Source organism: Pseudomonas sp. PDM25, assembly GCF_019219045.1.
In the GTDB taxonomy this organism is placed as follows: Bacteria; Pseudomonadota; Gammaproteobacteria; order Pseudomonadales; family Pseudomonadaceae; genus Aquipseudomonas.
The window spans coordinates 170890-228560 of sequence record NZ_JAHUWL010000004.1 but is presented as its reverse complement, the minus strand read 5'-3'; the positions used below and the strand labels follow the sequence as shown (position 1 = coordinate 228560).

Here is a 57671-nt window from a genome sequence, read left to right as displayed (position 1 = left end):
AATACCGCACCGTTTTTGGAGGTCTCACAGGAAGGAGGTTCAGGCCTGAACCGGGTCCTCTTCCTTGTGAGCGGTGTGCAGCACTTCGATCAGGCAGTCTTCCAGTTCGAAGCGCTCGTGCAACAGGCCACCGAGCTCTTTGAATTTCTCTGCCACGCATTGACCTGCATCACACAGGTCATTGAACGCGAGGAGCTTCTCGGTGATGACGTCGATACGAGGGTAGATGGTCTCGGCCAGCTCGAGCCCGCGAGTATCACCAAACGCTTTGGCTTCGCCGGTCAGCTGTTCGTAGATCTCGAAGTGCCCGGCAGACACGTAATCGACCAGCACGCCGCAGAATTCCTGCAACGGCTTACGGTTCTCACCCAGTGCCTCAGGCTTGGCGCCGAGAGCATCATAGGCCCGAACCAGCTCGTGACGCTCCTGCAACCAGCGATCGATCAGCAGATGCACTCCACCCCAACGTTCCTGAGCATTCTGACAACTTTCGAGCATGGTGATCTCTCTTCCCTTGTGGGTCATGCTGCCCTACACCCGTCGCCACACTTGAAGGTCAAGTATCGGCCAGGCAGAGCGTCATTCGAGCAACACAATTCCAATGACACGTGCGGGCCAGATTATGCCCGCGCGACAATGGCTTCAAGGTACGCAGGAGATAAAGTTCATACAAGTGTTTAATCACCCGCCACCACCCGGTGCGACGAACCGCCGCTGAGCGGTCGCAGACAGGCTTTCCAGACAAGTCGCAGCAACTGGTAAATACCTAAAATCGTCATCGCCATGAAGAGCAGCAGGCTCCACTCAGGAATGCTCAGGTCGAACAGTGTCCAGGAAATCTCCGCGCACTCTGCCTCCCCTTTAAACATCTGTGTCACTTGGCAAAACCAGGGCATGTCCTCGTACTGAACAGCCAGATCAGGCGGGCACGTCATCAGCCGATGCGTTGGATCGCTCTGCAGCACTACCTGCCGCCACGCCGTGACCGTACCCGCCAGACTGCAAAACAGCCCGAGCATCCAATACAGGAAAGAGCCAAAGCGGCCCGGCCCATGCACCGAAGCCACCAGGCAGATACCCGTGAGCAATGCGAGGCAAAAGCGCTGCAACAGGCACAACCCGCAAGGCTTGAGGCCGACCGCATATTCCAGGTAATAAGACACGCCCAGGACCAGGGCACCTGCAATGAAAGCCATGAAAAACAAGGAGCGTGAGCAGGCCAAAGACATGGCATTTCCGTAACAGTAGAGACAGGCAGTTACGGTAGAGGAAAGCGCTGCAGCCTTTCAAGGCAGGCCAGCGGGGACACTTCAACAGAAGTGTAGGGAATTCCCGACAGGAACGAGAGGATTAGGTGTAGTCCTCTGTAGGACTATGCCGTTGATGGACTATAAAGGTAAAATTCCGACAGTTTGCAGGCGACTGGATCGCTCCTTCGAGCGACCCGTCATCCACTCTTCAAGCGTGAACAGGAACCGGCAACGGTGCCGCCAGCAAGCGCTCGTCCAGCAAGACCAAGCCCTCCTGGAACAACTGATTGCTGCGTTCTGTGTCACCCAGCTGCGCCAGCAGCCGCGCCAGTTCCGCACAGGCTTCCGGGTTGCGCTGCACTCGCAGGCTGCTTTCCAGATAGTCCCGGGCCTTGCCCCAAAGGCTGCTTTGCAGACACAAGCGCCCCAAAGTCAGCAGCAGGCTCGGATCGGCCGGATGATCCTTGAGCCAACCCTCGGCCGTGTGCAGTTGACGTGCCGGATCGCTGCCGCGAACGAGTCCATAGAGGCGCGCCAGATGACTGTCATAGTTGCGCTTGAGCGCCGTCCGCAGGATCTCTTCGGCCTCGACCTGAGCACCCAGTTGCCGAAGTTGCTCGGCATAAGCGAGCACCAGTTGCGGTTCCTGACGCTGAGCTGAGGTCAACTGCTGCCAGGCGCGATTGAGCGATTGCAAGCCGACCGTCCCGTCTTCTTCCCGATGCGCCGCCAGGGACAGGTTCTCACCCCAGGCCCGGCGTTCCAGTTCGGCCAGTTCGGCCGGTGGCAGGACCTTATCCTTGCGCAGCTCCGGCAGCAGACGAATCACGGCCGACCAGTCGCCCCGCTGTTGGTGCAAGCGCTGCAACTGGCGCAAGGTCTGGACGTTATGAGGATGACGCTCGCGCATGGCTTGCAGGGTCACCAGGGCGCCGTCGGTATCGCCGCGGTCGGTCTGTAATTGCGCGTGGCTCAGGGCAATCGCCAACTCTGCCTGGGGCTGTCGCTCAAGTGCGCGCTCCAGCAGGTTGTCGCTTTCCTCGTATTGACCTTGTTCGTTCGCGGCCCTGGCGGCACCGAGGTAGTAAAGCAGAGGCTGGCGCTCGGCTTCCGCAGCCCGATGCAGATGGCGCTGCGCACTGGCCCAGCGACCTTCGGCCAGATCCAGCTGACCGTGTTCAATCGCCACCTGCACCCGGCGACTGCGATTGCGCCGCGACCAGGGATTGACCACGCCGCTGGAGGTCGTCACCAATTCGATCAACGCCTTGATGCCCCAGAACACCAGCCAGAGCACGGCGACCAACGCCAGGGTTGCCCACAGACTAGACTCGTAACGGAAGCTTTTATAGGCGACCAGCACGTAACCGGAATGCTCGGCAATCGCCAGCCCGAGCGCGGCAGCAGCGGCGATCACCAGGAACACGATCACATAGAGGCGTTTCATGGCGTCGCCTCCTGAATGGTGTCCGCGGCAGGTTTGGCCATCGGTTTGATCGAGTCCTCGGCGTTGACGTTACGCCGCTCCAGATACCCTTGAACTGCACTCAGCGTGCCGGTCAGGTCTGGCGTGACAACGGTGACCGGTTGCTTGCTCAACTCGCCAACCTGCTCAAGCATCACTTTGCTCTGAGGGTTGTCCGGGTTGAAGTTGCCCTTGAGCACGTCCCGCGCTTCGGCCAGCGCCTGGGTATAAACCGCGGCCTGGCCATTGAGCGCGGCCCATTGCGCCTGCTCCAGTGCCAGGCTCAGGGCCAGGCGCACCTGGCTCAGGCTCTGCCCGGCCAGCAACGGACGCACATTCTTGTCGGCGTTGAAGTCGATGCGGATGTAGCGCGAGACCTGATCCCACCATTGCGCCCAACGACTGGCGCCGTCGCCATCAGCGGTGAGACCCAACAGGGATTCGCCACGGTCCTTGTACTCGGGTGCCAGCTCGGTGAGGCTGATCACCTGATCGCGCAGCGCCCCCAGTCGCAGGAACAGACCGGTGCGATCCGGCTGTTGGGTGCTACGCAATGCCACCAGCGTTTTGGCCACTTGCTCGCGAGCGGCAAAGGAACCCGGGTCGTTCTGTTCGCGCAGAATCTCATCGGCGCCCTGCACCAAAGCCTGGGCACTGCTGATGTCCTGCAACGCGGAAAGACGCAGGCTGGCCAGACGCAGCAGGTGCTCGGCCTCGGCCAGACGCCAATCCTTGCGGCTGGCGCCGAGAACCGTTTCCAGACGTTGATTCAGGCGTTGCTGATCGCCTTGAAGTTGAATGACCAAACGACTGCGCGCGTCTAGCTCGGCGGCGGCAGGCATTTGTTCCAGGCGAGCAGTCAGGCGTTGTTCATTGAGCTTCAGGTCCTGTGCCTGATCGTTCAATGCCTGGACCTGACTCAACTGCAGTTGAGTATTGGCTTGCAGGTGACGCACCTGCCAGACTCCCCAACCGCCCACGGCGACACCGGCAGCGCCCAGCAACAGCGCGACGATTGCCAGCCCATTGCCTCGGCGCTGCACTGCAGCAGGTGGCCCGGTTTCAACCGGTGCTTCAACCGGTGCATCGAGCACTGGCTTGACGTCATCTTTAGGCAAGGCTGTTTCGCTCACGTATCCATCCTTTGCATTAGAGAACGGGTCCGGGATGCTCCCGCAACGCCGTCAGCAAAGCCGCGGCACTGGCGCCACGACAATCCACAACTGTTTGGGCCCCGGCGGCACGTGCCAGCTCGGCAACCCTGGGGCTTGGAACAAACAACGGCAACCGCGCCAATTGCGGCCAGGCATCGCCGGCCAATTGATACAGGTGCTCAAAACCCTGTCCACTGCTGACCACCAGCCCGTTCAAGCGTTCCGCTTCGATCCGGTCAGGCAGCGCTGCCGGCGGGTACGGCGGCAGGTCGCGGCGGTACAACTCCAGATACTCGACACTAGCACCAAGCTCGCGCAAACGCTCAGCCAGCAACTCACGCCCGCCCTCCCCACGCATGATCAGCACGCGCGGACCGGGCCGCGCGATTGCCTCGCGCAACTGAGGAAGTTCAAGCAAGGCTTCGCTGTCATCGCCCTCCACCGGAAAGCTGATGTCCAACCCGCGATCCTCGAGGATCTGCGCGGTGGCGGCGCCCACGCTGAACCACTTCAAACGAGGGGGTTGCGGCCGATACCTGTCGAGCAGATCCACGGCAATTCTGGCGGCCGGCTTACTGACCACGATCACCGCGCAATAGCGATCCAGCCCCTGAATCATCTCGCGCATTGTGTCAGAGGCAGGAATCGGCTCGATCTCCAAAAGCGGCAAACTGCTGCTGAAAATCCCCTTTTCGGCCAAAAGACTGCTCAGCGCCGCCGACTCATCCGCGGGACGCGTCAGCAGCAGGCGCCAACCCGTCACTCGTGACCTGCCTCGCCGTAGACTGCTTTCAGAATGTCGTTGGCGCCTTGACTCAGCAGGTCTTCAGCCACTTGCACGCCCAAGGCTTCGGCGTCGCTTCGTGGCGCACGAGCCTCGGCGCTGAGCAGCAGACCGCCGTTCGGATCACCGACAAGACCCCGCAACCAGATCTGCTCGCCTTCAAGCACGGCATAGCAGGCGATCGGCACTTGGCAGCCGCCATTCAAATGTTTGTTGAGAGCACGTTCGGCGGTCACGCGGATGGCGGTGTCCTGATGGTGCAGCGGTGCCAACAGCGCGTGAATTTCGCTGTCGACGCTGCGGCATTCGATACCCACCGCGCCTTGGCCACCGGCCGGCAGACTGTCGTCGACGCTGATGGCCGAGGTGATGCGATCTTCAAAGCCCAGACGAATCAGGCCGGCGGCAGCGAGGATAATCGCGTCGTATTCGCCTGCATCGAGCTTGGCCAGGCGCGTGTTGACGTTGCCGCGCAGGAAGCGAATTTCCAGGTCCGGACGACGGGTCAGCAACTGGGCCTGACGGCGCAGGCTGGAGGTGCCGACGATGCTGCCTTGCGGCAATTCGTCCAGGCTGGTGTAGGTGTTGGAGACGAATGCATCGCGCGGGTCTTCGCGCTCGCAGATGCAAAACAGACCGAGGCCTTCAGGGAAGTCCATCGGCACGTCTTTCATCGAGTGCACCGCGATGTCGGCTTCGTTTTCCAGCAGCGCGGTTTCCAGTTCTTTGACGAACAGGCCCTTGCCGCCGATTTTCGACAGTGGCGAGTCGAGCAACTTGTCACCGCGACTGACCATGGGCACCAACGTCACGAGCAGACCCGGATGGGCCTCTTCCAGACGGGCTTTGACGTATTCGGCCTGCCACAGGGCGAGTGCACTTTTACGGGTGGCGATGCGGATTTCGCGAGAGGACATGGATCAATCCGTACTGAATAGATACGGCGGATAATAACAGCTCAGCCAAATCCACTTTGACTTGTATCAGAAACCGCGTGGCCTCCCTGGCCTCAGACATCCAGCAATCGGGATGAAACCCGCCCGTAAATGGCGGATTAAAGCTGTTGCATCATCTTGCGCACGCCGGCCACATGCCGTCGGCTGACGATCAGGGCGTCGCCGTTCAAGCCTTTGAGGAACAGCTGAAAATGCCCCAGAGGCGTGCGTTGCAGACGTTCGATGCGCTCGCGGGCGACCAGCGCATTGCGGTGGATTCGCACGAAGCGATCGCCAAATTCATCTTCAAGGGCCTTGAGCGGCTCATCCAGCAGCACTTCGCCGCCTTCGTGGCGCAAGGTCACGTATTTGTGATCCGCAATGAAGTACACCACCTGACCCAACGGGATCAGCTCGATGCCTTTACGGGTACGGGCGCTGATGTGGCTGCGCGGGCCGCTGCCACTTTCGGCGGCGGGACGGGTCAGGGCCGCGAGCTGGACGCGATTGGGCCGCTCGGCTTTTTTCAACGCTTCATGTAATTGTTCTGTACGCACAGGTTTCACCAGATAGCCTACGGCGCTGGCCTGTAAGGCTTCCACGGCAAATTCATCGGGGCCTGTGCAAAACACCACGGCGGGCGGGGTTTCGCGTTCGCACAATCGTGCAGCCACTTGCAGGCCATCGAGGCCCGGCATGCCGATATCGAGCAGCACGATATCGGGTTTGTGGCTGTCGATCAGAGCCAACGCTTCATCGCCGTTCGTGGCGCTAGGCTCCAGGACACTGTATCCCTCGAGTTCGCCAACCATTCGGCTCAGGCGCTCGCGGGCAAGGGGTTCGTCATCAACGATCAGGACATTCATATTGCGCTGGATTCCTGCGTGAGTCTCGCACAAGGATAGCGTAGACAGGTGAAGTGACGTCCGTCACCGCGATCCACGCTAAGACTAGCGCGAGGGCCAAAAAGTGCCGCCCGACCGACGGCTAAATTTTCATCTGTCGTGCGTTTGGCGGTCCTGGCCCGCATTGGCGAGGCATCACCGTAGGGTTTGTTGATACACAATATGAACACCCCCTCTTCTTATAGTCAGCTGCAGCGTCTGGAAGTGCGCTGATCCTACTGTCCAACTGTAGACGGTTGCCGGCACGATATTGCTCAATTGAAAAATATCGTTGCGCAAATCCCCTCGGCGCTGATTCGAGTATGGGCCGCCACCTGAGAAAAAAACGTATCGACCAGTGTCAGCGACAGGATTGGCAACCCTGTTATTATCCGCGACAGCTTTCTACGCCATCTTTCTTCAGCCGACACGAGCGAATTCATGAGCACTGACAAGACCAATCAGTCCTGGGGCGGCCGCTTCAGTGAACCCGTCGACGCCTTCGTCGCCCGCTTCACCGCCTCCGTCACTTTCGACCAGCGCCTGTATCGCCACGACATCATGGGCTCGATCGCTCACGCCACGATGCTGGCCAAGGTCGGCGTGCTGACCGATGCCGAGCGCGACAGCATCACTGATGGCCTGAAGACCATCCAGGGTGAAATCGAGGCTGGCCAGTTCGACTGGCGCATCGACCTCGAAGACGTGCACATGAACATCGAGGCGCGTCTGACCGACCGCATCGGCGTCACCGGTAAAAAGCTGCACACCGGTCGCAGCCGTAACGACCAGGTCGCCACCGACATCCGCCTGTGGCTGCGTGACGAGATCGACCTGATCCTGAGCGAAATCACCCGCCTGCAAAAAGGCTTGCTGGAACAGGCCGAGCGCGAAGCCGGCAGCATCATGCCGGGCTTCACTCACCTGCAAACCGCGCAGCCAGTGACCTTCGGGCATCACATGCTGGCCTGGTTCGAAATGCTCAGCCGCGACTACGAACGCCTGGTCGACTGCCGCAAGCGTACCAACCGCATGCCGCTGGGCAGTGCCGCACTGGCCGGTACCACCTACCCGATCGACCGCGAATACACCGCTCAACTGCTGGGCTTCGACGCTGTGGGCGGTAACTCGCTGGACAACGTGTCCGATCGTGACTTCGCCATCGAGTTCTGCTCGGCCGCAAGCATCGCGATGATGCACTTGTCGCGCTTCTCCGAAGAGCTGGTGCTGTGGACCAGCGCGCAGTTCCAGTTCATCGATCTGCCGGACCGTTTCTGCACCGGCAGCTCGATCATGCCGCAAAAGAAAAACCCGGACGTCCCGGAGCTGGTGCGTGGCAAGACCGGTCGCGTATTCGGCGCACTGATGGGCCTGCTGACCCTGATGAAAGGCCAGCCCCTGGCCTACAACAAGGACAACCAGGAAGATAAAGAGCCACTGTTCGACGCCGCCGACACGTTGCGCGACTCGCTGCGGGCCTTTGCCGACATGATCCCGGCGATCAAACCCAAGCACGCGATGATGCGTGAAGCCGCCCTGCGTGGCTTCTCCACCGCCACCGACCTGGCCGACTACCTGGTACGTCGTGGTCTGCCGTTCCGTGACTGCCACGAAATCGTTGGCCATGCCGTGAAGTACGGCGTGGAAAGCGGTAAAGACCTGGCGGAAATGAGCCTGGAAGAGTTGCGCAAGTTCAGCGACCAGATCGATCAGGACGTGTTCGCCGTGCTGACCCTGGAAGGCTCGGTGAATGCCCGTGACCACATCGGCGGAACTGCGCCGGCACAGGTCAAGAAAGCGGTGGTTCGCGGCCAGGCGTTACTCGCCAGCCGCTAAAAGCATCGCGGGCAAGCCTTGCTCCTACGGATTAGCGTGATCCGCAGGAGCAAGGCTTGCCCGCGATGACATTCGCAAGAACGCTGCAAAAACCTACTTCTTGGACGCGACCATCGCCAAAAACGCTGGCATCGCCGCTTCCTTGTCCTTCGCAATCCGCTGCACATTCGGATTTTGCCCCAGACGTTCCAGCAGCGCCTTGGCTGCCGGCATCTCCGCCAGCAAATCCAGGTCAAACAGCTTCTGCGCCACCGCACAGGCCAACGGCACGCTGTAGAGGAAATACAAATCCGCAATGCTCAGGCTGTCACCTGCCACATAAGGGGCGAACTTGCCGTGCCTGCCCAGTGAGGCAAACCCCAGCAGCAACTCGGCTTTGGTCTTGTCCTTGATCGCATCCGGCACCGTCATGCCGAAAAATGCTTCGGCATAGCAGGCACGCCCCGGCAATTCGATGTACAGCTCGATTTCCTTGGCCAATGCCAGGACCTGCGACCGCTCATAGGGATCGCTCGGCAACAGCGGCGTGCCTTTCTGGCTTTGTTCGAGGTATTCGAGAATCACGCTGGTTTCGTTGATGAAGCCCTGCTCGACACCCAGCACCGGCACCTTCCCGCGCGGGCTGATGGCTAATGCCTCGGGGCTCGGCCCCGGGTGAAACAGCACCTCTTCAAACGGCAGTCCCTTCTCGAGCAGCGCCAGCTTGACCATGTTGTAGTAGTTGCTGACGGAAAATCCATAAAGCTTGAGCATCACATAGCCTCCAGGCCGTGCGGGGTTGGCAGGTGCCTTTTATAGAATGCCGCGACGTTTCTTGCCAGCAGCATCACAGCGCTGAATGCAGGTAAACTGGCCGCCTTAACTTGAGGAGCCTGCCATGAGCGAGCCAACCCCCGGCATCAACAACGACGAGATCGACGAAGAAGAATTCGCCGAAAACACCTTGGTCGAAGCCATCGAAAACCAGATCGAAAGCGACAACCCGCCAGCCGCCAAGGCCACCTTCAACAAGCTGACCCTGGTGGGTTACGAACGTGAAGAAATCCTCAATCTGATGGCCCACGTTCTGGCAGTGGAAATCGACGCGATCCTCGAAGAAGACCGCGCGTTCAATACCGAATGGTACGAAGCCGCGTTGCGTGCATTGCCAGAGTTGCCGCCGGAAAAGAAGTAATTCCGCAGGCCCCCTGTGGCGAGGGGATTTAGCGAAACGTCGCACCGCCCCGTTGGGCGGCGAAGCCGCCCCAAAACCATAGCACTCGGTGTATCAGGTATACCGTGTGCAATGGTTTATGACTGCTTCGCAGCCGAACGGGGCGGTGCGACGTTTCGATAAATCCCCTCACCACAGGCTACCTCCACAACCACAAAAACCCGCGCCAACACAAATTGTCACCAATCGCTCCCGCCTTCCTCCAGCCCCTGACTACACTGAACCCACCCCGCTGCCGCACCACCCACCGGGGAATGCTGCCCAAGGCGAAAAAACCCTGTCGCGAGCACTGGACATGCCGCCCGAGTGGGATCACCTTAGGGACGCTGTCGTCCAATTCCTAGAAAGTCTGGAGTCCTTATGTCGCTTACCCCTGAGTTGGTTGCCGAACTGGAAATCCTCGCACTCTTCAACCTGGACAGTTCCCAGGAAGGTTTGAAAATTCATCAGACCGCTGCCCCGAAAGCCATTGCCGCCGCCCAAAGACTGTTCGACAAAGAATTGATCACCCAGCCAGATGGTGGTTATCTGACCAGCCTCGGTCGTGATGCCGCGCAAAATGTGCAAACCGTTCTGACCATTCTCAACGTCCGGGAAACTGCCTGAGCATTACCGTAGCGCCCACGGAAACCCCTGCTACGGGATTTCCGCGGGCACATTTCGTTACCTGCCCTGTTGCCAGCCGTCGCCCCGCGATAAAAATCTGACGCCGGAAAAACAAAATCAGCTTAAAAGTCCTGGAGCCGAGGCGCTAAACTGCCCCTCATCCGCAGACAATCACGTCTGAGCCCCGCGAGCCGGTTTGAGCTGACATGACCCGCACCCATGAAATCCGCCCCGATCTGGACGAGGGAATCGACCGCAAGGTTCTCAGCCAGCTGCGCGCACGTTTTCTGAAGCTCAATGAAGGCCGTATGGCCCGCGCCATGGAAGGGTTGTCGACCCGCCAGCAAGCGGTGCTGAGCTTGTTGCCGCTGTTTTTTCACGTCAATCACCCGCTGTTGCCAGGGTACGTTTCGGGCAGCACGCCGGCCGGGCTGTCGAATTACGAACCCGACGCCAACACCCTCGCCGAAGCCCAGCGCCTGACCCGCTCGTTTTCCTATAAGCCTCGCCATGGCAGCAATCCGCCGCGACCGATTCACGGCCTGTTCCTGATGGGCAGCCTCGGCACCCTCGCCCAGGCCGACCAAAGCGACATGGACGTGTGGGTCTGCCACGGGCCGGACTTGAGCGAAAGCGAGCTCACTGAACTGCGCAAAAAATGCCAGCTTCTCGAAACCTGGGCTGCCAGCCAGGGCGCCGAGGCGCATTACTTCCTGATCGACCCGACCCGTTTCGTACGCGGCGAACGTGATACCCAACTGAGCTCGGAAGACTGCGGCACCACCCAGCACTATCTGCTGCTGGATGAGTTTTATCGCACCGCGATCTGGCTGGCCGGACGCACGCCCATCTGGTGGCTGGTGCCCGTCTACGAAGAAGCGAGCTACGACCGTTACACCCACACGCTGATGTCCAAGCGCTTCATCCGTGCCGATGAAACCCTCGACCTGGGGCATCTGGCCCATATCCCGCCTGGCGAATTTATCGGTGCCGGGCTCTGGCAGTTGTTCAAGGGCATCGAGTCGCCTTACAAATCGGTCCTCAAACTACTGCTGATCGAGGTCTACGCCAGCGAACACCCCAAGGTCCATTGCCTGAGCCTGCGCTTCAAGCAAGCGGTGTTTGCCAATCGGCTTGACCTTGACGAGCTGGATCCATACGTCGTGGTTTACCGGCGTATCGAGGAATACCTGACCGCCCGTGGCGAGCCGGAACGCCTGGAGCTGGTACGCCGGGCGTTATACCTGAAGGTCAATCGCAAACTCACCGGCAGCAGCAGTCGCACGCAGAGCTGGCAGCGTTCGTTGCTCAAACGCCTGGCCCACGAATGGCAGTGGGATCATCGTCAACTGGCCCTGCTCGACAGCCGCAGCCAGTGGAAAGTCCGCCAGGTCGGTTCTGAACGCAGGGCCTTGGTCAAGGAGCTCAATTACAGCTATCGCTTCCTGACCCAGTTCGCCCGCACCGAACAAACCGTCAGCCTGATCAACAAGCGCGACCTCAACGTGCTGGGTCGACGGCTGTACGCAGCTTTCGAGCGCAAAGCCGACAAAGTCGAGTTCATCAACCCTGGCATCGCCCCGGATCTGGCCGAAGACACCCTCACGCTGGTGCACGCGCCGAACAAAAAAGAATTGGGTCAAACTCAGTGGGGTTTGTACAACGGCAGCCTGACGGCCCTCGAATGGGAGCATTTCGCACCGATCAAGCGCAGCCGCCACTTGCTGGAACTGCTGACCTGGTGTCACCGCAACGGCGTGATCGACAGCAGCACTCGCCTGGCCTTGCATCCCGGCACCAGCGACCTGAGCGAGTTCGAACTGTTCAACCTGCTCGGCAGCCTGCAACAGAGCATCGTCCTGCCGCTGACGACCGTCGCCGAAGAACCGTTACTGCGCGCCAGCGTGCCGAGCGAAGTGCTGATTCTGGTGAACGTAGGCGTCGATCCACTCAAGCACCACCGCGACCTGAACATCCTGATGACCACCGAGCGCACCGATTCCCTGAGTTACGCCGGCGTCCGGGAAAACCTGGTACTGACCCTGGATCAGGTCACACTCAACAGTTGGAACGAAGTGCTGGTCAGCCGCTTCGACGGCCCTCACGCGCTGCTCGACTGCGTGCGCGATTACCTCAACAACCTGCCCGGCGGGCTACAACAACCCACGTTGCGGGTTCGGTGCTTCTGCCACAACCGCGCGCAGTTCATCGCCCAGCGGGTTGAAGAGATCCTCGACACCGCGCAGAACCTGCTGTTGAGCAAACTCAATCATCGCTACCTGATTCAGGTCCAGCAGCACTACCACGTGCTGGAACTGGTGCCCGGCCAGGTCAATCATGTCGCCCTCGCCACGCTGCCGGCGCTGGTCGATTACCTGGGCGAAGAGCGTGCAAGCTACAGCCCGCTGCACCTGGACCCGATGGCACTGGAAGACCACGACCTGGCGCTGGTCCTGCCGATGGGTCAGCCCGATTGCATTCAGGTGTTCTACCGGATCAACGAATACCACGCCGACCTGTACGTGCTGGATGAATTCAATGCCCTGTGGCAACAGCGCTTGCCCTACCACGACGAGCAAAGCCTGCTGGTGCCGCTGCAACGTTTCCTGCAATCGATCCAGTACCGGCGCGACGCCTTGCTGGCGATGGACGTCGCCCAGCCGTTGAGCCTGGACACCTTGTATTACCAACTGCTGCCCTCCGGCCCTGTACGGGCGCGTCGGGTCGAAGCTCGGCCAGCGCCGCAAACCCCGGTCAACAAACCGTTCTACGACGTGCAGGCGATTGTCGGCAAAGCCGCGCCGGGACAGGCGCAGGTCACGTTGTATTGCAATCAGCGGGAATTTTCAGAGCTGGAACATGGCGACCGACTGTTCAACGTGGTCGCCCGGGAAATCGTCGAGCAGCGCCGTGAAACCGAACGCTATCGCTGCTACATCACCGACCTGGACCTGTCGGGTCTGCTCGGTGATGGTCAGAGTTCAAGTATTTTGTATTTGCGCTACAAGGCTGACCTGGAGCGCGCATTGAACGAGGCGCTCGAGCAGGTCTGACGAGCTTATTCCGGAAAGTGACCGCCCTCGGCCGGCTGCCATTCAACTTCCAGCAGGGTGAGTTTGAGCGTCTTGCCGCCCGGTGCTGGCCAGTCGATGTGCTGACCCACCTTCAGGCCGAGCAGCGCGCTGCCCACTGGCGCCAGAATGGAAATCTTGCCTTCGTCGGCATTGGCATCCTTCGGATAAACCAGCGTCAGGTGATAGTCCTTGCCGCTGCCTTCTTCGCGGCAATGCACACGGGAATTCATGGTCACGACATCGGCGGGTACTTCATCGTGACCGACCAGGGTATCGGCGCGATCCAGTTCGGTTTGCAGCGCGATAACGCCCGGCAGCGTGTCATCCAGGCTGTCGATCAGGCGCTCCAGACGTTGCACGTCCAGACGGGTAAGGGTGATTGAAGGTGCGGTCATGATTTGGGCAGACTCCTTTCTTCTGCACAGAAAAAGCAAAACCCCGCCAGAAAAAGGCGGGGTTTTCACGAGCCTCGATGGGTTGAGGCGTTTCTCGACACTATCACAGCTCAATAAATATACAAGTGAGGGGCGACCTTGGTACTGACCGGAGGAAATTGCCTTTGTGGGAGCGGGCTTGCTCGCGAATGCGGTATGTCAGTCAACGTTGATATCGACTGATGCACTGCATTCGCGAGCAAGCCCGCTCCCACAAGGGTTTTGGGTCAGGCGCAGGATTTACGCTGAAGGGCCTGGGCGCAAATGACACGACGCCGATCGTCATCGGCCGAGCGCCATTCGCGGATGTCTTCGACATGGCGAAAACACCCAAGGCAGACCTTCTGTTCATCCAGCCGACACACGCCGCTGCACGGTGAAGCCACCGCCGGGCTGACATTGCTGTAGAGCGGTTTGGGCGCACGAGCGGGCGCAGGCTCGGTCACGATCTCACAGACCTTCGAAATCGAGCTCGGCGTCAGCTTGCTGCTTGACGATGCGCTCGAGCATCTCGCCGAGTTGTTCGTCGCTCTTGTCACACATCCAACGCTTGCTTTCTTCGTCGTAATCGAAGTGGAACCCGCCGGACACGGCTGCCAGCCATAGCTGCCGCAGCGGTTCCTGGCGGCTGAAAATCAACTGGCTGCCGTTTTCGAACTTGACGGTGAGCACACCGGCCGAGCTCTCCAGATCGATATCCAGGTCACACTCGTCAAAAATATCCTCCAGCGTCTGCTGGGTGGCATCGACCAGATCGTGGAAACGGGCTTCAGTCAAACTCATTGCGGGAACCTCAAAAAGTGTCTACTCACGCTCAAGCGCCGCAAGATACGGGCGAGCCCCGGTGATTGCAAAGGATAACGACCAAGGGCCGATATAGGTACACCTGTGGGAGCGAGCCTTTGTGGTGAGGGGATTTATCCCCGTTGGGTTGCGCAGCAGCCCCAGCAGTTCAAGGTTAAGCGTGAATGCTTGCGACTGCTGCGCAGCCGAACGGGGATAAATCCCCTCACCACATAGCCCCGCCGGACGGGAGCCCCGTCGCATAGGCAAGCTGCCGGGTGGCCGGTATACTCCGGCGCAATTAACGCATTTTCAAGGATTTCGCCATGAAGCGCCTGATCTCTTCCCTCGCTGCGCTCGTCGCGGTTGCCTGCCTTGTGTCGGCCTGTGGTCAAAAAGGCCCGCTGTACCTGCCTGACGATTCTCAGGACCCTGCCGAGCAGGCCCAGTCATCGCAGAAGTCTCCGTCGAAAGCACACAAGCACGACGTCTACCAATAAGGGAACGCCATGGACGCTTTTAACTACCGTGACGGCGAGCTGTTTGCGGAAGGTGTTGCCCTGTCCGCCATCGCCGAACGCTTTGGCACACCGACCTACGTCTACTCCCGTGCGCACATCGAAGCCCAGTACCTGGCTTACGCCGATGCGCTGGCCGGCATGCCGCACCTGGTCTGCTTTGCGGTCAAGGCCAACTCCAACCTGGGTGTACTGAATGTCCTGGCGCGTCTGGGCGCCGGTTTCGACATCGTCTCCCGTGGTGAGCTGGAACGTGTACTGGCCGCTGGCGGCAGCGCCGACAAGATCGTGTTCTCCGGTGTCGGCAAGACCCGTGACGACATGCGTCGTGCCCTGGAAGTCGGCGTGCATTGCTTCAACGTCGAATCCACCGATGAGCTGGAACGTCTGCAAGTGGTCGCCGCCGAGCTGGGCGTTCGCGCGCCGATCTCGCTGCGCGTGAACCCGGACGTCGACGCCGGCACCCATCCGTACATTTCTACCGGTCTTAAAGAGAACAAGTTCGGCATCGCCATCGCCGACGCCGAAGACGTGTACATCCGCGCCGCACAACTGCCAAACCTGGAAGTGGTCGGTGTCGATTGCCACATCGGCTCGCAACTGACCACCCTGCCGCCATTCATCGACGCCCTCGACCGCCTGCTGGGCCTGGTCGACCGCCTCGGCGATTGCGGCATTTACCTGCGCCACATCGATCTCGGTGGTGGTTTGGGCGTGCGTTATCGCGATGAAGAGCCGCCATTGGCTGCCGACTACATCAAAGCTGTGCGCGAGCGTCTCGACGGTCGTGACCTGGCGCTGGTGTTCGAGCCGGGCCGCTTCATCGTCGCCAACGCCGGCGTGCTGCTGACTCAGGTCGAATACCTCAAGCACACCGAGCACAAAGACTTCGCCATCGTCGACGCGGCCATGAACGATCTGATCCGCCCGGCGCTGTACCAGGCCTGGATGGACGTCACCGCTGTGCGCCCGCGCACTACCGCGGCTCGCGCCTACGACATCGTCGGCCCGATCTGCGAGACCGGCGACTTCCTGGCCAAGGATCGTCAGCTCGCCCTGGAAGAAGGCGACTTGCTGGCCGTGCATTCGGCCGGTGCCTACGGGTTTGTCATGAGTTCCAACTACAACACCCGCGGCCGTGCCGCTGAAGTGTTGGTGGACGGTGATCAGGCATTTGAAGTGCGTCGCCGTGAGACGGTAGCCGAGTTGTTTGCTGGCGAAAGCCTGCTGCCGGAGTAAAACCATGCTGCTGCGTTTTACCAAGATGCACGGCCTGGGCAATGACTTCATGGTCCTCGACCTGGTCAGCCAGCATGCGCACATCCTGCCCAAACACGCCAAGCAATGGGGCGATCGGCATACGGGTATCGGTTTCGACCAGTTGCTGATCGTCGAAGCGCCCAGCAACCCGGACGTGGATTTCCGCTACCGGATCTTCAACGCCGACGGCTCCGAAGTGGAACAGTGCGGCAACGGTGCGCGCTGCTTCGCTCGCTTCGTGCTCGATAAGCGCCTGACCGCGAAGCGGCAGATCCGCGTCGAGACCAAAAGCGGCATCATCGAACTGGATATCCGCAGCGACGGGCAGATCGGTGTCAACATGGGCGCACCGCGCCTGGTGCCGGCCGAGATTCCATTTGAAGCGCCGGAGCAGGCCACGAGCTATCAGGTTGACGTCGACGGCACCCTGGTCGACCTAGCCGCCGTGTCCATGGGCAACCCCCATGCCGTGCTGCGGGTCAGCGACATCAACAATGCACCGGTGCATGAACTGGGGCCGAAAATCGAAAACCATCCGCGCTTCCCGGCGCGGGTCAATGTCGGTTTTCTCCAGGTCATCGACCGGAGCCGCGCGCAACTGCGCGTCTGGGAACGCGGGACTGGGGAAACCCAGGCGTGCGGAACCGGCGCTTGCGCTGCTGCAGTGGCCGCGATCAGCCAGGGGTGGATGGATTCGCCACTATTGATCGACCTGCCCGGCGGGCGTTTGTCCATTGAATGGGCAGGCCCTGGCCAACCGGTCATGATGACCGGCCCGGCAGTGCGCGTTTATGAAGGACAAGTGCGTCTTTGAGAGAGTCGAATCCATGAAAGATAAGCCCCAGGTTCCCGCCCTACAGCCCGACGAATCCCCTTCCGAAAGCCTTGAGGCGGCGGCGATTGCCGCGTACCTGGAGGCTCATCCGGATTTCTTCGTCAAGCATGAAGACCTGCTCGCGACCTTGCGCATTCCGCACCAGCGCGGCGACACCATTTCGCTGGTCGAACGCCAGATGACCATCCTGCGCGACCGCAATATCGAGTTGCGTCATCGCCTCTCGCACTTGATGGACGTCGCCCGCGACAACGACCGCCTCTTCGACAAGACCCGCCGCCTGATTCTCGCGCTGATGGACGCCACCAGCCTGGAAGACGTGGTAATCAGCGTCGAAGACAGTCTGCGCCAGGACTTCCAGGTGCCTTTCGTCAGCCTGATTCTGCTGGGTGACAACCCGATGCCGGTAGGCCGCTGGGTGACCCATGCCGACGCGCAAACGGCCATCGGCGGTTTGCTCTCGGAAGACAAAAGCGTCAGCGGCAGCTTGCGTGAACACGAACTGGACTTCCTGTTCGGCGAAGAACAGCGCAAGCAGATCGGCTCCACCGCCGTCGTCGCCATCAGCTACCAAGGCATCCACGGCGTCCTGGCCATCGCCAGCCGTGACCCGCAGCACTACAAGAGTTCGGTGGGCACGCTGTTCCTCAGCTACATCGCCGAAGTCATGGGCCGCGTGCTGCCACGGGTCAACACCTCCCTGCGCTCGGTACGCTGATCGTGGAACGGCAACTGGACGCTTACTGCGAACACCTGCGCAGTGAGCGGCAGGTGTCGCCTCACACGCTGTATGCCTACCGGCGCGACCTCGACAAAGTGCTGGGCTGGTGTGTCAAACAGAACATCAGCAGTTGGGCGGCCCTGGACATTCAGCGCCTGCGCAGCCTGATCGCTCGCCTGCATTCACAAGGCCAATCGTCGCGCAGCCTGGCGCGGCTGCTGTCGGCGGTGCGCGGGCTCTATCATTATCTGAACCGCGAAGGCCTCTGCGACCACGACCCGGCCAACGGCCTGGCGCCACCGAAAGGCGAGCGTCGGCTGCCAAAAACCCTCGACACCGACCGTGCGCTGCAACTGCTTGAGGGCGCGGTGGAAGATGATTTTCTGGCGCGTCGGGATCAGGCGATTCTGGAGCTGTTCTATTCCTCGGGTTTGCGGCTGTCGGAGCTGACCGGGCTCAATCTGGATCAGTTGGACCTGGCCGACGGCATGGTTCAAGTGCTCGGCAAGGGCAGCAAGACCCGACTGCTGCCGGTCGGCAAAAAAGCTCGCGAAGCGCTGGAGTTGTGGCTGCCGCTACGGGCCATGACCAACCCGGCGGACGACGCGGTGTTTGTCAGCCAGCAAGGCCGGCGCCTCGGCCCACGGGCGATCCAAGTGCGGGTTAAAGCCGCTGGCGAGCGCGAGCTGGGGCAGAACCTGCATCCGCACATGCTGCGACACTCGTTCGCCAGCCATTTGCTGGAATCGTCCCAGGACCTGCGGGCGGTTCAGGAATTGCTCGGCCACTCGGACATCAAAACCACCCAGATCTACACCCACCTGGACTTCCAGCACCTGGCGACGGTTTACGACAGCGCCCATCCACGGGCCAAACGCATCAAAGGCGATGAGTCATGAGCATTCAATTGATCACCTTCGACCTCGACGACACCCTGTGGGATACCGCCCCGGTGATCGTCAGCGCCGAAGCCGTACTGCGTGAATGGCTGACCGAGCATGCACCGAATCTGGGCGCCGTGCCGGTGGAGCATTTGTGGGCGATTCGCGAGCGGATCCTGAGCAGTGAGCCGGGCCTCAAGCACCGCATCAGCGCCCTGCGCCGCCAAGTCTTGTTCCATGCGCTGGAAGAGGCCGGTTACGACCAGGGTCAGGCCTCAGACCTGGCCGATCAGAGTTTTGAAGTGTTTCTGCATGCGCGGCATCAGCTGGAAATCTTCCCGGAGGTGCAACCGACCCTCGAGACTCTGGCCAATCACTACGCCCTCGGCGTGGTCACCAATGGCAACGCCGATGTGCGCCGCTTAGGGCTGGCGGACTACTTCAAGTTTGCCTTGTGTGCCGAAGACATCGGCATCGGCAAGCCGGATGCGCGACTGTTTCATGAGGCGTTGCAACGCGGTGGTGCGACGGCCGAGACGGCCGTGCATATCGGCGATCATCCGGGTGATGACATTGCCGGCGCCCAGCAGGCGGGATTGCGGGCGATCTGGTTTAACCCGGCGGGCAAGGTGTGGGAAGCCGAGAAGGCACCGGATGCCGAGATTCGAAGCCTGAGCGAGTTGCCGGCGTTGTTGGCCCTCTGGAACGCCCAACACTGATCCTGAATTCACATATAACCCCTGTGGGAGCGGGCTTGCTCGCGAAGGGGCCGTGTCAGTCGACTCCACTTTGACTGACATACCGCTTTCGCGAGCAAGCCCGCTCCCACATTGACTCGCACCACATCCACGCGTTTTATTCACCCATGAAAAAGCCCGCAGCGACGGCGGGCTTTTTCAGCAAGCAAGCGGCGGCCTTAGATAGGCCGGCTGCCGTACTTGTTGTCAGGCTTCTTGGGCGGATCGGCGACCACATTGGCCTCCACTTCCTGCACCTTGCCGCCCTTGGCCAGGAACTCTTCCATGGCCTTGGCCAGGGCATCGCGCTCCTTGTTTTTCGCTTCGACGCTCGGCAGCTCATCGACCGATACCGCAGCCTTGGCTTTGCCTTTGGCGGTCGGAACGGGCGCTTCACCGCCATCGTCGTCAGCAACGTCTTCCGCTGCTGTTTCCAGACCTTCTTCGGTTTCGTCGTCGTCGCCTACTTCGAGGTCGTCGTTTTCCAGATCATCGTCGCTCATGTTCTACCTCATGACTTGCGAAAAGCAGATTAGTTATAGCCCAGCTTCGCCGTCTGTCGAAGGCCGCCGGAAAAAATTCTACAAACGCTGGTAACCAGCGGTTTATGCCTCTTCACCGTGCACGGTGGCGAGGACTTTACGGGCACCGCCAAAATCACGGTGCTCGCCCAGATAAACGCCTTGCCAGGTTCCCAGCGCCAGTCGGCCTGCCGAAATCGGCAAACTGAGCTGACAGCCAAGTACGCTGGCCTTGAAGTGCGCCGGGAGGTCGTCCAGGCCTTCGTCGTTATGCTCATAGCCGTCTGCTCCTTGTGGGATCAGACGATTGAAAAATCGTTCGAAGTCGCGACGTACCGCCGGATCGGCGTTCTCGTTGATGGTCAACGACGCCGAGGTATGCTGCAGCCACAAATGCAACAGACCGACCCGACATGCCTTGAGTTCAGGCAGGCCGGCGAGTAACTCGTCCGTTACCAGATGAAAGCCCCGGGGCCTCGCCCGCAGGGTAATCAGAGTCTGTTGCCACATACAGTTCTCCGCACGTTCGGGGCGCATTCTAGCGCGCTCTGGGAAAAAACAAAGGCCCTAATATTCCTTCTATCATGTAAGCCATTGGCCGCAGAAAAACGCCCGTCGTAAACGCCACTAAACGTGTACGAAAAAACCTTTCAGCAGTTCCTTCACTGACAAACTTCAGACAAAAAAATGCCCGGCAAGCCGGGCAAATTTTTTGTGCGCGTGCTTACAAGTTGTAGCCGCGTTCGTTGTGGAGTGCCAGATCGATGCCGACAGCCTCTTCTTCTTCGGTGATACGCAGCCCCATGACAGCGTCCAGCACCTTGAGAATGATGAAAGTGACGATCGCGGTGTAGATCACCGTGAAGCCCACGCCTTTGCACTGAATCCAGACTTGTGCGGCGATGTCGGTGACGGTGCCGAAGCCACCCAGCGACGGTGCAGCGAAGACACCGGTCAGGATCGCGCCGAGAATACCGCCGATACCGTGTACACCGAAGGCGTCCAGGGAGTCGTCATAGCCGAGTTTGCGTTTCAGGGTGGTGGCGCAGAAGAAGCACACCACGCCGGCTGCCAGACCGATGACCAGAGCCCCCATCGGGCCCACGGTGCCAGCGGCTGGAGTGATTGCAACCAGACCGGCCACAACACCCGAAGCAATACCCAAAGCACTTGGTTTGCCGTGCGTGATCCATTCGGCGAACATCCAGCCCAATGCAGCGGCGGCGGTTGCGATCTGGGTCACCAGCATCGCCATACCGGCAGTGCCGTTGGCCGCAGCAGCGGAACCGGCGTTGAAGCCGAACCAGCCGACCCACAGCATTGCAGCGCCCATCAGGGTGTAACCGAGGTTGTGCGGCGCCATCGGGGTAGTCGGGAAACCTTTGCGCTTGCCCAGTACCAGGCAGGCAATCAGACCGGCCACACCGGCGTTGATGTGCACCACGGTGCCACCGGCGAAGTCCAGCACGCCCCAGTCCCACAACAGGCCGCCGTTACCGGACCAGACCATGTGCGCGATTGGTGCATAAACCAGGGTGAACCAGACGCCCATGAAGATCAGCATGGCGGAGAACTTCATCCGCTCGGCGAAGGCACCGACGATCAGCGCGGGGGTAATGATGGCGAACGTCATCTGGAAGGTGACGAACACCGCTTCAGGGAACAACGCCGCAGGGCCGGTCAGGCTCGCTGGCGTAACACCGGCGAGGAATGCCTTGCCCATGCCACCGAAGAACGAGTTGAAGTTGATGACGCCCTGTTCCATGCCGGTGGTGTCGAACGCGACGCTGTAGCCATAAATGACCCACAGGATGCTGATCAGGCCGGTAATGGCGAAGCACTGCATCATCACGGAAAGAATGTTTTTGGAGCGAACCATGCCGCCGTAGAACAGCGCGAGACCGGGAATGGTCATGAACAGCACGAGGGCTGTCGAGGTCATCATCCAGGCAGTGTCGCCGGAGTTGAGGACTGGGGCCGCCACTTCGTCTGCCGCCATAGCCAAGCCGGGCATTACGAGGGACAACAGGGCTCCTAGCCCTGCGAATTTACGCAGAGTCATATTGTTTTCTCCTGGGGCGTTGGGTTTGTGGCGGCTTAGATTGCGTCGGTATCGGTTTCGCCGGTACGGATGCGAATCGCCTGTTCCAGATTGACCACGAAGATCTTGCCGTCACCGATCTTGCCGGTGTTGGCCGCCTTGGTTATCGCCTCGATAACCCGGTCAAGATCCTTGTCGTCAATGGCGACATCGATCTTCACCTTTGGCAGGAAATCGACCACATATTCCGCGCCGCGATACAGCTCGGTGTGACCCTTCTGCCGACCGAAGCCTTTGACTTCAGTAACGGTAATGCCCTGCACGCCGATCTCGGACAGCGACTCGCGTACGTCGTCCAGTTTGAACGGCTTGATGATGGCAGTGACTAGCTTCATGAAAACTCTCTCCCGAATTGGTGGACTTGCCCCAGGAAAACAAACCCGACTCAAGTCTAAGCGCAGTGCCTGGCTTTGTAACGCATCGTCGGCCTTACCTGCCCGTCCGACGCCTGCTAACCACTCCGCACGAAACACTTCCCCCGTTCCGCTTGGCGCACTGCATTCGTCACAGCGACTGCATCAGTGCATGGGTTACTACTGACTAAGCAGAAAGCTTGCCATCTCCACAAAACTCTCTGTTTTCAAGCCCTTGGCAGCAGATGCCAACCACTTCGCCGCAACTGCTGCCGCGTTACGCACAACAACAGTGCGATGCCGTCCGTCCGCATGCGCGAAAAGCGTGCACAGTCAGCGGTCGGGATTGACTATAGACACTGCGTGATACACTGCCCGCCATTGTTGACAGGACATTTCCCATGCTCGCACCCAAAGACTTCCTCGATGCCCTGAGCGGCACCGCCTCGCGCCTCTTCAGCGGCGACACCCCGCTGCCGAAAAGCGAAATCGAAAGCCAGTTCAAGGCTCTGTTGCAGAGCGGCTTCAGCAAGCTGGACCTGGTGAGCCGGGAAGAGTTTGATAGCCAGATGGTTGTGCTGGCACGGACCCGGGCACGGCTGGAAAGCCTTGAGGCGAAAGTCGCAGAGCTGGAAGCAAAGCTCAATCCACCTACCGAGTAACACCACAATCCCTGTGGGAGCGGGCTTGCCCGCGAATGGAGTCGCCTCGGTCTACCAGCCATCCCACACTGGACAGACCACCCCTGTAGGAGCTGCCGAAGGCTGCGATCTTTTGATCTTCGGCCCCGCCACCATCTCGGCAACGTCCTACAAAGATCACCACCGCCGTCCGATAGCGCCGTGACGCCCAGGTTCCTAAGCTCACCCTCAGCTGAATATTCAGCCCTGGGTTTGGCGACCTGGACAGCATCCGACGCACCGTGACCACGTTCGAACCAGGGAGCTATTCCCATCTCGAATTATGGCGGCTTTGCGTGGGAGACCTTCGGGTCTGCCGGTTTTTTCCGGATGCACCGGTTCGCCAACCCGCGCAAGCTGCCACCCTTTTCGTTTGGCGACGATTAGAGGCAGTTTCCTTCATTCGCATCCGGGAGCTGCACCATGGAAGAAAACTATCTAATCCCTCACGTCTTCATCCGCCACAAACTCCACCTCCACGCCCTTTTGATCGAAAACCAGCCTTGGTTCAGCGCCCGAGACTTAGGCCGTCTGCTTCGTCTTTTCCTCGACGAACGCGCCGTCCGCAAACTCGATCCCGATCAACATCAATCCGCGCGAGTCGTCATCCACGGCACCATCGAAAACACCCTGCTGGTCAGCGAATCCGGCGTCTACGCACTACTGGTCTACCACTACTGCCCCGAATACCGGGCGCTGCGCGAATGGCTGACCCACGACGTAGTCCCCGCCCTCAGAGACGCCCAACAACCCACCTCAACCGAACGCCCGATTCTGAGCCTGCTGAGCTGGCCTGAGATGTCGCTGAGCCTGTTGCATTGGAATAATCAACCGTGGATTCGGTTGCAGGATGTTCCACATATGCTGCCGAGCGGCGAGCAGATGCAGCGTCCGGTCAACCTTCCATGGTGGAAAAAAGCTTCTCGAGCGTTGCATTCGCTTTAAGCGCTCATCCACGCTCGATTTCGGCGCTACGAAGATCGTAGCTCGATTGCAGATTCAGCCAGAATTCGGGCGTGGTATTCAAAAACATGGATAGCTTCTTCGCCAGACCAGCACTGACACCGCTCTGCTGTCTCACAACGTTGCTCACTTCAGCTTCAGGCTCCTTCAGCGAGCGAGCCAACGCCGCGGTTGTAACGCCCATTGGTTTCAGAAACTCCTCGCTGAGAATTTCACCAGGATGAATCGGGCGCATCCCAATCCGGTTCATTCATGTCTCCTACGGCTGCATTCAGCAAGATCATAACCAGCAACCTTCATACGGCAAGCCCACCCACGCTCTTTCACCGACGTCCTTCATCTATCTCGGCACGGTCCTACAAAAAGCTGCTCTCCGGACTGATTTATCACTCCGCACCCGTTGCTTTACCCTTTTCGCTCTGATCTTTTCGATAGACGAGGTATGCATGAGCCCCAAAAAGCGAAAGGCGAAGCTGTTATAACTTGCTGAGTTTCACGCCGAAGCACGTCGCTTGGCTGGGAATTTATCGGCTAATCAACGACGCTTTATTGAAGTCGCCATCGCGCGCGGCAAAGAACTTGAACCAAGTGGTTGGTTGGCTGGTGGAAGAAACTAAATACCGTTTCTTAAAAAAAAACCGTCTGAATGGCGGTTTTTTTGTGCCTCGCAACGACCCGCTCCGTGTCCGCAACATCCAGTGAAAGTTTGCCTGTACAACCACGCCCCAAATCCATCGCCCCCGTCTACCCTTCAAAAACCCGCAGGAAGCGGCCCCCGTAAAAAGCTCAAGGAACGACCATGTCCCTCTCCATCGTCCACAGCCGCGCCCAGATTGGCGTGGATGCGCCCGCCGTTACCGTAGAAGTCCATCTGGCCAACGGTTTGCCGTCATTAACGATGGTTGGTTTGCCCGAAGCGGCCGTGAAGGAAAGCAAGGACCGGGTGCGTAGCGCGATCATCAATTCAGGGCTGCAATTCCCGGCGCGGCGTATCACCTTGAATCTCGCTCCCGCTGACCTACCGAAGGATGGCGGACGATTCGATTTGGCGATTGCCCTGGGGATTCTGTCCGCCAGTGTCCAGGTGCCGACTTTGACGCTGGATGACATTGAATGCCTGGGAGAGTTGGCGCTGTCAGGCGCAGTACGTGCGGTGAGAGGCGTGTTGCCAGCTGCGCTGGCAGCACGCAAGGCCGGACGTTCGCTGATGGTACCGCGGGCGAATGCCGAGGAGGCGTGCCTGGCGTCGGGGTTGAAGGTGTTTGCCGTGGATCACCTGCTGGAAGCCGTTGCGCACTTCAACGGACATACGCCGGTGGAGCCCTACGTTTCCAACGGGTTGCTCTACGCCAGCAAGCCCTATCCGGACTTGAATGAAGTGCAGGGCCAACTTTCGGCCAAACGCGCATTGCTGATTGCGGCGGCTGGGGCTCATAACCTGTTATTTAGCGGACCGCCGGGGACCGGGAAAACACTGTTGGCGAGTCGGTTACCGGGGCTGCTTCCCCCGTTAGCCGAAAACGAGGCGCTGGAAGTCGCTGCCATACAATCCGTCACCAGTTGCGTGCCCTTGAGCCACTGGCCGCAAAGACCATTCCGCCAGCCCCACCACTCCGCCTCGGGCCCGGCGTTGGTGGGCGGTGGTTCAAAGCCGCAACCCGGTGAAATCACCCTCGCCCACCATGGCGTTCTGTTCCTTGATGAACTCCCGGAATTCGATCGCAAGGTGCTGGAAGTCTTAAGGGAGCCGCTGGAATCCGGTCACATCGTGATTTCCCGCGCCAAGGATCGCGTGAGATTTCCGGCGCGCTTTCAATTGGTGGCCGCGATGAACCCGTGCCCCTGTGGATATCTTGGCGAACCCAGCGGCAAATGCAGTTGTACACCGGACATGGTCCAGCGTTACCGCAACAAGCTGTCGGGGCCGCTGCTGGATCGGATCGACCTACACCTGACCGTCGCGCGGGAAGCCACAGCGTTGAATCCTGCGCTCAAACCCGGTGATGACACCGCCTCTGCTGCGGTGCTGGTTGCCAACGCCCGGGAGCGGCAACATAAACGCCAAGGCTGCGCCAACGCATTCCTTGATTTGCCGGGTCTGCGCTGTCACTGCAAGTTATCCACAACCGACGAAACATGGCTGGAAACCGCCTGCGAGCGTTTGACCTTGTCACTCAGGTCAGCCCATCGCCTGCTCAAGGTCGCACGCACGCTGGCAGACCTTGAACAGGTCGATGGCATCACCCGCGAACATCTGGCTGAGGCATTGCAGTATCGGCCAAGCACAAACTGACCAGAATCACTCCTTGGTGAGATCAACCAACGGCGCCTGCCGAACTTCAGTCTCCCGCCCACCCTGAATATCACTCACCGTCTTCAACGCCTTATCCACAGCCCCTTTATCCGCCAGCAAGCTGTACCTGATCTGAAACTGCTTCTGCTCTTTAACCCCAATCATCGGCACCAAACCAATCGGCCGCTGATACCGACGGTTGTAGGAAAAGCTCGTCCCCGGTTCAAGACCCGTGACATAGCCCTGCCCTTGGGTATCCGTGTTTTTCCACAGGGAGAACACCGGCAACTGTTGAGTATTGAAACCCACCGAAACCCCAAGGCTGCCGGCCTTGTTATGCAGCACGGTCAACGTGTCACCCTTGGCATCGCCATAAGGCACCACGTTGTAAACCGTCTCGTCGTAATCCTTGGTCGGCGCGCGGTAAGTCTGCCAATCCGGCAAATCCCCTTTGGCTTTGTCATTGAACGGCGACACCTGTTTCACCGGTGCGGCAAAACGGGCGCCCTGTTCCAGGAATGGGGTGCTGAAGTTACTGTGATACAGCGCCTGATATTCCTTCGGATAATCACCGTTGTTGGTGAGGGTATCGTTGAGGGAGAACGCTGCGCTGCCAGGTTCGGTGACCAGCTCAGTCATCACCGAGAAGTCGACTTTCTTGAACGCCTGCTCTTTGAGCTCGCCGCGCAGGCTGATGGCGTAAGGCGCTTTTTCATCGATGTGCAACGTGACTTTGCTGGCCGGGATGTTGGCGGCACGGCCGTGGAGCGTCAGCAGTTCACCGTTGTCCATGCCGGGGTGACCGACCCACTCATAGCCGCAGCGGGTGACCAGTTCGTTAAAGCCCTCGAGCCAGCCCAGCCCGCCTCGACCGTTGAGTTCGATGAAGGATGGATTGACCACGTCCTTGACCGGCGAATCCCAACCCATGCGCACATTACCGACCGTCGCCTGCAGGACGTTCATGCCACGGGTCGGCACCACCGAGAGTTTCATCGTGCCGTTATCGATGTCGACGATGCTGACGCCCTCCTGCCGACCGCCGTGCAAGTTACGAAGGGTCACGGAGAAGGGTTTGTCGGTTTTTACACCGAGTTGCTGGCTGGTGACCTGCCAGTTTTGGGCAGCCTTGTCGCTGTCGAGCAGGACGTAATCCCAGGCCATGGCGTGGGAGGCGGACAGTGCGCCAAAGGCAACGACGAATTTGAGCGGAGTCATGGGGAAGCCTTTCTTGGAGTTGTGGGTTTTTTATAGCGCTGATGAAACGATTCAGCAAGCCTAAAAAACGTACACCCGAGCCTTCCCGAGCCAATTTAAATTGACCTCATGCAACCTCCGCACGCTTACGCTAGTCTCATACGGTTTTGAACCTCCGGCAGATTGACGGCGACATCATTGTGACATTAAGGTCGCCAGCTAATTGCAGGAGCAAGCGCAGACACTTTTGTCTGTCATTTTTGCGCAGCGGAACATACGGAGTTTGAATGCGCGGGGCACTATTACGCAGCGGTAAGAGCGGGTCATTCACTGCCCTGGGCGAAACAGGTCAACCGGTTTACCGGGCAGCCCTGCAATTGCGCGAAGCCATTCGCCGCAAGAACCCTGAAATGGTCGATCACCTGGCCATCCCTCAAAGCGATGAACTCGGCAACCAGATTGACTGGTACAGCGGCCTCGACGGCGATGTGATCCCGTGGAGCAGCGCGACTGAAGAAGAACGCGCCCCTGCACGCCGCCAACTCGAAGCGCTGAAGACCTCGCTCGACGAATTGAGCCAGCGTTTCCTGGGCAATGATCCAGCCGAACAGCAGCAAGGCGACAAAGCCGTGTTCGGCAAGCTGCTCAAGCGTGTGATTCATTTCCCCGATGAAAACTTCGTCTACCTGGTGCAAGGCAAGCCGGTGCTGACCTTTTGGGGCTTCGAGCATGCCGGTACCGGCAATCGCGATCCCCTGCACTGCCTCTATCAAGTTCCGCCCGCGTTTACGCTGCCCCCGGTGGTCGAAGCCGCGCCCGTGGTGGCGCCGCCCGTCGTGCCGGTGATTGCTCGTCCGTGGTGGCGGCGCTGGTGGTGGCTGTTGCTGCTGCCTTTGTTGCTGCTGCTTTTGTGGCTATTACTGGGCTTGCGCGGTTGCGTGCCGATTCCGCTGGTGGCGGTCGATCTGCTCCCCGAGGGCGTCGTGCCTGTTGAAAGGCAACGGGAAGAACCACAACTGACCGGCCATGCCACGACGCTCAATGGCGTTCCTGTGACGGGCACCGTTGTAGGCTCCACCACGGGAACCGGCACCGCTGTGACCGGAACCCAGGACGTGGAAGCGCCGGCGGTCGAGGGCAACGAAGCTGATGCAGCGCCGGCCGGCGTGACCCAAGACTCCGCCAAAGACCCGGCAGCAGACCCGACAGCCGAATCGCCAACCGCGCCACCGGAAAACAAAACTGCGCCGCCGGATATCACATCGCCCGAGGCCGAAAAATCCGCCGCCGCAAAACCCGGCCCGCCCCTGAGCATTCCGCCAGACGCCGCCGACGGTGCCGCCAAGTTCCTCGACGGTCAGTTCCGCGCCGGTGCCGGTATTCAGGATCGCCGAACCGGCAAACCCCTGCGTCTGGAATACCAGCTCAAGGACGGTAAAGGCGAAGTCATCGTACACCAGGCCGACGGCACGAAATGCAGCGGGCCGGTGAGCGCTACTATGAAAGGTGGCAGCCTGGCCATCGACAGTCAGGGCCAGGCGGTGTGTGGCGATGGCAGCACTTACGACATGCCCAAGGTCAACTGCCGCAAAGGGGCGACCACAGTCGCAGACTGCACCGGCGGTTACGGCAAAGAACAATTCCCCATGTCCATGCGGCACGTGGCCGAATAAAAACGGAATAACCCGACATGTTGCCTGAAGTCACCCAATTCGAAGACACCGTCACGCTGGTCAGCGACACCGGCATCCAGTTCATGGATTTCGCGCTGCGTCTGGACCCCCGCAAGGAACCGGCGGGCGAATTCGCGCCGATGATCAGCGGGCTGATCTGCCGCCTGTCGTACAACGAAGAGAAAGACTTCTTTTTCTACGAACCTGAACCGGAAAAGGTCGAGAAAGCCAAACCTGCGTTCAGCGTCGATATGAAAAGCAGCCTCGAGTTGCTGGACGGTATCTGGCTGCCGACCCCGTTTTTCCGCTTCATGCCGCCGCATCGCTTCGACGAAGGCCCGACCAACTGGTCGCGCATGCGTCTGGTGAAGTTGGCGACGCCCGACATCGACGGCAACACCCACCGCCTGACGATGGCGTTCGACAGCCGCGTGATGCCCAAGCGTGACGGCACCGCTTACCTGGCGCCCAACGAAGAAGACATCAGCTCCGGCGTGTCCTTCAAACTGGCGACGAAGGCCAGCGAAACCCGCTGGTTCCTGGCCCAGCCGTGGGTCAACGAGTGGCTGTTGGAAGTGTTCAACGAGGGCAATGCCCACCGCTCGCGCGCAGAGCTGGACACCGATATCCGCGCCAACTATCACCTGGCGCACTACCTCAATTTGCTTAGCCTGTTGAGCACACCGTCCGCCGCCCAACAGTCGACGGCCCGTGCGAAAGTTGAAATCCCTGAGCTGAAAGTAGTCGCCAACGACAGCAATGGCCTGGTCAAACCGATTCCGGTGGACCTGGTGCTGGACGTCGGCAACTCGCGCACCTGCGGCATCCTGATCGAGAACCACGGTCAGGCCGGCTCCGGGCTGAAGCAAAATTACGTGCTGGAACTGCGCGACCTGATCACCCCCGAACACACCTACAATCTGCCGTTCGAAAGCCGCGTGGAATTCGCCCAGGCGTACTTCGGCAAGGACCACTGTTCGGTCAAGAGCGGCCGGCACGATGCGTTCCAGTGGGCGACGATTGCCCGCGTCGGCAATGAGGCCAGCCGTCTGGCCAGCCGTCGTCGCGGTACCGAAGGTTCCACTGGTCTGTCCAGCCCGAAACGTTATCTGTGGGATGAAAACGCCTACGGCCACGGCTGGCGCTTCAACTGTTCGTACATCAAGACCGACAGCGAGCCGTACGCCACGGCCGCGCCGTTCTCGCACCTGATCAATGAAACCGGCGAGGCGCTTTACAGCCTCGAAGAAGACGATCGTCTGCCGGTGTTCATGCCGCGTTACTCGCGCAGCTCGCTGATGACCTTCATGCTCGCCGAAGTGCTGGCCCAGGCGCTGTCGCAAATCAACAGCCCGGCCCAGCGTTCCCGCCAGGGCCACACCCGCGTGCCGCGTCAGCTCAACAGCATCACCCTGACCGTGCCGCCGGGCATGCCGCAGGCCGAGCGCAGCATCCTCAACGAACGCATGCTGCAAGCCATCGGCCTGGTGTGGAAGAGCCTCGGCTGGCATGTCGGCGAAGAGGATCCACATCAGGATCAGGCCGTCAGCCCGCGCACGCCGATCCCGAGTATCCGCGTGGAATGGGACGAAGCCTCTTGCGGCCAGTTGGTGTACCTGTACACCGAGGTCAACGAGAACTTCGCCGGTCACCCGGAAGAGTTTTTCGACACCATCGCCCGCCCCGACAAGACCGACCGCGAACGCATCACCCTGGCAACCATCGACATCGGCGGCGGCACCACGGACCTGGTGATCACCGACTATCGCCTCGACCGCGCCGGCAACACCGGCAGCGGCAGCAACGTGCACATCGTGCCCGAGCAGCGTTTTCGCGATGGTTTCAAAGTGGCCGGTGATGACATCCTGCTGGACGTGATCCAGGACTTTATCCTGCCAAGCTTCGAAAAAGCCTTGCAGAACGCCGGCGTGAAAGCCCCGGATTCGCTGATGTCACGCCTGTGTGGCGATGAATCGGTCAGCGCGCAAGACATGATCCTGCGCCAGCAATTGAACCTGCAGGTGTTCGCCCCGCTGGGCCTGGCGCTGCTCAAGGCGTACGAGCATTACGATCCGCAAGTACCGCAAGAAGTCACCCCGCAAAGCTACCGTCAATTGATCGGTGAGAACGCGATCAGCCAGACCGTGCTCGATTACGTCAACGCCGCCGTGCGTCGCGATGTCGGCGGTCAGAGCGGTTTCGACCTGTATGATGCGCCGATCAGTTTCGACCTGCAGAAGCTTCACGCCGCGTTCCTCAACGACCAGATCAACATCACCAAGATTCTCGGTGCGCTATGTGAAGTGGTCGCGCATTACCCGTGCGATGTCTTGCTGCTGACCGGCCGCCCTTCGCGCCTGCCCGGCATCCAGGCGTTCATTCGCAAGGTGTTGCCGCTGCCACCGGGGCGCATTCTGGCGCTGCAAAACTACCGCACTGGCGGCTGGTACCCGTTCCACAAGAACGGCCGGATCGACGACCCGAAAAGCACCGCGTCGGTGGGCGCCATGCTCTGCCTGTTGTGCGCCAACCACAGCGTGCCGAACTTCTACTTCCGTGCTTCGGCGCTCAAGCCATATTCGACGGTCAAGCACATCGGCGTGATCGACCTGAACAACGTGATCAAGGATGCCGACGTGCTGTACCGCGACATCCAGTCCGAAGACTACAAAATCAAGCTGCCGGAAATCGGCGTTGGCGATGCCGCCGACACGCCACAACTGGAAATGCGCGGCGATCTGCGCCTCGGTTTCCGTCAGTTGGCCGCCGACCGCTGGGCCGCGTCGCCGCTGTATACCTTGCGGTTCACCAAGGCCGGTCGGGAGAAGTTTTCCCGCGCGATCGGTGAAAACGGTAGCGCGCCGCTGCTCAAGGTGCGGTTCGAGGTCAAGCCGGCGGACAAGTACACACGCAAGCAGGATCTGGTCAGCGACCGCCTCTCGGTTCGCGACATCGAATCCAACAGTAACAACGTCAACTTCAACCCGCGCAGCGACCTCGAGCTGGAACTCAACACCATGCTCGACGCCGGCCTGAGCGAGACCAAGTACTGGCTCGACAGTGGAAGTGTGAAACGCAAATGAATGATCTGACCCCCGATCAAACTCAGCTCTCTGCCAGTTGGGCCGCTGTTTATAACGGTGCCGGTCAGGCGCTGGACTGGATTGCCCAGACGCGCGGCAACGCGCCACGCCTGGACAGCGAAGCCGACAACCTGAACATCCGCCTGCACCGCGCCCGCAACCTGGCTCACAGCCTCGGTCGCGTGGCCTGCACGCCGATGACCATTGGTTTTTTCGGTTTGTCCCAGGCCGGCAAGTCCTACCTGATCTCGGCCCTTGCCGCCGGTCAGAACGGCAAGCTGGAAACTGATTTCGGTGGCCAGCGCCTGGACTTCATCAAGCACATCAACCCGGTGGGTGGCGGCAAGGAAGCCACCGGCCTGGTGACGCGCTTCAGCCGTCGGGCCACGGAGAGTCAGGACAATGACTTTCCGGTAGAACTCACGCTGTTCAAGGAAATCGAGCTGGCGAAGATTCTCGCCAACTCCTGGTTCAAGGATTTCGACCTTGAGCGCATTTCCTACGAGATCGACGAAGAACGCATCCAGCGCGTACTCAAACCGTTCGAAGGCCGCGAAACCGGGCCACTGCAAACGGGCGTCAACGCCGATGATCTGGTGTCGCTGTGGGATTACCTGCGCGACAACTTCCGCAACTCGGTGAAGAAACTTGAGCACCTGTACTGGCCCAAAGCACTGCAACTGGCGCCACGCCTGAATTTCCAGGAACGGGCCGAGCTGTTTTCGATCCTCTGGGGCGAGCAAAGCGAACTGACACGCGTGTATCAGCAACTGGCCGGCGCGCTGCACAAGCTGGGCCTGCCCGAGACCGTGTTCGCACCGTTGAAGGCCTTGGTGAGTTTCGAAAACGACACCTACAGCCAGCGCGACAGCATCATGAACGTCGACATTCTCGAACGCTTCGGCAGCCCACGGGACTTGCCGATCGACGTTCGACCACTGGTTGGCGATCGCCTGCAAAACAGTCAGGCAATTCCGGTTGCACAACTGGCGGCGTTGACGGCCGAAATGACCTTCCGCCTGATCGAAGCGCCGGTGGATGACATCGTCAATCAGGTCGACCTGCTGGATTTCCCCGGTTATCGCGGGCGCCAGAAACTGCACGAGATCGCCGACTCCAACGACCCGCATTCCGCCACCAAGGACAACTCCGTTTCGCAGCTGATCCTGCGTGGCAAGGTCGCCTACCTGTTCGAACGCTACACCGACAACCAGGAAATGAATGCGCTGGTGGTTTGCACCGGTTCGACCAAGCAGAGCGACGTCAACGACGTAGGCCCGGTGTTGACCCGCTGGATCGAAAAGACCCAGGGCGCCGACTCGGCCGCTCGCAGCAAGCGCGAAACCGGTCTGATCTGGGCGCTGACCATGCTCGACCTGCGCATCACCAACTCCCTGAGCCTGACGCCTGATCAGTACGACGAGAGCTGGAACGGCATGGTCAAGCTGACCATGCTGGAGCGCTTCGGCAGCCTGAGCTGGATGAGCGACTGGGCCGGCACACCGTTCCAGAACACCTACCTGGTGCGTAAACCGCGCATGGACGCGGCGTTCATCGAACAAGACGCGACGGGGGCCGAAACGGGCCTCAATGCCAGCTATCAGGACCGTGTCAGCGCGCTGGGTACCAGCTTCGCCAGCAACGACCTTGTGTGCAAACACATCCACGATCCTGCCAACGCCTGGAAAGAAATGCTGCGCAACGATGACGGTGGCATCAGCCACTTCAGCGGCAGTTTCAAGGGCGTGGCCAATATCGAATTCAAATTGCAGCGCATCCGCGAGCAATTGAGCGAATGCCTCGAAGGCCTGACCACTCACGGTCTGAGCACCTGGTACCACGCCGACGACGACGGTGCTGCCGCCGCCAAGAAAGCCCTGGCGCAAAAGATTCTGACCGGCCTGGGCCGTCGCCCGGCAGTGCTCGGCGAGCTGATCGATCAACTCGACATGCCGAGCGAAGAGGTGCGCGACCTGTACCTCAGTGGTGTGTACGAAACCGATGACGAGCCGGCCGCGAAGGACGAGCCAGTCGCCCCGACACCGAGCCAGAGCCTGTACGGCGACGACGCCGGTTTCGACTTCGATTTCGGTGACGACCTGAGCCACGACGCGCCGGTCAGCAGCAACACCGGCACCCCGGCGCCCGAACTGCAAAGCAACGAACACCGATTCGCCAAAGCGGCATTCAAGGCCTGGATCGCGCACCTGCGTGAACTGACCACCCGGCAAAGCCTGCTCAACCTGCTGGGGTTGGAAAAAGCATTGCTGGAAGCGGTGGTCGACGAATTGATCACCGCCGGCTATCGCCAGGACTTGCCGGGGCAACTGAGCCGTGCGGTCCTCAAACGCGCACAAAGCGGCGCACGGCGCGATCAACTGGTTGAGCGCCAGGTTCTGGAAGTGCAACGGGTACTGCGCGATTTCGTGTCCTGGTTCGGCTACCTCCAGAAACCGGTAAGCGAGCGTCCGAACAGCCGCGCCGGTGCCAAGGCGCCGCTGTTCTCGTACTACACCGACATCAGTCCGGGACAAGTGCCCGTGCTACCGGCGCAACCGGCGAATCAGGCGCAGCGGTATCTCGGCGACTGGCTCTCGGGCCTGGCCTGCCTCACGCAGGACAATGCCGGCCATGGCGCCGGACGTGAAATCACCCCTGAACAGAATGAACGGCTGGGCCGAGTGCTCACAGCCTTCACAGCGAGATAAGCAATGCCAATTCGTGTCGACCTGCTCGCGTTAGAGCCCAATGTGCCTGGCCAGGCCCGCCTCACTGTGAAGAAATGGCAGGGTGGCGAGGAACAGCTGGAGTTCTCCATTCAGCGTAACCAGGACGGTTTTTACCTCCAGGACCACAAGGCCTGGAGCAACAATCCATTCTGGTTCAAGGTCTCGCGTTTCAACGTCACGGCCAGCGGCGAAGGCCTGGAAGCACAGGTCGGCCCGGACGTGGTCGACCCGCTGCTGGAAGGCGGCGCCAACTCGCAGTTCCAGATCGAACTGCGCGAACAGAACCAAGCCCACACTGACAGAGGCGTGGTTCGGCCAGGCGTTGGCGTTTTGCCGTCCACGGCTGGCGGCCAGACGCGCTCGACTTACGGCGGCGCCGAACTGACGGCGCCGAGTGCGCCGGCACCGGCACCGGAAATCCCCGAGATCCCGGAGCTGCCTGAGCTGACCCTGTCCACCGCCGAGCCAGAACTGGAATTGGAGTCGGTGCTCACCGAGCGCGCCTACACGCCGCCTCCCGCACCGGTGAAGAAAAGCAACAAAGGCCTGATCGGCCTGTTGGTTGTCGTGTTGTTGCTGCTGGCCGCGGGCGGTGGATTCTGGTTCTACAAACGCACTCCGGTGACAGCCCCGGTGGCCACAGCCGCTGCCGCCGCACCGGCCGGCGCCGACGCTCAAGCCTGCACCCTGGAGAGCATGAACAGCCTGCCCGAATTGACCTTCGTCCAGACCTGCATCAAGGCGGCGCCCGACAGTGCCAAGTTGCTGGAGATCATCAACCAGGCCAAGGCCGGCAAACACTGCGGTGTCGCCCAGCGCCTGTACGCCAACCGTGCCCAGGCCGGTGACGCGCTGATCGCCAATGCCTATGCCCGCGAATACGACCCTAAATACCTGAAGGCCAGCGAGTGCTTCCCGGTCGCGGACAACGCCACGGCGGCCTATTGGTACGAAACCATCCTCACCCAGGACCCGAACAACGCCGAAGCCAAGCAGCGTTTCGAGGAGTTGCAGAAGTGATGCGTTCGCCCGTGAGTCGATTCCTGTTGAGCGGTGCCGCATTGTTGGCGCTGTGTATCAGCCCGCTGTCCCAGGCCGATGACAAACCGCTGATCCAGGCCGGTAAAAAGACCTTGTTCCAACGCGTGCTGACCACCCCGGGCTGCAAGATCAGCCCGACAGCGGGCGGTGCCGCAGGTGACGCACAACCGGTCTTCAGCCGCTTTTATGTGTACGAGCGCGCCCAAGCGAACAACGCCGAATGGCTGAAAGTCGGCCCCGACAGCTACGGCAAAACCATTGGCTGGCTGCCGGCCGGCTGCACCACCGACTGGAAGATGCAGCTGACACTGGCCTTCACCAACCCGGCCAACCGCGACCGGTTGCTGTTCTTCAAGGACCGCGCCACCGTCGAAGGCATCCTCGATGCGCCGGACCCGGTCAGCAAAGTCGCGCCGCTGCGGGCCACGTTGAAAAAGGGCCAACAAGCACCGGGCGTCCTGGCTGAAGAACCTGAATACTTCGTCGACCTGCAAAAGCAGTTCTACCTGCTGCCGGTGCTCAGTGGCGAAGAAGTCATGACCGAAGGCGGTTTCCGCACGCGCCTGCTCAACGTCGCGTCGGTCAGCAAGCCGGATGACAAGAATGCCAAGGGCGGCGCTGCCAACAGCGCTGCCGGTAGCAAGGCAGCCGAAGACAAAAACGCCAACCAACTGAAGGAGTTCAGTGCGGCGGTGGTGTTCGTCATCGACTCGACGATCTCGATGGATCCGTACATCGACCGCACCCGCGAGGCGATCCGCAAGGTTTATCAGCGGATCGAAGCGCAGAACCTCGGCAAGCAGGTCAAGTTCGGCATGGTCGCTTTCCGCTCCAACACCCAGGCGGTGCCGGGGCTGGAATACACCACCAAGATGTACGCCGACCCTACCAAAGTGAAAGACAGCGCCGACTTTTTCGCCAAGATCGCCGACCTCAAACAGGCCTCCGTGTCGAGCAGCAGCTTCGATGAAGACTCGTTTGCCGGCGTCATGGAGAGCATCGACAAGGTCGACTGGAGCCAGTTCGGCGCGCGCTACGTGGTGTTGATCACCGACGCGGGCGCCATCGAAGGTGACGACAAACTGTCGAAGACCGGTTTGAGCGCCACGCAGGTACGCATCGAAGCCGCCAATCCGGGCGTGGCGATTTACACCCTGCACTTGAAAACCCCGGCCGGGGCCAAGGACCACGCCAAGGCCGAGGCGCAGTACCAGAACCTGTCGACCTACCCGGGCACCAACACCTCGCTGTATTACCCGGTAAACGCTGGCGATATTCATGAATTCGGGCGCAAGGTCGACGCACTGGCCGCCGCGATCACCTCTCAGGTGAAAGCCGCCTACATGGGCGAAGACGCCATCGGCAGTGCGGCGAATGCCAAGCAGGACCCGGCCGAGAAGAAAATGCTCGAAGACGCGGCGCTGATCGGCCACGCCATGCAACTCGCCTACCTCGGCGAGAAGACCAACAGCAAGGCCCCGCCGGTGTTCAAGGCGTGGATCAGCGACCGTGACCTGATCAAGCAGAACATCCCGACCACCGATGTGCGGGTGCTGCTGACCAAATCCCAGCTCAGCGACTTGAGCGACGTGATGAAGAAGATTCTCGACGCGGCCAACGAAGGCCTGATTTCACCGACGGAAATGTTCGATCGCCTGCGTTCGGTGGCGGCGACCATGGGCGCCGATCCCAATCAGCTCAAACAGAACAGCAACGCCAAACTGGCGGACATGGGTGTACTCGGCGAGTACCTCGAAGACCTGCCCTATCAGAGCGAAGTGCTGAACCTGGATGAAGAGACCTGGAAGAGCTGGGACGGTCTGGCGCAAGAGAAATTCATCCGCACGCTGAACACCAAACTGCGGCATTACCAGCGTTACAACGCGGATGTCGACCGTTGGGTCGCTTTAGCCAAGGACAGTGATGCACGGGACAACGTGTATCCCGTGCCACTGGAAATGATGCCTTAACGAGACGCCGATGCTCGATATCAAGAACCTGCTGGTGCGCCGTGGTGAAGGCGCACAGGCTCATCATGTGCGACTGCCGCACTTGCAGGTCGGCGCCGGAGAAATCCTCGCCATCACCGGCGAGAGCGGCAGCGGCAAAAGCACGTTGCTCGAAGCCATCGGCCTGTTACTCGCGCCGGTGGAACTCGAGCGCTTTCGCCTGGGCGCGGCGCACGCTCAAGACATTGCCCAATTGCTCGCCACTGATGACCAGCCGGCGCTTGCAGCGGTGCGTTCACGGCACTTGGGGTTCATTTTGCAGAGCGGCGGCTTGCTGCCGTTCCTGAGCGTACGTGACAACATCAGCCTGCCGCGCCGTTTGCTCGGGATGTCGGTGAAGAGCGAGCACATCGACCACGCCGTTGACGTGCTGCGCCTGCAAGGGTTGCTGGATAAACAACCGCAGGCCTTGTCGATCGGCGAGCGCCAGCGCGTTGCCTGTGTGCGCGCCATTGCCCATGAGCCGCTGCTGCTGTTGGCCGACGAGCCGACCGCCGCGCTCGACCCTCACAGCGCCCGGCGTTTGTTCGAGTTGCTGCTGAGCCTGGTGTCGAGCATGGGTTTAAGCGCGCTCGTTGTATCCCATGACTGGGCCTTGCTGAAAGATTTCGGCTTGCCGCGGCTCGGCGCTATCAGCCGTCAGGGAGAAACACTGTTTGAACCGATGGACTGATCGCTTGCGCCTGCTGGGCTCCCTGGCGCTGCAAGACCTCTGGCACGACCGCAAGGTCTCGCTGTGCATCGCCGCGTCGCTGGTGGCGGTGATTGCGCCGTTGTTGCTGCTGTTCGGGCTCAAGCACGGGGTGGTCAGCCAGTTGCAGGATGAACTGCTGCGCGACCCGCGCAACCTTGAAGTGAAGATGCTCAGCAACGGCAACTACGACACAGCCTGGATCGAGCGTTTGCGCCTGCGCCCCGAAACCGGTTTTGCCCTCGGCCAGACGCGCTCGCTCAATACCCAGGCTGACCTGTGGATCGGCATGCAACGGTTTGTCGAAGGTGCGGAAATCATCGCCACGGAACCTGGCGATCCACAACTGGATCTGCCGTCGCTCAACCCGGTCGGCAATCAAGTGATCCTCAGCGCCCGCGCCGCGCAAAGTTTGCAGGCCAAGGCCGGCGACAGCGTGCAGCTGCGGGTGTTGCGTCGTCTGGAAGGTGTCAATGAACGCGGCGAGATGACCCTGACGGTGCTGGCTGTGCTCGACGGTGCGCGCTTCGGCCGCGCGGCCGGGTTTGTCGCCCCGCCGCTGCTGCTGGATCTGGAGCGCTTTCGCGACGGGTATCAGGTCAGTGCGTTCGGCGTTGTCACCGGCAAGCCTCTGGGCGATCTGCAACCGCTGTACGCCCGCGCCCGCGTGTATGCGCGCGACATCGATCAAGTCGCGCCGCTGGAGCACTGGCTCAACGAACAACACATCGAAACCTCGAGCCGACTGGCCGACATCGACAACGTCAAAGCCATCAACCATGTGCTGGGGCTGATTTTCGGCGTAATCGCCGTGGCGGCGCTGATTGGCTGCGTGGCGTCGATGGTCGGCGCGTTCCTGGCCAACATCGACCGCAAACGCAAAAGCCTCGCGGTCCTGCGTTTGCTGGGTTTCAAGCGCCGGGCCGTCGGCGGTTTCGTGGTCCTGCAAGCGCTGGTGCTGAGCCTGGCCGGCTACGTTGGCGGGCTGGGGTTTTATGCCGTAGGCAGTCATCTGTTCGACTACCTGCTCGGCAGCAGCCAGGCCACCGGCACCTTCGTTTGCCACATCACTGTCTGGCATGGCCTTGCCGCCCTGCTCCTGACTTTTTTGGTCGCTGCATTGGTGGCCGTGATCGGCGCCCTGCGAGCCATCAACATCCAACCTGCGGAGAGTCTGCGTGAGCTATAAACGTTTTGGCTTGCTGTTGCCCCTGAGCCTCGGCTATATGCTCGACGCCTCGGCGGCGGGCTGGGAAGAGAAATTTTATAACCCGATGCCGGACGCCGCCGACGTGGTGCTGCCGATGCCCTGCGAAGGCTCGATGGTCTTTCGCAAAGTGTTCATCCCCCTGGCCGGGCCGCTCGATGACTACCCGATCAACATTGGTCAGGACGGCGCGGAATATGGCTACGTCGAACAGACCCGACCGACGTTCATCGCCGGCAGTTTCACAGGCGCCAAGAACGACAAATCCCGTTACTACCTGATGGCCAAGTACGAGATGAGTCAGCTGCAATACGCCGCGTTGACCGACGCAACCTGCCCCACCGCCGCCACCAAAATGCGCGTGCCGCAAACCGCAGTGAGCTGGGTGCAAGCCATCGAAGCCGCCGACAAGTACAACCTGTGGTTGCGCAAAAACGCCGCCGACAAGTTGCCCAAGGAGGACGGCGCACAGGGCTTCCTGCGCCTGCCGACTGAAGTCGAGTGGGAGTTCGCCGCGCGTGGCGGGCTGGAAGTCGGCGCCGCGGAATTCCGTGATACGCACTACCCGATGCCGGAAGGCATCAACGCCTACGAGTGGTTCGCCGGGGCGCAATCGTCCAACGGTAAAGTGCAGTTGTCCGGCCTGCAAAAGCCCAATCCTCTGGGCCTGCACGACATGCTCGGCAACGTCGACGAAATGATGTTCGAGCCGTTTCGCCTGAACAAACTTGATCGCCAGCACGGTCAGGCCGGCGGCTATGTGGTGCGTGGCGGCAACTACCTGACCGCTCAGGCTGACCTGCGCACGGCGTTGCGCAAGGAACAGCCGTACTACAACGCCGACGGCCAGGTAAAAAACAAAACCACCGGCCTGCGCCTGGTCATGGTCTCACCGACCCTCACCTCTCGCGAACGGGTCGCCAGCATTGAAAGCAGCTGGAAGAAACTCGGCACCGGCAGCAAGGAAACCGAATCCGCCGACAAAGGCACCGTTCAGTCTCTGAACAGCCTGGCCTCGGGCGTCGAAGACAAAGCGCTCAAGGAAAAACTCCAGGCCCTGGAAAACAAGTTGCGCGCCAGCAACCAGCAGCAGGAAGAAACCCGTGACCAGGCGATTCGCGCCAGCCTCAATCTGGGCGCATTCTTGTGCACCAAGATGCTAGACGACGGCCAGTACTTGGACTTCCTGCAAAAGAACTACAAGCTCAATTGCGAAAGCGCGGACAAAGACGCCAGTTGCGACATGCGCAAAGGCAAGCTCGACGAGCAGAAGGATCGCCTGCACAAGCTCAGCCGCTACTATGCCAGCAGCCTGGTGGAATCGGCGACCTTGTACGGCCAGCCATTGCTTGAAACGCAGGTCCCGGTGATGGAAGAAATCATCACCCGCAACAAACAGCTGCAAGACCTCAAACCTTACTTGCGCACCCACTGGGCCAATCAGAAGGCGTTCCTGCAAAAGCAGAAGATCGACACTGAAGCCTGGCTGAACAGCTGCAAAACCGTTACCCAATAACTCACCTTAATAACAACTCGTCAACACCGTCACCGAGGAGTTTCACCATGTCGCGCAGCCTTTGGACTCGCTTCAAGCTACAGATCGCTTTCGTTGTCGCCGGCAGCCTGTTGCTGACCGGTTGCGCCAACACCGGTAGCTCCATGCTCGGCGACAGCGACGGCACCGACCCGCGCCTGACCCAGGGGCAGGATGCAGAGTTCTTCAGCAAGTCCGGCTATCAGGCCTGCGCCATGGGCGCCGGTGTCGGCATCCTCGCTTGCGCGCTGTCCAACAGCAACAACAAAGCCGTGTGCGCCGTCGCCGCCGGTATTACCGCGTGTGGCGTGGCCATGGGCGCGAACTACTACCTGGATCAGCGTCGCACCGAATACGCCGACACCACCACCCGCTTGGCTAAAATGAACAGCGACGTCGAACAAGACACCCAGAACGTGATCGCCCGTACCGCGACCGCTCAGCAAGTGATCAATGATGATCAGGCGAAAATCGCCCGGATCAAAAAGGACATCGCCAACAAGAAAGTCGACAAGATCCAGGCCCAGGAGCAAATCGCCGAGATCGATTCGAACATCGCGCGCCTGCGGAAAGACCTCGGCAACATGCGCATCAAAGTCACCGAGTACACCAAAGTGGCAGACGCCGAGCGTGCACAAGGCGCCACTGGCGCCGAGATCAAGCAGGTGGACATGAACATTAAGAAAATGAACCAGAAAGTCGCTGCCCTGCAGAAGGAAGTCGACGGTCTGTACAGCCAACGCTCCGCCATCACCCTGGGCTAAGCACATGACGTTACGACAACTGGCGGTCCTCACCGCCGTCCTGGCCTTGAGCGGTTGCGCGACCCAACCGGGCGAATGCGATGCGACCAATCGCGACAGCAGCATGCTGACCAAGATGAACTGCGACTACTCCGGTGGCTACAGCGATCAGGTCAAGCAGAAGGAACTGGCCCTGAGCGAGTCCCGTCAGCAAAACGCAATGTTCCGTAAGGTGTACGAGAACATTCAGGCCCAGCAACTGAGCACCAAAACCGACCTGGCCAGCCAGCAGAAAGCCCAGGCGGCGCTGAATCAGTCGCTGGGACAACTGCTGGCCTCGCTCAAGGCCCGGCATGGCAATGAAAGCCAGGTGAAAAAGCAGATCGCCGGTCTCGAGCAGCAGCTCAAGGCTTCGCAGGCAACGCCTGCCACCAAAGCCACTCCAGCGACGCTGAAGGCCAAGCAGGAAGAGCTGAAGGCGTTGCAGAAGAAGGTCAATCAGCTGCAATTCAGCCTCGGCTACGAAGAGTAACTTTTCACCCCGCAGGCCTCCCGTTGAAGGCCTGCACTTTTTCAGGAATCGTCGTCATGCAGCGGGTCATCAGGGATGCGCAAGCCACACCGGAGGGGATGAGTGCGCTGCAAGCTAAAGTCGCCCTCATCCAGAAACACTTTCCGCCGACCGTCGCCAGCCTGTTTGCCATCCCGCGGATGGGCAGCGGCGACGTGCTGGAATGGTGGACCGAACTGGGTGGCCAACCTACGCCCTACGCCGACCTCAACGAGGACGCGCAACGACGTTTGCTGGAAACCTATGAAGTGCGCCAGACGTCCCTCGGGCAACTGGCGGACGAACTGCAAAGACGCGGTCAACCGACGGAAGCCGAAGACCTGCGCAGCCTGCTCGGCACACCGGAGCTGGACAAACTTTACAGCCTCAACGGTGAGCCTTTGGTAGTGCGCTGGAACCAGCGCCCGCCCAAACCGATCGTACCGCCGGTCGTTCCGGTGGTGCCGGTCGTACCGCCATCGCGCCGTGGCTGGTGGATCGCGGCGGCCTTGCTCGCGTTGTTGTTGCTGCTTCTGGCGCTGTGGCTCTGGTGGTTCTTGCACCGTGAGCCGGTTGTCGTGGTTCCACCGGTTGCGCCGGTAGCGCCCGTGGTGGCGCCCGTCGAGAAACCGGTCGAGCCTGTTCCCGAGCCTGCCGTGGAACCGGAACCTGTTCCGGAACCAGAGCCCGTGCCCGAACCAGCACCCGTGCCGCCGCCGAAGCCGGTCCCACCACCAAAACCGGTCGTGGCCGCGCCGCCACCGCCGCCACCTCCACCGCCGCCACCTCCAGCCCCGACGCTGGACAACTACGCGTGCCGTAAAAAAGCGCCTGATGCCGTGCCGCCGCAATTTGTGGTGGTACTCGACACCTCGGGTTCGATGGATTTGAACATCAAGTCGGTGAAATCCGATGAGGACTGGTTCTTCGGCAATGAGATGAACAAGTACCTGGACCCGAACCGCACCATGCAGATCTTCGCCAAGCCCAGCCGCATGGATGTCGCCAAGGACTCGCTGGCCGGCATGATCAATGGGCTGGACCCGAAGATCGACACGCGCCTGATCACCTTCGCCGGTTGCGAAAGAACACCGGACCAGGGCGTGTTCAAGTTTGGCGATCGTCAGCGATTGATCAACGGGATTCGCGGTCTGGTTCCCAACGATGGCACGCCACTGGCCGACAGCCTGGCCTACGCCGCCAGCAAGGTCGACGGGCGCAATAACGATGCAGTGATCGTGATGTTCGTCGACGGCGAGGACGGTTGCGATAAAGATGCTTGCGCGGTGTCCCGCCGAATCGCCAGGGAACAGCCGCGCCTGCGGGTCAACGTGGTGAAAATCGGTGCCGGTGGCCCGTCACGTTGCATCGCTGAAAACACCGGTGGCCGGGTTTACAACAGCACCAATGCGGCAGAACTGGGTAGCCAGCTGAAACAGGCGACCAAGGAAGTGTCCAGCAATGCCAAGTGTAACTAGCTAGGGGACAGATCCTGAATTGAGGTGACTCCATTCGCGAGCAAGCCCGCTCCCACAGGGTTTTGTGTCGTTCACAAGAGAGCGGAACGACACATAACCTTGTGGGAGCGAGCCGGCTCCGGGCGGCGTTCCGACGATGGCTATATCAGCGGCACCTCAACGAAACCGGTCAACCTCATGCCGCAAATCCGCCGCCAGCTTCTCCAGCTCTTTGGCGGTGATCGCCAGATTGGACACCACTTCCCGCTGTTCACTGTTCGCCAGGGCAATGCTTTGCAGGTTACTGCTGAGCAACGTCGCAGTACTGCTCTGTTCCTGAGTCGCCGTGGTAATCGCGGCAAACTGCTCACCGGCCGAACGGCTCTGCTCGTCGATCCGCGCCAGGGCTGAAGCCACATTGGCGTTACGCGACAACCCTTCCTGCATCAACACATTGCCCTGTTCCATGGTGCTGATGGCGTTACCGGTTTCCTGCTGAATGCTTTGGATCATGCCGGAAATTTCATCAGTGGCCTGACGGGTACGCGACGCCAGGTTACGCACCTCATCGGCCACCACCGCAAAACCACGCCCCTGCTCACCGGCACGCGCGGCTTCGATGGCGGCGTTGAGCGCCAGCAAGTTGGTCTGCTCGGCAATCGAGGTAATCACACCGACGATGCCGCCGATTTCCTGGGAGCGCTGGCCCAAGGTATTGATCACCGTCGCCGTGCTGTTCAGCGCGCCGGCGATTTGTTCCAGGGACGAGGACGCTTCGTCCATCGACGTACGACCGATCTGGGTTTGCTGCGCGTTTTCTTGAGCCAGACGCTGAGTGCTGCCCATGTTGTCGGCAATGTTCAGGGAGGTGGCGCTGAACTCTTCCACGGCGCCGGCCATGCTGGTGATTTCGCCCGACTGCTGCTCCATCCCTTCATAGGCGCCACCGGACAGACCGGACAAGGCCTGGGCGCGGCTGTTGACCTCTTGCGAGGCCTTGCGGATGTGCTCGACCATGGTCGACAGCGCCTGGCTCATCTGGTTGAACGCACGGGCCAGCTGACCGATTTCGTCGTTGCTCGATACGTTCAGCCGCACGCTCAAATCACCGGCACCCAAGGCTTCGGCCTGACGCACCAGATCACCCAAAGGGGCGAGTTTGCTGCGCAGCAACCAGACCGCCGCCCCCACAGCGATCAACATCGCCAGCAGACTGCCAATCGCCAATTGAATGCCGACACTCCAGGTCACGGCACGGATTTCGGTTTTCGGCATGCTCGCCACGACCGACCATGGGCCACCTTCAAACGGTACGGCAATGCTGTAGAAGTCTTCGGACTTATCGCTCCAGAACTCGCCCTTGCCCGGCGTTTTCGCCAGACTGACGATGGCCGGGACCGCTTGATCCAACGCTTGTACACCCGCGATCGGCACCAGCCATTTGCTCTGTTCATCCAGCAGCGCCAGGGAACCGGTCTGGCCGATACGGAAGCGCTTGAGGTTGGCGAACTGCGCGTTTTGCGCGTCGGTGTAGTCGAATCCTACGAACAGCACGGCAATCACCCTGCCGCTGATATCGCGTACGGGGGTGTATTGGGTCATGTAGGAGCGGTCGAAGAGCAAGGCGCGACCGACGTAACTCTGCCCCGCCATCAAGCGTGCATACGCCGGGTTCGCGTGATCGAGCAGCGTGCCGATGGCTCGGCTGCCGTCCTGTTTGCTCAGGGACGTGCTGACCCGAATGAAGTCTTCGCCGCTGCGCACAAACACCGTGGCAACACCGGCGGTCATTTGCTTGAACTCGTCCACTTCCTTGAAATTATTGTTCAGCACTTCGCTGCCCAGGTGCAGGCCCGGCGTCTGCGCGCCCGCTACTGCCACCGGTTCATCCGGGTGCACGCTCAAACCGGCGCTGAAGCGCTTCTCGAACAGACCACTCAGGCGCTGGGTGCTTTCACGCAACGTGCCGTGAAAGGTACTCAACTGATCGGCCAGCAACCGGGCTTCACTGGCCAGGTGCTCTTCGCGGGTGGCAAGGTTGGCGGAATCCAGCGAACGCAGGGCGAACACGGTACTGCCGCTGATGACAATCGCCAGTATCACGGCAAGCGCAAGACCAAGCTGTGAGGCGATCCGGGCACGAGGTTGAGACATGACAGCTCCTGGCCGAGCGACCGGATCTTCCTTGATCTGGCTGCACACTCAGCAAAATTCTAATAATGGGAATTGCGTCGAACCTGCACGAAGGTTCCACCTGCATTTTCGGCGGAAAATCGGAATACTTGAGTAATTAACCGGGGTATGGCTCAAGGCCGCCATTGCGACGGCTCTATCGATTCAGCCCAAGTGTTGAACGTCGGGCAATTCCATTGCTCGGGCTTCGCCTTGCAGGAAGTCGCTGAGCCTGCGCAAACGTTCACCTCCGGGGCGGGTTTTCGGCCAGACCAGGTAATATTTCTCACCGCTGGCGACGGCCGTCGGCCACGGCAGACTCAGACGCCCCTGAGCCACATCCTCCGCCACCATCAACAAATCGCCCATGGACACGCCATAACCTCGGGCGGCGGCGATCATGCCCAGTTCCAGCGTGTCGAACACCTGCCCGCCCTTGAGCGACACCTGATCCGTCAGCCCCATGCGTTCCAGCCAACTGCGCCAGTCACGACGGTCCGGTGTCGGGTGCAGCAGTTCGGCACTGGCCAGCCGTGCGACATCCCACGGTTGATCCTGCAGAAGATTCGGCGCGCCGACTGGAATCAGCTCTTCCGGGAACAGGAAACTCGTCTCCCAGTCCGGTGGGAAATTACCGTTGCTGAGGATGACGGCGCAGTCGAATGGTTCATGGTTGAAGTCCACCGAGTCGACGTCCATCCAGGCGCTGGTCAATTGCACCTCGTTGCCCGGTTGCAGGTGCCGAAAGCGGCTGAGCCGTGCCAGCAGCCAACGCATGGTCAGGGTCGACGGCGCTTTCATGCGCAGGATGTCATCTTCGGCGCGCAAGGTATTGCAGGCCCGCTCCAGGGCCGTGAAGCCTTCGCGAATGCCGGGCAGGATCAACCGCGCCGATTCGGTCAGTTGCAGATTGCGCCCACTGCGGTGAAACAGCCGACAGGCAAAATGCTCTTCGAGCGTACGAATGTGCCGACTGACCGCACTTTGGGTGATCGACAGTTCTTCGGCCGCACGGGTAAACGAGCTGTGCCGCGCCGCCGCTTCGAATGCGCGCAGGGCATACAAGGGAGGAAGACGACGGGACATTCGGAAAGCTCCTATAGCGGGATTCGGTCACCCTAGCAGAAACTTCCAGCATGAGTTTGAATCATGCCACCCATCCTTTTTATCCCTTTGTGCAAACCCCGTAGAGCGCCGAGAATCGACGCTTTCCTGTCCCTCTTTAATTATCGAGCGTGATGACCATGCAGCATCCAGCACGTACCGAACTCTGGGCCATCCTGCGGCTGGCGGGGCCGTTGATTGCCTCGCAGTTGGCGCACATGCTGATGGTCCTCACCGACACCTTGATGATGGCGCGCCTGAGTCCCGAAGCGCTGGCCGGTGGCGGTTTGGGCGCCGCCACTTACTCGTTCGTGTCGATCTTTTGCATTGGCGTCATTGCGGCGGTCGGCACCCTCGTGGCCATCCGTCAGGGTGCTGGCGACATCGTCGGCGCCGCCAGGCTGACCCAGGCCGGGTTATGGCTGGCGTGGTTGATGGCGTTGGTGGCCGGGCTGTTGCTGTGGAACCTCAAACCGGTGTTGCTGCTGTTCGGCCAGACCGAAACCAACGTCCACGCGGCCGGGCAGTTCCTGCTGATTCTGCCGTTCGCCCTGCCCGGCTACCTGAGCTTCATGGCCCTGCGCGGCTTCACCAGCGCCATCGGCCGGGCAACACCGGTGATGGTCATCAGCCTCGGCGGCACCGTGGCCAACTTCCTGCTCAATTACGCATTGATTACCGGCATGTTCGGTCTGCCAAAACTGGGGCTGATAGGCATCGGGCTGGTCACCGCTATTGTCGCCAACTGCATGGCGCTGGCGCTGGCCTGGCACATCCGTCGGCATCCGGCTTATGACGCTTATCCCTTGCGCCAAGGCCTGTCGCGGCCTAACCGTCAGTATCTGAAGGAACTGTGGCGCCTGGGCCTGCCGATTGGTGGCACCTACGCGGTAGAAGTCGGACTGTTTGCGTTCGCCGCGCTGTGCATGGGCACCATGGGCAGTACGCAACTGGGCGCACACCAGATCGCCCTGCAAATCGTCTCGGTGGCGTTCATGGTTCCGGCGGGGATTTCCTATGCGATCACCATGCGCATCGGGCAGCACTACGGTGCCGGGCAGCTGCTGAATGCACGGCTGGCGGGACGGGTCGGCATCGCTTTTGGCGCGGCGGCGATGCTTGCCTTCGCCATGGTCTTCTGGTTGCTGCCGAATCAGTTGATCGGTTTGTTCCTGGACCACAACGACCCGGCGTTTCGCGACGTCATCAACCTGGCTGTGAGCCTGTTGGCGGTCGCCGCGTGGTTCGAGCTGTTCGACGGCACGCAAACCATCGCCATGGGCTGCATTCGCGGGCTCAAGGATGCCAAGACCACGTTCCTCGTGGGTTTGGGTTGTTATTGGCTGATTGGCGCGCCAGCCGCCTGGTGGATGGCCTTCCATTTGAATTGGGGGCCGACAGGCGTGTGGTGGGGGTTGGCGCTGGGATTGGCGTGCGCGGCGGTGAGCCTGACGTGGGCGTTTGAGTGGAAGATGAAAAAGATGATTCGGCAGGAGCCATCGTCAGAGGCACGTTTCCAAATCGCTCAGACTGACTGAGATCCCTGTAGGAGCATGGCTTGCCCGCGATGAACGATAACGCGGTGTGCCTGCAAGACCGTGTCGCCTGCATCGCGGGCAAGCCTTGCTCCTACAGGATCGGGGTTAGTTCACGACTTCCAGGGCGGGCTGCTGGTTGCTACCGAAGGTCAAGTACTCAACCAGCTCCGCCAACGGCAACGGCTTGCTGATCAGATAGCCCTGCACCTGATCGCAGCCAAACCCGCGCAACAGAGTCAGTTGCTCCGGCGTTTCTACGCCTTCGGCGACCACTTCAAGATTGAGGTTGTGCGCCAGATTGATCATCGCGTGGACCAGTTTGCGATTCTCTTCGCGCTGTTCCATGCCGCCGACAAAGCTCTTGTCAATCTTCAGCAAGGTAATCGGCAGGCTGTTGAGGTGCACGAACGAAGAGAAACCGGTGCCGAAGTCGTCCAGGGAAAAGCGCACACCCAGACGCCCCAAGGCATCCATGGTCTGCTTCACCAGATCGCTGCGGCGCATCACCGCGGTTTCAGTCAGTTCGAACTCCAGCCATTGCGCCTCGACACCGCGCTCTGCAATCAGCCGACTCAGTGTCGCGAGTAACTGGCTGTCCTGAAACTGCCGGAACGACAGGTTGATCGCCATGTGCAACGCCGGCAAACCCCGCTCGCGCAACGCTTGCATGTCGCGCAACGCGCGGGAAATCACCCAGTAACCCAGCGGCACAATCAAGCCGCTTTGCTCGGCCAGCGGCACGAATTCGCTCGGAGGCAGCAAGCCACGCTCGGCATGGCGCCAGCGCACCAAGGCTTCGAGGCCCACGATCTGCCCGTCCTCAAGGTTCAGGCGAGGCTGGTAATGCAGTTCCAGTTCATCCCGGCGCAACGCCCGGCGCAGCTCGCTTTCGAGATCGGCCATGCTGCGGGCATTGCGATTGATGCGTTCGTTGAAGATGTGAAAAGTGCAGCCCTGAGTACTTTTGGCTTGTTGCATGGCGATGTGTGCGTGCCACATCAATGGGTCCGCGCCGGCCTGGGCCCGGGCGTGAGCGATACCCAGGCTGGAGCCGATCAACAGGCTTTCGCCGTCGACCCAATAGGGTTCGGACAGGGCTTCGGTAATGCGTTCGGCCATCCATTCGGCGCGCTGAGGCGCACGACGGGTGTCGATCAGCAGGGCGAACTCATCACTGCCCAGTCGGGCCAGTTGATCGCTGGCCTCAAGCTGGCTTTTCAGCCGCGCGACCACTTGCAGGATCAACCGGTCACCGGCCTGGTGGCCGAGGGCATCGTTGGCGTGACGGAAGTTGTCGAGGTCGAGATGACCGAGGGCCAGGCCGCGGCCGTCGTTTTCCGCCAGGCGTGCCGCCAGCAAGGTCTGGAAACCCTGGCGGTTGGCGATGCCGGTCAGCGGGTCCTGCTCGGCCAGGCGCTGCAGGGTGTTTTCCAGCAGGCCACGTTCGCGCACATGCCGCAGGCAACGGCGCAACATGCCGGGATCGAGTACATCGCGCACCAGCCAGTCACTCACCCCATCGGGCGGTAACAGCGGCTCATGCTCGAGCAGCAATACCGTCGGCAGGCTGCAACGGCCAGGTAGAGGTTGAAGCGCTGGAATCGTCAACAACACCGCACCGCGGTTGTCATCGAACAGACTGCTGACCGACTCCCAGCTCGGCGCACTGATCAGCACGGTCGAGCTCCCCATCGGAGCCAGGCACTCGCGCAACAACGCTGCCCACGCTGGCTCTTCGGCCAGTAGCAGCAAACGCAAGGGTTCGACAGGCGTAGACAAGCTAGCTCCCTAGACTCTGCAAAGATGTAGGCGGCGGGCATTATGCAGCGCCGGTAACCAATGACCAAATGACCCCGGTTATCAAACGCGGCTTTGTATCTTGAACATGAACAATAGACGCACATTCATCGCGCATCCTGCGTGAAAGTATCAAAACCGGCAAATATAGATAGCGTGCTGCGTCACAAGTCGGAGAGAGCAGCACAATTCGCTGAGCCTGTTAAAATGCCGGCCCATTTCGCAAACGACTCCCTGATTTCGTATGTCCCGACTCAATCCCCGGCAGCAAGAAGCCGTGAGCTACGTCGGCGGCCCTCTTTTGGTGCTCGCCGGTGCAGGCTCCGGCAAGACCAGCGTGATCACCCGCAAAATTGCGCATCTGATCCAGAACTGTGGCATCCGCGCCCAGTACATCGTCGCCATGACCTTTACCAACAAGGCCGCGCGCGAGATGAAGGAACGGGTCGGCACCCTGCTCAAGGGCGGCGAAGGCCGCGGCCTGACCGTCTGCACCTTCCACAATCTGGGCCTGAACATCATCCGCAAGGAACACGTGCGGCTGGGCTACAAGCCGGGTTTCTCGATCTTCGACGAGACCGACGTCAAAGCCTTGATGACCGACATCATGCAGAAGGAATACTCGGGCGACGACGGCGTCGACGAGATCAAGAACATGATCGGCTCGTGGAAAAACGACCTGATCCTGCCGCCCGAAGCCCTGGAAAACGCGCGCAACCCCAAGGAACAGACCGCCGCCATCGTCTACACCCACTATCAGCGCACGCTCAAGGCGTTCAACGCGGTGGACTTCGACGACCTGATCCTGCTGCCGGTGAAGCTGTTCCAGGAACACGCCGACATCCTCGAAAAATGGCAGAACAAAGTCCGCTACCTGCTGGTGGACGAATACCAGGACACCAACGCCAGCCAGTATTTGCTGGTGAAGTTGCTCATTGGCATACGCAATCAGTTCACCGTGGTGGGCGATGACGACCAGTCGATCTACGCCTGGCGCGGCGCGCGGCCGGAAAACCTGATGCTGCTCAAGGACGATTACCCGTCCCTGAAAGTGGTGATGCTGGAGCAAAACTATCGCTCCACCAGCCGCATCCTGCGCTGCGCCAACGTACTGATCTCGAACAACCCGCACGAATTCGAAAAGCAGCTGTGGAGCGAGATGGGTCACGGCGACGAGATCCGCGTGATCCGTTGCCGCAACGAAGACGCCGAAGCCGAGCGCGTGGCCGTGGAACTGCTGACCCTGCACTTGCGCACGGATCGGCCCTACAGCGATTTTGCGATCCTGTACCGCGGTAACTACCAGGCCAAGCTGATCGAGCTGAAGCTGCAACACCACCAGATTCCGTATCGCCTGTCCGGCGGCAACAGCTTTTTCGGACGTCAGGAAGTGAAAGACCTGATGGCCTACTTCCGCCTGATCGTGAACCCGGACGACGACAACGCCTTCCTGCGGGTGATCAACGTCCCACGCCGGGAGATCGGTTCGACCACGCTGGAAAAGCTGGGCAACTACGCCACCGAACGCAAAATCTCGATGTACGCCGCCACCGACGAAATCGGCCTGGGCGAACATCTGGATACGCGCTTCACCGATCGTCTGTCACGCTTCAAGCGCTTCATGGACAAGGTCCGCGAGCAATGCGCCGGTGAAGACCCGATCTCGGCGCTGCGCAGCATGGTCATGGACATCGACTACGAGAACTGGCTGCGCACCAACAGCTCTAGCGACAAGGCCGCCGATTACCGCATGGGTAACGTCTGGTTCCTGATCGAGGCGTTGAAGAACACCCTCGAGAAAGACGAAGAAGGCGAGATGACAGTCGAAGACGCCATCGGCAAACTCGTCCTGCGCGACATGCTGGAACGTCAGCAGGAAGAGGAAGACGGCGCCGAAGGTGTGCAGATGATGACCCTGCACGCCTCCAAGGGTCTGGAATTCCCTTACGTGTTCATCATGGGCATGGAAGAGGAAATCCTTCCGCACCGTTCCAGCATCGAAGCCGACACCATCGAAGAAGAACGTCGCTTGGCCTACGTCGGAATTACCCGAGCGCGTCAGACGCTGGCCTTCACCTTCGCCGCCAAGCGTAAGCAATACGGCGAGATCATCGATTGCGCGCCGAGCCGCTTCCTCGATGAGTTGCCGCCGGACGACCTGGCCTGGGAAGGCACCGACGACACGCCCGTTGAAGTCAAAGCCGTTCGCGGGAATACCGCATTGGCGGATATACGCGCGATGTTAAAGCGCTAGAATCGACTACTTTTTAACCAGCCTTAGACGCATAGCCGTCCTTAGAGGAAAGCTTCATGGAAGCACTGCACAAGAAAATTCGCGAAGAAGGCATCGTGCTTTCCGACCAGGTCCTGAAAGTCGACGCCTTTCTGAACCACCAGATCGACCCGGCCCTGATGAAGCTGATCGGCGACGAATTCGCCTCGCTGTTCAAGGACTCGGGCATCACCAAGATCGTCACCATCGAAGCCTCGGGCATCGCGCCGGCGATCATGACCGGCCTGAACCTCGGTGTGCCGGTGATTTTTGCGCGCAAGCATCAGTCCCTGACCCTGACCGAAAACCTGCTGTCGGCGACCGTTTACTCCTTCACCAAGCAGACCGAAAGCACCGTGGCGATCTCCCCGCGCCACCTGACCAGCAGCGACCGCGTGCTGATCATCGATGACTTTTTGGCCAACGGTAAGGCATCGCAAGCGCTGATCTCGATCATCAAACAGGCCGGCGCTACTGTGGCGGGTTTGGGGATCGTGATCGAGAAGTCGTTCCAGGGCGGCCGTGCGGAACTGGATGCGCAGGGTTATCGCGTTGAATCCCTGGCCCGCGTTCAGTCGCTGGCTGGCGGCGTCGTAACCTTCATCGAGTAACCCGCCACAACACACATCCACTTGTGGGAGCGGGCTTGCTCGCGAAGGCGGTATGTCAGTCGACATCATCGGGACTGACACGGCCCCTTCGCGAGCAAGCCCGCTCCCACAGGGATCACCTGTTTAACGGTTATTGCGCGGTGGCTTTGAGGCCGGTGAGCAGTAGCCGTTGAAACAAATCCTCTTTCAGCCCTTCCGGGCTGGTCAGCTGCATTCGCTCCAGATGTTCGGGAAACGATGAAGGCTCCGGCGCATCCAGCGCTGCCTTGCCCAGTTCCAGAATTTCCGTGAGCTTGAACTTGCTCTTCAGCCAATTCAGCGCCCGCAACAGATCCTTCTCCTCAGCGGTGAAATCACAGCCCAACGGATACTCCGGGAACAACTGCGGATGCCGCGCCTGGATGGCCTGCAAGCGCTGCGGACTGTTGTCGGCGAAGCGAGGATCAATACGGAAATTCTTCGGCAACTTATCGACTGCCTGAGCCTGTTCTATCAACCCCGGCTGGAAACGTGAGTCGCTGATGTTCAGCAACGCCTCGATCACCGCCGCGTCGGTCTTGCCCCGCAGGTCGGCGATGCCGTACTCCGTGACCACAATGTCTCGCAGGTGTCGCGGGATCGTGCAATGGCCGTACTCCCAGACGATGTTCGAACTGACCTCACCGCCCGATTCGCGCCAGCTACGCAGAAGCAATACCGAACGCGCCCCTTCCAGTGCATGTCCTTGCGCAACGAAGTTGTACTGCCCGCCGACACCGCTGAGTACTCGCCCGTCTTCGAGCTGATCGGCCACGCCGGCCCCCAGCAAGGTCATGGTGAACACGGTGTTGATGAAACGCGCATCGAGGCGCTGCAAGCGTTTGAGTTCTTCCTGACCGTAGAGCTCATTGATGAAGCTGATGCGGGTCATGTTGAATTCGAGCCGCTTGCTCTGCGGCAACTCGCGCAGGCGCTCATAGAAACTGCGCGGCCCAAGGAAGAAACCGCCGTGCACCGAGATGCCATCAGTCTGCGCGGCTTCATCCAGCGTGCCGGCATTCGCCTGTTGCTGGGTTGGCACATCGGGGTAGACCTTGCGCCGCACGATCCCGGCGTCAGCCAGCACCAGCAAGCCGTTGACGAACATTTCGCTGCAACCGTAAAGGCCCTTGGCAAACGGTTCGACGCCGCCTTCGCGGTCTATGAGTTGCGCCCACTGACTGAGATTCACCTCCGCCAGCAACGCCTTGTAACCGTCATTGTCGGCCTGCCGCGCCAGCAACGCAGCGGTCAGGGCATCACCCATGGCGCCGATGCCGATCTGCAAGGTGCCGCCGTCGCGCACCAACGTGCTGGCGTGCAGCCCGATGAAGTGATCCTGGAAACCCACCGGCATGTTCGGCGTGGAGAACAGCGTGGTGCTGTCCTTCTCGTCGATCAGCAGGTCGAACGTGTCGATAGCGATTTCGGCATCGCCCGGCATGTACGGCAAATCGTTGTGCACCTGGCCCACCAGCAGGATCGTCTCCCCTGCCGCCCGACGCTTGGCGATCATGGGGAACAGGTCGAGGGTGATGTCCGGGTTGCAGCTCAGGCTCAGGCGATCGGGGTGTTCGCTGTGGCTCGCCACCAATTGCGCTACCAGGTTCAACCCGGCGGCGTTGATGTCTCGAGCGGCGTGGCTGTAATTGCTGCTGACGTAATCCTGCTGGGCCTGTGCGCTGTGGAGCAGGCTGCCGGGCTGCATGAAGAATTGCTGGACATGGATGTTCGACGGCAGGCTGTCGCGACGCAGGTCGGCCAGGAAATCCAGTTCCGGATAGTCGCCAAAAACCCGCTCGATGAAGGGCTCGAGAAAGCGCTTTTGCAAACCGTCGCCCAAGGAAGGACGGCCCAGGCACAGGGCGGTGTAGATCGTCAGCTGCCGCTCGGGCAACTGCGCGATGCGTTGAAACAGCGCGTTGACGAAGTGGTTGGGTTTGCCCAGACCGAGGGGCAGCCCCATGTGGATATGCGCCGGCAACCGTGCCAGGACATCATCGACCGCTTGCTCGATAGAACACAGCTGCACCATCTGATCCTCCCTTACATTCCGTGAATTGGGGTTGGACCGAGCTTGCCGGGTCTTTGCTGCAATGAACAGTCTCGGGCGTAAATCGCAGGCACAAAAAAACCGCTCGAAAGCGGCTTTTTGATGAAGATGATGGCTTATTTCAGGCCGGACATCTTCTGGATCGCACCTTTGAGCTCGGCGTCTGCGCAATCGGCGCAGGTGCCTTTTGGAGGCATTGCATTGAGGCCGGAGATGGCTTTCGCCAGCAGGCCGTCAACACCGCCTTCCTTCTTGGCGCGCTCGCCCCAAGCGGCAGCATCACCGATTTTCGGCGCGCCCAACAGGCCGGTACCGTGGCAAGCGTTGCAATGTTTGGCAATCACTTCGTCAGGCGTTTTGGCACCACCGCCGCCACCCGCAGAAGCAGCAACTTCCATGCCCTTGCACTCTTTACCCTGAACGCAAACCTGGCCGACTGGCTCAAGGCGTTTAGCAATATCGTCGTTGGTCGCAGCTTGTGCGCTGACTGCCCAAAGGGCCAATACGGTTGCTGGTACGGCCAGCATTTTCATAATTAGATTCACGCGTTCACCCTCAATGGTGGCTAGTCACGCCCACGGCCACGGTTCGCAGGCGGGCGCAAGTATAACGGTAAGCCCGCCACACTGAAACAACCCTAAAGTCGAAGGGGTCTTATGCGTGGCGGAAAAACAACTCGGGCACCTGCGCAATGCTCGCCGGACGCCTCTTTTATTAGAAATTAGCCGGAGTCGCTGCGCTGATTAGTCGCGCTGGCGCATCGAACGGATTACGGAAACGGTGCGGTTTAGTACTTTCAAAGTAGTAGCTGTCGCCGGCTTCGAGCACAAAAGTTTCAAGCCCTACCACCAGTTCAAGTCGACCTTCGAGCAGAATCCCGGTTTCCTCGCCCTCATGGGTGAGCATCTCCTCACCGGTGTCGGCGCCTGGCGGGTAGATTTCATTGAGGAACGCGATGGCCCGGCTCGGATGAGCCCTGCCGACCAGTTTCATGGTCACTGCGCCATCGGAAATATCGATCAGCTCGTTGGCTTTGTAGACGATCTGAGTCGGCTTTTCCTGCAGGATCTCTTCGGAAAAGAACTCGACCATGGACATGGGAATCCCGCCCAGTACTTTCCTCAGCGAACTGATCGAGGGGCTGACGCTGTTCTTCTCGATCATCGAAATGGTGCTGTTGGTGACACCCGCACGCTTGGCGAGTTCACGCTGGGAAAGTCCTTTGAGCTTACGGATGGATTGCAGTCGTTCACCGACGTCCAAGCTTGCGCCTCCAGGGATTCAGGTTGTTGAAATATGAGCGTTATCATGGCGACAGCGTTCAGTATTTACAACACTTGGACCTGAATCCTGTTCGATGAAGCGACTTTCGGTCGGGGCGCTTTGACCTAAGCCCCGGAATAGAGCATTGGCACCCGGCGCAGGTTGCAGAAGATCTGGTAAGGAATCGTGCCCGCGGCCGCGGCTACGTCACTGGCGAGAATGTTTTTGCCCCACAACTCGACGGTCGAACCGAGGCCGGCTTGCGGCACATCGGTCAGGTCGATGCAGAGCATGTCCATCGACACCCGGCCAATCAACTGGCTGCGCTGCCCGGCGACCAATACTGGCGTACCGGTCGGTGCCTGACGTGGGTAGCCATCGGCGTAACCCATGGCCACCACGCCCACACGCATCGGTTTCTGGGTGATGAATTTGGCGCCGTAACCGATCGGCTCGCCAGCCGGCAGTTCACGCACGCAAATCACTTTCGATTCGAGGGTCATCACCGGTTGCAGGCGGGACGCCACGGCATTGGCCTCTTCAAACGGAGTCGCGCCGTAGAGCATGATGCCCGGACGAACCCAATCACTTGGAATCTGCGGCCAACCGAGTACTGCCGGCGAATTGCGCAGGCTGATCTCCGCCGAC

General features: G+C 60.3%; 52 protein-coding genes and 1 pseudogene (2 of these 53 only partly in view). 28 read left to right on the top strand and 25 right to left on the bottom strand.

The window, feature by feature from the left end; genetic code table 11:
- Position 1, top strand: a 1-nt sliver of a protein-coding gene (locus KW848_RS09210) for an FKBP-type peptidyl-prolyl cis-trans isomerase (protein ID WP_218536628.1). The gene continues 665 nt to the left of window position 1, outside the view; a 1-nt sliver of its 666-nt coding sequence is all that appears in the window; its start codon lies off the left edge, out of view; the stop codon is cut by the window's left edge — 1 of its three bases falls inside, at position 1.
- A 38-nt stretch (positions 2 to 39) separates the two neighbouring features.
- Here the strand turns inward: KW848_RS09210 and KW848_RS09205 are convergent, their stop codons facing one another.
- The 8 genes and pseudogenes from KW848_RS09205 to KW848_RS32395 all read right to left on the bottom strand — a co-directional run.
- Positions 40 to 498: an Rsd/AlgQ family anti-sigma factor gene (locus KW848_RS09205; RefSeq protein ID WP_033053386.1), complete on the bottom strand. Its 459-nt coding sequence runs from the start codon at positions 496 to 498 to the stop codon at positions 40 to 42.
- A gap of 179 nt (positions 499 to 677) precedes the next feature.
- Entirely contained in the window at positions 678 to 1229 is a 552-nt protein-coding gene (locus KW848_RS09200; RefSeq protein ID WP_218536627.1) for a disulfide bond formation protein B, read from the bottom strand.
- Between the two features lie 229 nt (positions 1230 to 1458).
- Positions 1459 to 2697: a heme biosynthesis protein HemY gene (locus KW848_RS09195; protein ID WP_218536626.1), complete on the bottom strand. Its 1239-nt coding sequence runs from the start codon at positions 2695 to 2697 to the stop codon at positions 1459 to 1461.
- Entirely contained in the window at positions 2694 to 3848 is a 1155-nt protein-coding gene (locus tag KW848_RS09190) for a uroporphyrinogen-III C-methyltransferase (protein ID WP_218536625.1), read from the bottom strand. The genes KW848_RS09195 and KW848_RS09190 overlap by 4 nt, the downstream gene beginning before the upstream one ends.
- Before the next feature lie 16 nt (positions 3849 to 3864).
- Positions 3865 to 4632 (bottom strand): uroporphyrinogen-III synthase, encoded by a 768-nt coding sequence (locus KW848_RS09185; RefSeq protein ID WP_218536624.1) that lies wholly within the window; start codon positions 4630 to 4632, stop codon positions 3865 to 3867.
- Complete coding sequence (gene hemC, locus KW848_RS09180; protein WP_192408964.1) at positions 4629 to 5570, bottom strand: hydroxymethylbilane synthase; 942 nt, start codon at positions 5568 to 5570, stop codon at positions 4629 to 4631. Before hemC ends, KW848_RS09185 begins: the two co-directional genes overlap by 4 nt.
- Positions 5571 to 5707: 137 nt before the next feature.
- Complete coding sequence (locus KW848_RS09175; RefSeq protein WP_046045093.1) at positions 5708 to 6454, bottom strand: LytTR family DNA-binding domain-containing protein; 747 nt, start codon at positions 6452 to 6454, stop codon at positions 5708 to 5710.
- Positions 6451 to 6770 (bottom strand): annotated as a pseudogene (locus KW848_RS32395) (sensor histidine kinase); the annotation flags it as partial. The pseudogene KW848_RS32395 and the gene KW848_RS09175, both read right to left, overlap by 4 nt.
- Before the next feature lie 143 nt (positions 6771 to 6913).
- On the opposite strand from KW848_RS32395, the gene argH reads away from it, so the two are divergent.
- Positions 6914 to 8308, top strand: a complete 1395-nt coding sequence (gene argH / locus KW848_RS09170) for an argininosuccinate lyase (protein WP_008150277.1) — start codon at positions 6914 to 6916, stop codon at positions 8306 to 8308.
- 93 nt (positions 8309 to 8401) lie between these two features.
- On the opposite strand, the gene KW848_RS09165 is transcribed toward argH, so the two are convergent.
- Entirely contained in the window at positions 8402 to 9061 is a 660-nt protein-coding gene (locus KW848_RS09165; protein ID WP_192408962.1) for a glutathione S-transferase family protein, read from the bottom strand.
- Positions 9062 to 9185: 124 nt separating this feature from the next.
- Here KW848_RS09165 and KW848_RS09160 point away from each other — a divergent pair, with 124 nt between their 5' ends.
- From KW848_RS09160 to KW848_RS09150, 3 genes are all read left to right on the top strand, one after another.
- Positions 9186 to 9482, top strand: a complete 297-nt coding sequence (locus KW848_RS09160) for a hypothetical protein (protein WP_074871893.1) — start codon at positions 9186 to 9188, stop codon at positions 9480 to 9482.
- 399 nt (positions 9483 to 9881) lie between these two features.
- Complete coding sequence (locus KW848_RS09155; RefSeq protein ID WP_008150272.1) at positions 9882 to 10127, top strand: TIGR02647 family protein; 246 nt, start codon at positions 9882 to 9884, stop codon at positions 10125 to 10127.
- 206 nt (positions 10128 to 10333) lie between these two features.
- On the top strand, positions 10334 to 13180 hold the full coding sequence (locus KW848_RS09150; RefSeq protein WP_218536623.1) for a class I adenylate cyclase: 2847 nt from the start codon (positions 10334 to 10336) through the stop codon (positions 13178 to 13180).
- 5 nt (positions 13181 to 13185) lie between these two features.
- Here the strand turns inward: KW848_RS09150 and rnk are convergent, their stop codons facing one another.
- From rnk to cyaY, 3 genes are all read right to left on the bottom strand, one after another.
- Entirely contained in the window at positions 13186 to 13596 is a 411-nt protein-coding gene (gene rnk, locus KW848_RS09145) for a nucleoside diphosphate kinase regulator (RefSeq protein ID WP_008150268.1), read from the bottom strand.
- A gap of 266 nt (positions 13597 to 13862) precedes the next feature.
- Entirely contained in the window at positions 13863 to 14081 is a 219-nt protein-coding gene (locus KW848_RS09140) for a DUF1289 domain-containing protein (protein WP_218536622.1), read from the bottom strand.
- A 4-nt stretch (positions 14082 to 14085) separates the two neighbouring features.
- Positions 14086 to 14418 carry an iron donor protein CyaY gene (gene cyaY / locus KW848_RS09135; RefSeq protein ID WP_008150266.1) on the bottom strand — a complete coding sequence of 111 codons (333 nt, stop codon included), beginning with the start codon at positions 14416 to 14418 and terminating at the stop codon, positions 14086 to 14088.
- A 326-nt stretch (positions 14419 to 14744) separates the two neighbouring features.
- Here cyaY and KW848_RS09130 point away from each other — a divergent pair, with 326 nt between their 5' ends.
- The 6 genes from KW848_RS09130 to KW848_RS09105 are packed head-to-tail and all read left to right on the top strand — an operon-like array spanning position 14745 to position 19352.
- Positions 14745 to 14918 (top strand): lipoprotein, encoded by a 174-nt coding sequence (locus tag KW848_RS09130; RefSeq protein WP_033060682.1) that lies wholly within the window; start codon positions 14745 to 14747, stop codon positions 14916 to 14918.
- 9 nt (positions 14919 to 14927) lie between these two features.
- A complete protein-coding gene (gene lysA / locus KW848_RS09125; protein WP_111448322.1) occupies positions 14928 to 16175 on the top strand; it encodes a diaminopimelate decarboxylase in 1248 nt (415 codons plus the stop codon).
- A gap of 4 nt (positions 16176 to 16179) precedes the next feature.
- The gene (gene dapF, locus KW848_RS09120; protein ID WP_046045083.1) at positions 16180 to 17010 is read left to right on the top strand and encodes a diaminopimelate epimerase; all 831 of its coding nucleotides are present in this window, start codon (positions 16180 to 16182) and stop codon (positions 17008 to 17010) included.
- A 13-nt stretch (positions 17011 to 17023) separates the two neighbouring features.
- Positions 17024 to 17749 (top strand): DUF484 family protein, encoded by a 726-nt coding sequence (locus KW848_RS09115; RefSeq protein WP_192408955.1) that lies wholly within the window; start codon positions 17024 to 17026, stop codon positions 17747 to 17749.
- Positions 17750 to 17751: 2 nt separating this feature from the next.
- Positions 17752 to 18651: a tyrosine recombinase XerC gene (gene xerC / locus KW848_RS09110; RefSeq protein WP_008150257.1), complete on the top strand. Its 900-nt coding sequence runs from the start codon at positions 17752 to 17754 to the stop codon at positions 18649 to 18651.
- Positions 18648 to 19352 (top strand): HAD family hydrolase, encoded by a 705-nt coding sequence (locus KW848_RS09105; protein ID WP_218536621.1) that lies wholly within the window; start codon positions 18648 to 18650, stop codon positions 19350 to 19352. Before xerC ends, KW848_RS09105 begins: the two co-directional genes overlap by 4 nt.
- 197 nt (positions 19353 to 19549) lie before the next feature.
- On the opposite strand, the gene sutA is transcribed toward KW848_RS09105, so the two are convergent.
- The 4 genes from sutA to glnK form a co-directional block, all read right to left on the bottom strand.
- Positions 19550 to 19873 (bottom strand): transcriptional regulator SutA, encoded by a 324-nt coding sequence (sutA, locus tag KW848_RS09100; RefSeq protein ID WP_008150253.1) that lies wholly within the window; start codon positions 19871 to 19873, stop codon positions 19550 to 19552.
- 102 nt (positions 19874 to 19975) lie between these two features.
- Positions 19976 to 20401, bottom strand: coding sequence for a secondary thiamine-phosphate synthase enzyme YjbQ (locus KW848_RS09095; protein ID WP_111448318.1), 426 nt, complete (start codon positions 20399 to 20401; stop codon positions 19976 to 19978).
- A gap of 214 nt (positions 20402 to 20615) precedes the next feature.
- Entirely contained in the window at positions 20616 to 21953 is a 1338-nt protein-coding gene (locus KW848_RS09090) for an ammonium transporter (RefSeq protein WP_218536620.1), read from the bottom strand.
- A gap of 35 nt (positions 21954 to 21988) precedes the next feature.
- Positions 21989 to 22327, bottom strand: a complete 339-nt coding sequence (gene glnK, locus KW848_RS09085; RefSeq protein WP_002555808.1) for a P-II family nitrogen regulator — start codon at positions 22325 to 22327, stop codon at positions 21989 to 21991.
- Between the two features lie 419 nt (positions 22328 to 22746).
- Between glnK and KW848_RS09080 the strand changes: the two genes are divergently transcribed.
- Together KW848_RS09080 and KW848_RS09075 are read left to right on the top strand one after the other, a co-directional pair.
- Positions 22747 to 23007 (top strand): accessory factor UbiK family protein, encoded by a 261-nt coding sequence (locus KW848_RS09080; protein WP_008007559.1) that lies wholly within the window; start codon positions 22747 to 22749, stop codon positions 23005 to 23007.
- 441 nt (positions 23008 to 23448) lie between these two features.
- Positions 23449 to 23970: a Bro-N domain-containing protein gene (locus KW848_RS09075; protein ID WP_218536619.1), complete on the top strand. Its 522-nt coding sequence runs from the start codon at positions 23449 to 23451 to the stop codon at positions 23968 to 23970.
- 4 nt (positions 23971 to 23974) lie between these two features.
- Here KW848_RS09075 and KW848_RS09070 read toward each other — a convergent pair whose 3' ends face one another.
- Positions 23975 to 24238 carry a HigA family addiction module antitoxin gene (locus KW848_RS09070; protein WP_218536618.1) on the bottom strand — a complete coding sequence of 88 codons (264 nt, stop codon included), beginning with the start codon at positions 24236 to 24238 and terminating at the stop codon, positions 23975 to 23977.
- 549 nt (positions 24239 to 24787) lie between these two features.
- On the opposite strand from KW848_RS09070, the gene KW848_RS09065 reads away from it, so the two are divergent.
- On the top strand, positions 24788 to 26281 hold the full coding sequence (locus KW848_RS09065) for a YifB family Mg chelatase-like AAA ATPase (protein ID WP_218536617.1): 1494 nt from the start codon (positions 24788 to 24790) through the stop codon (positions 26279 to 26281).
- Positions 26282 to 26287: 6 nt separating this feature from the next.
- On the opposite strand, the gene KW848_RS09060 is transcribed toward KW848_RS09065, so the two are convergent.
- Complete coding sequence (locus KW848_RS09060) at positions 26288 to 27499, bottom strand: aldose 1-epimerase family protein (protein ID WP_218536616.1); 1212 nt, start codon at positions 27497 to 27499, stop codon at positions 26288 to 26290.
- A gap of 266 nt (positions 27500 to 27765) precedes the next feature.
- Between KW848_RS09060 and KW848_RS09055 the strand changes: the two genes are divergently transcribed.
- Genes KW848_RS09055 through KW848_RS09005 form a run of 11 tightly spaced genes read left to right on the top strand, consistent with a single transcriptional unit; the run spans position 27766 to position 44216 of the window.
- Positions 27766 to 29151, top strand: a complete 1386-nt coding sequence (locus tag KW848_RS09055) for an SrfA family protein (protein WP_218536615.1) — start codon at positions 27766 to 27768, stop codon at positions 29149 to 29151.
- Between the two features lie 17 nt (positions 29152 to 29168).
- Positions 29169 to 32234 (top strand): virulence factor SrfB, encoded by a 3066-nt coding sequence (locus KW848_RS09050; protein WP_218536614.1) that lies wholly within the window; start codon positions 29169 to 29171, stop codon positions 32232 to 32234.
- The gene (locus KW848_RS09045; RefSeq protein ID WP_218536613.1) at positions 32231 to 34942 is read left to right on the top strand and encodes a putative virulence factor; all 2712 of its coding nucleotides are present in this window, start codon (positions 32231 to 32233) and stop codon (positions 34940 to 34942) included. Before KW848_RS09050 ends, KW848_RS09045 begins: the two co-directional genes overlap by 4 nt.
- 3 nt (positions 34943 to 34945) lie before the next feature.
- Positions 34946 to 35983, top strand: coding sequence for a hypothetical protein (locus KW848_RS09040; protein WP_218536612.1), 1038 nt, complete (start codon positions 34946 to 34948; stop codon positions 35981 to 35983).
- Positions 35983 to 37974, top strand: coding sequence for a vWA domain-containing protein (locus KW848_RS09035; RefSeq protein WP_218536746.1), 1992 nt, complete (start codon positions 35983 to 35985; stop codon positions 37972 to 37974). Before KW848_RS09040 ends, KW848_RS09035 begins: the two co-directional genes overlap by 1 nt.
- A gap of 10 nt (positions 37975 to 37984) precedes the next feature.
- Positions 37985 to 38686 carry an ABC transporter ATP-binding protein gene (locus KW848_RS09030; RefSeq protein ID WP_111448300.1) on the top strand — a complete coding sequence of 234 codons (702 nt, stop codon included), beginning with the start codon at positions 37985 to 37987 and terminating at the stop codon, positions 38684 to 38686.
- Complete coding sequence (locus KW848_RS09025) at positions 38670 to 39893, top strand: ABC transporter permease (protein ID WP_111448299.1); 1224 nt, start codon at positions 38670 to 38672, stop codon at positions 39891 to 39893. The genes KW848_RS09030 and KW848_RS09025 overlap by 17 nt, the downstream gene beginning before the upstream one ends.
- Positions 39883 to 41427: an SUMF1/EgtB/PvdO family nonheme iron enzyme gene (locus tag KW848_RS09020; protein WP_192408929.1), complete on the top strand. Its 1545-nt coding sequence runs from the start codon at positions 39883 to 39885 to the stop codon at positions 41425 to 41427. Before KW848_RS09025 ends, KW848_RS09020 begins: the two co-directional genes overlap by 11 nt.
- Positions 41428 to 41474: 47 nt before the next feature.
- On the top strand, positions 41475 to 42209 hold the full coding sequence (locus KW848_RS09015; RefSeq protein WP_218536611.1) for a hypothetical protein: 735 nt from the start codon (positions 41475 to 41477) through the stop codon (positions 42207 to 42209).
- A gap of 4 nt (positions 42210 to 42213) precedes the next feature.
- On the top strand, positions 42214 to 42720 hold the full coding sequence (locus KW848_RS09010) for a hypothetical protein (protein ID WP_218536610.1): 507 nt from the start codon (positions 42214 to 42216) through the stop codon (positions 42718 to 42720).
- Between the two features lie 56 nt (positions 42721 to 42776).
- A complete protein-coding gene (locus tag KW848_RS09005; RefSeq protein WP_218536609.1) occupies positions 42777 to 44216 on the top strand; it encodes a VWA domain-containing protein in 1440 nt (479 codons plus the stop codon).
- A gap of 156 nt (positions 44217 to 44372) precedes the next feature.
- On the opposite strand, the gene KW848_RS09000 is transcribed toward KW848_RS09005, so the two are convergent.
- A complete protein-coding gene (locus tag KW848_RS09000; protein WP_218536608.1) occupies positions 44373 to 46349 on the bottom strand; it encodes a methyl-accepting chemotaxis protein in 1977 nt (658 codons plus the stop codon).
- 183 nt (positions 46350 to 46532) lie between these two features.
- Complete coding sequence (locus KW848_RS08995) at positions 46533 to 47453, bottom strand: LysR substrate-binding domain-containing protein (protein WP_218536607.1); 921 nt, start codon at positions 47451 to 47453, stop codon at positions 46533 to 46535.
- Positions 47454 to 47611: 158 nt separating this feature from the next.
- Here KW848_RS08995 and KW848_RS08990 point away from each other — a divergent pair, with 158 nt between their 5' ends.
- Complete coding sequence (locus KW848_RS08990) at positions 47612 to 49009, top strand: NorM family multidrug efflux MATE transporter (protein WP_218536606.1); 1398 nt, start codon at positions 47612 to 47614, stop codon at positions 49007 to 49009.
- Between the two features lie 105 nt (positions 49010 to 49114).
- Here the strand turns inward: KW848_RS08990 and KW848_RS08985 are convergent, their stop codons facing one another.
- Complete coding sequence (locus KW848_RS08985; protein ID WP_218536605.1) at positions 49115 to 50788, bottom strand: bifunctional diguanylate cyclase/phosphodiesterase; 1674 nt, start codon at positions 50786 to 50788, stop codon at positions 49115 to 49117.
- Positions 50789 to 51050: 262 nt separating this feature from the next.
- On the opposite strand from KW848_RS08985, the gene rep reads away from it, so the two are divergent.
- Both rep and KW848_RS08975 read left to right on the top strand, forming a co-directional pair.
- Positions 51051 to 53060, top strand: a complete 2010-nt coding sequence (gene rep, locus KW848_RS08980; RefSeq protein ID WP_008150203.1) for a DNA helicase Rep — start codon at positions 51051 to 51053, stop codon at positions 53058 to 53060.
- 56 nt (positions 53061 to 53116) lie between these two features.
- Positions 53117 to 53689, top strand: a complete 573-nt coding sequence (locus tag KW848_RS08975; RefSeq protein ID WP_008150200.1) for a xanthine phosphoribosyltransferase — start codon at positions 53117 to 53119, stop codon at positions 53687 to 53689.
- A gap of 130 nt (positions 53690 to 53819) precedes the next feature.
- On the opposite strand, the gene KW848_RS08970 is transcribed toward KW848_RS08975, so the two are convergent.
- The 4 genes from KW848_RS08970 to alr form a co-directional block, all read right to left on the bottom strand.
- Positions 53820 to 55742 carry an acetyl-CoA hydrolase/transferase C-terminal domain-containing protein gene (locus KW848_RS08970; RefSeq protein ID WP_218536604.1) on the bottom strand — a complete coding sequence of 641 codons (1923 nt, stop codon included), beginning with the start codon at positions 55740 to 55742 and terminating at the stop codon, positions 53820 to 53822.
- A gap of 134 nt (positions 55743 to 55876) precedes the next feature.
- Positions 55877 to 56293: a cytochrome c5 family protein gene (locus KW848_RS08965; protein ID WP_033053381.1), complete on the bottom strand. Its 417-nt coding sequence runs from the start codon at positions 56291 to 56293 to the stop codon at positions 55877 to 55879.
- Between the two features lie 181 nt (positions 56294 to 56474).
- Positions 56475 to 57023: a cupin domain-containing protein gene (locus KW848_RS08960; protein WP_064680419.1), complete on the bottom strand. Its 549-nt coding sequence runs from the start codon at positions 57021 to 57023 to the stop codon at positions 56475 to 56477.
- 125 nt (positions 57024 to 57148) lie between these two features.
- Positions 57149 to 57671, bottom strand: partial view of an alanine racemase gene (gene alr / locus KW848_RS08955; RefSeq protein WP_218536603.1) — the 3' end only. The gene runs 551 nt beyond the window's last position; only the last 523 of its 1074 coding nucleotides appear in the window; its start codon lies off the right edge, out of view; the stop codon is at positions 57149 to 57151.

Bases quoted from the DNA above. Each gene is read 5' to 3' on its own strand.
- KW848_RS08965 (WP_033053381.1), bottom strand. From the start codon at position 56,293: ATGAAAATGCTGGCCGTACCAGCAACCGTATTGGCCCTTTGGGCAGTC.
- lysA (WP_111448322.1), top strand. From the start codon at position 14,928: ATGGACGCTTTTAACTACCGTGACGGCGAGCTGTTTGCGGAAGGTGTT.
- KW848_RS09015 (WP_218536611.1), top strand. From the start codon at position 41,475: ATGTCGCGCAGCCTTTGGACTCGCTTCAAGCTACAGATCGCTTTCGTT.
- rnk (WP_008150268.1), bottom strand. From the start codon at position 13,596: ATGACCGCACCTTCAATCACCCTTACCCGTCTGGACGTGCAACGTCTG.
- glnK (WP_002555808.1), bottom strand. From the start codon at position 22,327: ATGAAGCTAGTCACTGCCATCATCAAGCCGTTCAAACTGGACGACGTA.
- KW848_RS09090 (WP_218536620.1), bottom strand. From the start codon at position 21,953: ATGACTCTGCGTAAATTCGCAGGGCTAGGAGCCCTGTTGTCCCTCGTA.
- KW848_RS09070 (WP_218536618.1), bottom strand. From the start codon at position 24,238: ATGAACCGGATTGGGATGCGCCCGATTCATCCTGGTGAAATTCTCAGC.
- KW848_RS09080 (WP_008007559.1), top strand. From the start codon at position 22,747: ATGCTCGCACCCAAAGACTTCCTCGATGCCCTGAGCGGCACCGCCTCG.
- KW848_RS09150 (WP_218536623.1), top strand. From the start codon at position 10,334: ATGACCCGCACCCATGAAATCCGCCCCGATCTGGACGAGGGAATCGAC.
- KW848_RS09105 (WP_218536621.1), top strand. From the start codon at position 18,648: ATGAGCATTCAATTGATCACCTTCGACCTCGACGACACCCTGTGGGAT.
- KW848_RS09130 (WP_033060682.1), top strand. From the start codon at position 14,745: ATGAAGCGCCTGATCTCTTCCCTCGCTGCGCTCGTCGCGGTTGCCTGC.
- KW848_RS09205 (WP_033053386.1), bottom strand. From the start codon at position 498: ATGCTCGAAAGTTGTCAGAATGCTCAGGAACGTTGGGGTGGAGTGCAT.
- KW848_RS08990 (WP_218536606.1), top strand. From the start codon at position 47,612: ATGCAGCATCCAGCACGTACCGAACTCTGGGCCATCCTGCGGCTGGCG.
- KW848_RS09045 (WP_218536613.1), top strand. From the start codon at position 32,231: ATGAATGATCTGACCCCCGATCAAACTCAGCTCTCTGCCAGTTGGGCC.
- dapF (WP_046045083.1), top strand. From the start codon at position 16,180: ATGCTGCTGCGTTTTACCAAGATGCACGGCCTGGGCAATGACTTCATG.
- KW848_RS09010 (WP_218536610.1), top strand. From the start codon at position 42,214: ATGACGTTACGACAACTGGCGGTCCTCACCGCCGTCCTGGCCTTGAGC.
- hemC (WP_192408964.1), bottom strand. From the start codon at position 5,570: ATGTCCTCTCGCGAAATCCGCATCGCCACCCGTAAAAGTGCACTCGCC.
- sutA (WP_008150253.1), bottom strand. From the start codon at position 19,873: ATGAGCGACGATGATCTGGAAAACGACGACCTCGAAGTAGGCGACGAC.
- KW848_RS09175 (WP_046045093.1), bottom strand. From the start codon at position 6,454: ATGAATGTCCTGATCGTTGATGACGAACCCCTTGCCCGCGAGCGCCTG.
- KW848_RS09060 (WP_218536616.1), bottom strand. From the start codon at position 27,499: ATGACTCCGCTCAAATTCGTCGTTGCCTTTGGCGCACTGTCCGCCTCC.
- KW848_RS09065 (WP_218536617.1), top strand. From the start codon at position 24,788: ATGTCCCTCTCCATCGTCCACAGCCGCGCCCAGATTGGCGTGGATGCG.
- KW848_RS09075 (WP_218536619.1), top strand. From the start codon at position 23,449: ATGGAAGAAAACTATCTAATCCCTCACGTCTTCATCCGCCACAAACTC.
- argH (WP_008150277.1), top strand. From the start codon at position 6,914: ATGAGCACTGACAAGACCAATCAGTCCTGGGGCGGCCGCTTCAGTGAA.
- KW848_RS09095 (WP_111448318.1), bottom strand. From the start codon at position 20,401: ATGTGGCAACAGACTCTGATTACCCTGCGGGCGAGGCCCCGGGGCTTT.
- cyaY (WP_008150266.1), bottom strand. From the start codon at position 14,418: ATGAGTTTGACTGAAGCCCGTTTCCACGATCTGGTCGATGCCACCCAG.
- KW848_RS09005 (WP_218536609.1), top strand. From the start codon at position 42,777: ATGCAGCGGGTCATCAGGGATGCGCAAGCCACACCGGAGGGGATGAGT.
- rep (WP_008150203.1), top strand. From the start codon at position 51,051: ATGTCCCGACTCAATCCCCGGCAGCAAGAAGCCGTGAGCTACGTCGGC.
- KW848_RS08975 (WP_008150200.1), top strand. From the start codon at position 53,117: ATGGAAGCACTGCACAAGAAAATTCGCGAAGAAGGCATCGTGCTTTCC.
- KW848_RS09035 (WP_218536746.1), top strand. From the start codon at position 35,983: ATGCGTTCGCCCGTGAGTCGATTCCTGTTGAGCGGTGCCGCATTGTTG.
- KW848_RS09000 (WP_218536608.1), bottom strand. From the start codon at position 46,349: ATGTCTCAACCTCGTGCCCGGATCGCCTCACAGCTTGGTCTTGCGCTT.
- KW848_RS09040 (WP_218536612.1), top strand. From the start codon at position 34,946: ATGCCAATTCGTGTCGACCTGCTCGCGTTAGAGCCCAATGTGCCTGGC.
- KW848_RS09055 (WP_218536615.1), top strand. From the start codon at position 27,766: ATGCGCGGGGCACTATTACGCAGCGGTAAGAGCGGGTCATTCACTGCC.
- KW848_RS09115 (WP_192408955.1), top strand. From the start codon at position 17,024: ATGAAAGATAAGCCCCAGGTTCCCGCCCTACAGCCCGACGAATCCCCT.
- KW848_RS08970 (WP_218536604.1), bottom strand. From the start codon at position 55,742: ATGGTGCAGCTGTGTTCTATCGAGCAAGCGGTCGATGATGTCCTGGCA.
- KW848_RS09195 (WP_218536626.1), bottom strand. From the start codon at position 2,697: ATGAAACGCCTCTATGTGATCGTGTTCCTGGTGATCGCCGCTGCTGCC.
- KW848_RS09050 (WP_218536614.1), top strand. From the start codon at position 29,169: ATGTTGCCTGAAGTCACCCAATTCGAAGACACCGTCACGCTGGTCAGC.
- KW848_RS09200 (WP_218536627.1), bottom strand. From the start codon at position 1,229: ATGTCTTTGGCCTGCTCACGCTCCTTGTTTTTCATGGCTTTCATTGCA.
- KW848_RS09155 (WP_008150272.1), top strand. From the start codon at position 9,882: ATGTCGCTTACCCCTGAGTTGGTTGCCGAACTGGAAATCCTCGCACTC.
- KW848_RS08995 (WP_218536607.1), bottom strand. From the start codon at position 47,453: ATGTCCCGTCGTCTTCCTCCCTTGTATGCCCTGCGCGCATTCGAAGCG.
- KW848_RS09160 (WP_074871893.1), top strand. From the start codon at position 9,186: ATGAGCGAGCCAACCCCCGGCATCAACAACGACGAGATCGACGAAGAA.
- KW848_RS09030 (WP_111448300.1), top strand. From the start codon at position 37,985: ATGCTCGATATCAAGAACCTGCTGGTGCGCCGTGGTGAAGGCGCACAG.
- KW848_RS09165 (WP_192408962.1), bottom strand. From the start codon at position 9,061: ATGCTCAAGCTTTATGGATTTTCCGTCAGCAACTACTACAACATGGTC.